A 55,560-nucleotide genomic window follows, 5' to 3' on the forward strand; every position below is an offset into this window, starting at 1 on the left:
CCGGCCTCCTGCTCCCGCAGGATCCCGATGATCTGCTCTTCCGTGAACCGTGACCGCTTCATTCTGTCCGTCCTTTCGAGGGGCGGACTCTAGCTATTCCTGGAGGAGTTTCAGGGGGTCACGTCACTTGCGCCTCGGATCGGCACGAGATACGTGTTACACATAATCCGTGTAGATTTCCGCAATGACCCGCAACCTCACCCTCGCCATCGACGACGATCTGCTCGACAAGGTGCGGGTGCTGGCCGCCATGAAGCGGACCAGCGTCAACGAGATGGTCCGCGGCTTCCTGACCCGACTGGTCAGGGAAGAGACCTCCAAAGACGAGGCGCGTGAGGCGCTGCTGAAACTGATCGACGAGTCTGAAGGTCGCGGCGGCGAGGGCTGGCGTCCTCCCAGTCGGGAAGAGACCTATAGCGGGGATCCTCGGTTTGATCGCGAATACTGAGGTCTTCCTCGACACCAACATTCTGCTCTACGCCGCCCTGGGCCGTGAACACGCCGGTCGCCGGTGGGAGCGAGCGCGCGAGATCGTGCTTACCGAGGACTATTGCACTTCCGGTCAGGTGCTGGCTGAATTCTACAACAACGCCACCCGAAAGGGCGCGACGCCGCTTACCGCTGACAAGGCTCGCGAATGGGTCCGCGTCGTTGCGATGAAACCCTGCCAGCCGATCACGCCCGAGGTGGTAGTCGCCGGCATCGACAACGCCCACCGCTACCAGATCTCCTATTGGGACGGCGCGATCATCGCCGCCGCCGAACGTATCGGCGCCCGTGTCCTCTATTCCGAAGACCTGAATCACGGCCAGACCTACGGGTCGGTCCGCGTCGAAAACCCTTTCCTTCCCGCCTGACCTAGAGAGACCTGATGTCCATTCTCGTCGACAAGAACACCAAGATCATCGTCCAGGGCCTGACCGGGAAGACCGGCGGGTTCCATACCGAACAGGCGCTGGCCTATCACGGCACCCAGATGGTCGCCGGCGTGCACCCGACCAAGGGCGGCACGAACTGGACCGGTTCGCACGGCGAGACCCTGCCGATCTACGCCTCGGTCGCCGAAGCCAAGGACGCCACCGGCGCCGACGCCTCGGTCATCTACGTCCCGCCGGCCGGTGCGGCGGACGCCATCATCGAGGCCATCGAGGCCGAAATCCCCTTCATCACCTGCATCACCGAGGGCATTCCGGTGCTGGACATGGTGCGGGTGAAGCGCCGCCTGGAAGGCTCCAATTCGCGCCTGCTCGGCCCGAACTGCCCCGGCGTCCTGACGCCGGACGAGTGCAAGATCGGCATCATGCCGGGCTCCATCTTCAAGAAGGGCAATGTCGGCATCGTCTCGCGTTCGGGCACCCTGACCTATGAGGCCGTGTTCCAGACCTCGAACGAGGGACTGGGCCAGACGACGGCCGTCGGTATCGGCGGCGACCCGGTCAAGGGCACGGAGTTCATCGACGTGCTGGAAATGTTCCTGGCCGACCCCGAGACCACCTCTATCATCATGATCGGCGAAATCGGCGGCGGGGCCGAAGAGGACGCCGCCCAGTTCCTGATCGACGAGGCCAAGAAGGGTCGCAAGAAGCCGATGGCCGGCTTCATCGCGGGCCGCACGGCGCCCAAGGGCCGCACCATGGGCCACGCCGGCGCGGTCGTGTCCGGCGGCAAGGGCGATGCGGAATCCAAGATCGCGGCCATGGAGGCGGCCGGCATCAAGGTGTCGCCCTCGCCGGCGCGTCTGGGCAAGACCCTGGTCGAAGTGCTCAAGGGCTGAAGGCCCCCCGGCGCATCACTCCATGCGCCGAACGGATGAATGGAGGCCCCGGCATGCGCCGGGGCTTCTTTTTTGTCCGACTATTCGACCAATTTATTGCTTTGCGCCCCGTTTCGGTCATGACCCGTCAGGAAAGAGAGCCTATATGACGGCGGCTATCACGGCATCGTGACCGTGAGGGCCAGAGCACGATAGTCGGGACGACGAAAACGATGGCGGACGATGCCGGTCGGCTGAACCAGGTCTTTGCCGAGACCAGCTTCCTTTATGGCTCCAACGCCGCCTTCATCGAGGGTCTGCACGAAAAGTGGGCCGCGGATCCGACCTCGATCTCCGCCGAATGGCGCGCCTTCTTCGATCAGCTGAAAGATAACGCTGCTCTGGTGACCGCCTCGGCCCAGGCCGGCGGCTGGGGCCGCAAGGACGTGGCGGAGCCGACCGAACAGACCGCCGTGTTTGACGGCCGCTGGCCGGCGCCCAAGCCCGATCCCAAAGCCGCCGCCAAGCCCGGCGCCGCCGCGGCCAGGACGGAAGCCGCCCCGACGGCGACACCTTCGATCAGCGCCGAGGCAGTGCGGGCCGCCGCCCACGACTCCATTCGCGCCCTGATGCTGATCCGCGCCTATCGCGTGCGCGGCCATCTGCAGGCCAATCTCGATCCTCTGGGCATCGAGCTGCCGGTCGAAAATCCCGAGCTGACGCCGGAGTTCTATGGCTTCTCGGGCGCCGACCTGGACCGTCCGATCTATCTGGACGGCGTGCTGGGGCTGGAGACCGGCTCGATCCGCCAGGTGCTGGACATCCTCAAGCGCACCTACTGCGGCAACATCGGCATCCAGTACATGCATATCGCCGAGCCGGAGGAGAAGGCCTGGCTGCAGCAACGGTTCGAGGGGCCCGACAAGTTCGAGCAGAACGCCTTCACCCGCGAAGGCAAGCTGGCGATCTACAACAAGCTGATCGAGGCCGAGGGCTTCGAGCGGTTCCTGCACAAGCGTTTCCCGGGCACGAAACGCTTCGGTCTGGACGGCGGCGAGGCCATGGTTCCGGCGCTGGAGCAGGTCATCAAGCGCGGCGGCAACCTGGGCGTCGACGAGATCGTGCTGGGCATGGCGCACCGTGGGCGCCTGAACGTGCTCGCGGCCGTGATGGGCAAGCCCTACAAGGTCATCTTCCACGAGTTCCAGGGCGGTTCCGCCGTTCCGAGCGACATCGAGGGCTCGGGCGACGTCAAATATCACATGGGCGCCTCGTCGGACCGCGAGTTCGACGGCAACAAGGTGCACCTGTCGCTGACCGCCAATCCGTCGCACCTGGAGATCGTCAATCCGGTGGTGCTGGGCAAGTCGCGCGCCAAACAGGCGTTCGACATCCGCGAGGCCAACGCGGGCAAGCCGGAGGCCGAATGGGCCCTGGACCGTTCGAAGGTCGCGCCCCTGCTGATCCACGGCGACGCCGCCTTCGCCGGTCAGGGCGTGGTGGCGGAATGCTTCGCCCTGATGGGGCTGAAGGGATACCGCACCGGCGGCACCCTGCATTTCGTGATCAACAACCAGATCGGCTTCACCACCAGCCCGCGGAACTCGCGCTCGTCGCCCTATCCTTCGGATGTGGCCCTGATGGTGCAGGCGCCGATCTTCCACGTGAACGGCGACGATCCGGAAGCGGTCGTCTTCGCCGCCAAGGTGGCCACTGAATACCGGCAGAAGTTCCACAAGGACGTGGTGGTGGACATGTTCTGCTATCGCCGGTTCGGCCACAACGAAGGGGACGATCCGACCTTCACCCAGCCGATCATGTACTCCAAGATCCGCGCCCAGCCATCGACGCGGGAAATCTATGCACGCCGCCTGGTGGCCGAAGGGGTTCTCTCCCAGGTCGAGGCCGACGCCGAGGTGGCGCGGTTCGAGGCCTTCCTCGACGCCGAGTTCGACGCCGCCAAGACCTGGAAGGCGGACAAGGCCGACTGGCTGGACGGTCAGTGGAAGGGGATGGCCGCGTCGAAGGAGGAGCTGCGCGGCGACACCGCCGTTCCGCTGGAGAAGCTGAAGTCGCTGGGCGCCCGCCTGACCGCGATCCCCAACAGCGTGGACGCGCACAAGACCCTGAAACGGGTCATCGACGGCCGTCGGGAGGCGATCGAGAGCGGCCAGAACCTCGACTGGGCCACGGCCGAGAGCCTGGCCTTCGCCAGCCTTGTGGATGAAGGCTATCCGGTGCGCCTGTCGGGCCAGGATTCGGTGCGCGGCACCTTCTCCCAGCGCCATTCGGGCATCGTCGATCAGACGACCGAGGAACGCTATTTCCCGCTCAACAACCTGCGCGAGGGACAGGCCAATTTCGAAGTGATCGACTCGGCACTGTCGGAAGAGGCGGTGCTGGGCTTCGAATACGGTTACTCCCTGGCCGACCCGAACACCCTGGTCTTGTGGGAGGCCCAGTTCGGCGATTTCGTGAACGGCGCCCAGGTCGTCATCGACCAGTTCATCTCGTCGGGCGAGCGCAAGTGGCTGCGGATGAGCGGCCTGACGATGCTGCTGCCGCACGGCTATGAGGGGCAGGGTCCGGAACACTCGTCCGCTCGCCTGGAGCGGTTCCTGCAGCAGTGCGCCGAGGACAATATGCAGGTCGCCAACTGCACCACCCCGGCGAATTATTTCCACATTCTGCGCCGCCAGATGCACCGGCCGTTCCGCAAGCCGCTGATCCTGATGACGCCCAAGTCGCTGCTGCGGCACAAGAAGGCGGTGTCGAGCCTGTCGGAGCTGGCGGAGGGTTCGTCCTTCCACCGCCTGCTGCACGACGACGCCCAGACCCGGCCCGAGGTCGCCGGCGTCAAGATCAAGGCCGACAAGGATATCCGCCGGGTCATCCTGTGCTCGGGCAAGGTCTATTACGACCTGCTGGATGCGCGCGAGAAGAAGGCTCAGGCCGGGGAGAAGGGCGCCGACGACGTCTACATCCTGCGTCTGGAGCAGTTCTATCCGTGGCCGATCCAGTCGCTGCGCAAGGAACTGGCGCGTTTCCCGAAGGCCGAGGTGGTCTGGTGTCAGGAAGAGCCCAAGAACATGGGCGGCTGGACCTTTGTCGATCCGTGGCTGGAGCTGACGCTGGACAAGCTGGACGTCGCCTCCAAGCGGGCCCGCTACGTCGGCCGTCCTGGCTCGGCCTCGACCGCCGCCGGCCTGATGAGCCGCCATCTGAAGGAGCTGGAAGCCTTCACCACCGAGGCTTTCGCCTGAGACAGACCGATCGGAGCGTCTTGACGCCCTGACAAACCCCGACCGACCGCCTAGATTAGACCGACCGAACGAAAAGCCTGGACCCCCCGACATGGCCGACATCCTGACCCCCGCCCTCGGCGAATCCGTAACCGAGGCGACCATCGCCAAATGGACCAAGAAGGCGGGCGATCCGGTCAGGAAGGACGAACTGCTGGTCGAGCTGGAGACCGACAAGGTCTCGCTGGAGGTCGTGGCGCCGGCTGACGGCGTCCTGGCCGAGATCAAGGCGGCCGAGGGCGACACCGTCGTTCCGGGCGCGGTGCTGGGCGTGGTGTCGGAAGGCGGAGCAGCGGCTCCGGCGAAGGCGGCGCCGGCCGCCGCCGCTCCGGCTGCGGCGTCTGCAGCTTCCGCTGCCGCCGACATCGCCGTCCCGACCATGGGCGAGAGCGTCGCCGAAGGCTCTATGGGCAAGTGGCTCAAGAAGAGCGGAGAGGCGGTGAAGAAGGACGAGCTGCTGGTCGAGATCGAGACCGACAAGGTGGCCGTCGAGGTCTCGTCCCCGGCCGACGGCGTCCTGACCATTCTCGCCGACGAAGGCGCGACTGTGACTCCCGGCCAGAAGATCGGGTCGGTCGCCGGATCGGGCGCCGCCGCCCCGAGCACCGCCCCGACTGCGCCTGCCGCAACGGCTCCGGCCAACTCGGGTTCGGCCCAGGTGGCCAAGAACGACACCCTGTCGCCCGCCGTCCAGCGGGTCGTGACCGAGAACAATCTGGACCCCAAGGCGATCGCGCCGACCGGTCCGAAGGGCAACATCACCAAGGGCGACGCCCTGGCGGCCATCGGTTCGGCCGCCCCGGCCGCTGCTGCGACGCCCGCGGCGCCGGCCGCGCCCCGCGCCGATCAGCCGCGTGAGGAGCGGGTGAAGATGACGCGTCTGCGTCAGACCATCGCGCGCCGCCTGAAGGAATCCCAGAACACCGCCGCCCAGCTGACCACCTTCAACGAGGCGGACATGACCAACGTCATGGCGCTGCGGGCCCAGTACAAGGACGTGTTCGAGAAGCGCCACGGCGTGAAGCTGGGCTTCATGTCCTTCTTCACCAAGGCCGTCGTCGCGGCCCTGAAGGAGATCCCGGCCGTCAACGCCGAGATCGACGGCACGGACATCATCTACAAGAACCACTACGACATCGGCATCGCCGTCGGCACCGAAAAGGGGCTGGTGGTGCCGGTCCTGCGTGATGCGGACGCCCTGTCCCTGGCCGGGATCGAGAAGGGCATCGCCGACCTGGGCAAGGCGGCCCGCGACGGCGCCCTGACCATGGATCAGCTGCAGGGCGGCACCTTCACGATCACCAACGGCGGGACCTACGGCTCGCTGATGTCGACGCCGATCCTGAACGCGCCGCAGTCGGGCATCCTGGGCATGCACAACATCGTCCAGCGTCCGATGGCCGTGAACGGCGAGGTCAAGATCCGGCCGATGATGTATCTGGCGCTGAGCTATGATCACCGGATCGTCGACGGCAAGGAGGCGGTGACCTTCCTGGTGCGCATCAAGGAACTGCTGGAAGACCCGCAGCGGGCCCTGCTGGATCTCTGATCCGGCGGGACTTCCGGAACGGCGGCCTCGCGAGAGGCCGCCGTTCTCAATTTCGACGTCCGTGCTAGGCTGGGATTATGAGCCTGGTCGAGATCGCCCGTTTCAGCGACGTCCATGAGGCGGATCTCGCGGCGGCCTTTCTGGAGTCCCACGGCATCCGGGTTTTCGTCACCGAGCGTCACCAGACCACCATCGATCCTTTGATGCAGCGAGCGCTCGGCATCCGACTGTTGGGCGCCGCGTCGAACGTCGAGGCGGCGCGGCTCCTGCTGCATCGCGCGCAGGCTGGAGAGTTCGCCGAGACGGACGGCGATGATCTGGACGAACCAACGCCCGGCGCGAGCGTAGCGTCCCGTCTGCTGGCCGTGGCCGCGTTTGCGACCGGTGGATTCTGGGGGACCAGCCTGCCCCGGCGCTTTCGACCCATCGCCTGGCAGGGAATGTTGTTGGCGGCCGCGCTGCTGGCGGGCGGTGTCTGTCTGGCCGCCCTGGTGCAGGCCCTGTTCCTCTATCCGCCATGACGATCCGAAAGTGCGCGATCGATCTAGCGGATTTTCCGCTAGTTGATTTCTAGGGATGGCGCCGACGCCGGCCGCGCCGTTTGAACTTCCCTTCGATCTTCAGGGAGGTTGGATTGGCGTCGGTCTCGAAAACATGCGCAGAGCGGACGATCCCGCGCTTCGACAGATTCGGTAAGGCGCGCCGCCTCGCGCGACGTGCAGGAGTCGCCGCATGACCTGGCTGGCCTACTGCATCGGCGCCTTCTACCTGCTCGGCGGGCTCGCGGCCCTGAGGCAGGCGCGGCTCAATCTGTTGCTGGACAGGGCGCTGGCGGCCGCGAACCTGGTTTCGATTTCGCGAGACGACCGGATCGTCGCGGTCTGGATGTTCGTCGCGGCTGCCCTGACGGTCTCGTCCGGGATTTCCCTTCTGGTGCTCAGCCGCTGGGCCGTTCTGCTGTTCGGCCTGTGCTGGCTCAGCCAGGCGTCCTATCTGATCTGGGCGGTGCAGACGCGGGAGTATGGACGGATGGCGACCATCCACGCCTTCGGCATCTACACGGTCGCGACCCTGGCCGTGACGTGGATGGCGAGAACCGGCCTCCTGGGGTGACCTCTCAGCCCTCGTCGTCCGCCAGGCCGATAGCGGCCAGGACCTCTGCGGTGTGCTGGCCGAGACGGGGCGGCGGCCGATCATAGGCCACGGGCGTCAGCGACAGTCTCACCGGGCTGGCTACGGTGCGGATCGACCGGGCAAGGTCCTCGCGCCGCTGCTCGACGATCAACTGGCGGTGGACGGCCTGGGGTTCCTCGAACACCTGATCGACGGAGTTCACCGGTCCGCAAGGCACGCCTGCCTGCTCCAGCAGCGACATCAGGTCCTTCATGGTGAAGCGGGACGTCAGCGTCGAAAGGTCGGCGGTCAGGGCGGCGCGGTGTTCGACGCGTTGAGCGTTGGCGGCGAAACGGGGATCGTCGCCCAAGGCCGGGTCGCCGAGGGCGCGGCAAAGGGCGCGGAACTGACCGTCATTGCCCACGGCGATCACCACCGCGCCATTGAGACAGGGGAACGGCTGGTAGGGGGCCAGATTGGGATGGGCGTTGCCCATGCGGGACGGCGCCTGACCGGAGGCGAAAAAATTGGTCGCCTGATTGGCCAGCATGGCCGCCTGGACGTCGAACAGGGCGATGTCCAGATGCTGGCCCTGACCGGTCGCCCGGGCATGCAGCAGGGCCGCCAGTATGGCGTTGGAGGCGTAGAGGCCGGTGAACAGGTCGACCACCGCCACACCGACCTTCATCGGCTCGGCACCGGGCTGTCCGTCGGCCTGGCCGGTGATCGACATCAGGCCGCCCATGGCCTGGATCATGTAGTCATAGCCGGGACGGGCGGCGTCCGGCCCGTCCTGGCCGAAGCCGGTGATCGAGCAATAGACCAGGCGCGGGTTGGTCGCGGACAGGCCGGCGTGGTCCAGGCCGTATTTCTTCAGGCCGCCGGTCTTGAAATTCTCGACGACCACGTCGCAGGTGGCCGCGAGCCGCCGCGCCACGGCCGCCCCCTCGGCGGAGGCGATGTCCAGCTCGATCGACCTCTTGCCGCGGTTGGCCGCCATGAAATAGGCGGCGTCGCCCCGGCCGCCGTCGGCGGCCTCCAGGAAGGGCGGGCCCCAGTGGCGTGTATCGTCGCCGACGCCGGGACGTTCCACCTTGATCACCTCGGCGCCCAGGTCAGCCAGGGTCTGGGTCGCCCAGGGGCCGGCCAGAACCCGCGACAGGTCCAGCACGCGCACGCCCGCCAAAGGGCCGGCGGCGCGAGGTTCGTGGCCTTCATCCGTCTGGGGGGTGCTCATATGTCCGACATACGCCGCCGAGACCTACGAGCCTAGCCGACCTCGGCGCCGAGGCCGTTCATCAGCTCGACGAAGCCGGGGAAGCTGGTGGCGATCATTTCGGGGTCCAGGACGGAGACGGCCTGCTCCGCCGCCAGACCCAGCACCAGATGGCTCATGGCGATACGGTGGTCGTGGGCGGTGACGACGGTCGCGCCGCCTTTCACCCGGCCACCCTGGACGATGAAGCCTTCGGCCTCCTCTTCCACGGCGACGCCGCAGGTGCGCAGGCCGTTGACCATCAGCGAAATCCGGTCGCTTTCCTTGACGCGCATCTCGCCGACGCCGCGCATGACGGTGGCGCCTTCGGCATAGGCGGCGGTCGCGGCCAGGATCGGATATTCGTCGATCATGGAGGCGGCGCGGCTCTCGGGCACGACCACGCCCGTCAAGGCGGAATGGCGGGCGGTCACGTCGCCGATCTGCTCTCCGCCGCTTTCACGCACATTGGCCACGGTCAGGTCGGCGCCCATCTCGCGCCAGGTGTCGAAAAGGCCAGTGCGCAGAGGGTTGAGCATGACCCCTTCGACCGTGACCGACGCGCCCGGAACGATCAGGGCGGCCGCCAGCGGAAAGGCGGCGGACGACGGATCTCCCGGCACGGCCACCGGCGCGCCCGTCAGGGCCTGTCCCCCCTTCAGACGAATGCGCCAGCCCTCGGCGAGGGGCTGGACATCCACCTCGGCGCCGAAGGCCCGCAGCATGCGTTCCGTGTGGTCGCGGCTCTTTTCCGGCTCGGTGACGATCGTCTCGCCTTCCGCGTTCAGGGCGGCCAACAGGATCGCCGACTTGATCTGGGCCGAAGCCACGGTCTGGAGGTGGTCGATGGCCTTAAGGCCGCCGCCGGACAGGGTCAGGGGCAGGCGGTCCTCATCCGCCAGCCAGGCGAAGCGGGCGCCCATGTCGGTCAGCGGCGCCGTAACCCGCTTCATCGGCCGCTTGCGCAAGGACTGGTCGCCGTCGAAGGTCGCCCGCAGGTCGTAGCCTGCCGCCGCTCCCATCAGGAGCCGAACGCCCGTGCCGGCGTTGCCGCAGTCGATGACCTGCAGCGGGGTCTTCAGTCCTCCCTGACCGATCACCCGCCAGCGCCCGTCGCCCAGGCGCGTCACGTCCGCGCCGAAGGCCGTCGCGGCGCGCGCCGTGGCCAGGATGTCGTCACCCTCCAAGAGGCCTTCGATCTCGGTTACGCCGGTCGCCATGGCGCCCAGGATCAGGGACCGGTGCGACATCGACTTGTCGCCGGGGGCGCGCACCCGGCCCGTCAGAGGGCCGGAGGTCGGGCGGGCGGTCAGACGGGCGGCGACGATCACTCTGGAACGCTCCTGCGGGGCGGGAAGGGCCGGGCGCCGCAAGAACAGGGGCCGCCGGAACGAAAGGGCTTTTGACAGCGGCGTCCAGCAGTGGCAAGGGAGCCGCCCGAAATCCCCGCCATCCAGAAGGTCCCCATCCGTGGCCAATCCCGAACTGGGTACGAAGCAGGTCTGCCCGAATTGTCAGGCGAAGTTCTATGACCTGAACCGCCGCCCCGCCCACTGCCCCAAATGCGACGCCGAATTCGATCCTGAAGAGGCCATCAAGCTGCGCAGCCGTCGCGGCCGTCCGGGCGGCTATGCCGCCGACGACGCCGAAGATCAGGTCGACGACAAGAAGGTCGACGGCGACGACGACGAGGAGGAGGAGACCTCCACCCCCGAGATCGACGAGGAAGGCCATGAGCCGATCCTGACGCCCGATGACGAGGACGATGACGCCCCGTCCGGCCCCGAGGATGAACCCGGCATGGGATCGACCGACGGCGACGACGACGTGCTCGACGACGACGATGACGACTCTGTTCCCTTCATCGAGGACGAGGACGACGACTCGTTCGAGGACGAGATCACCAAGGGCGCGTCCGGCGACGACGAATAGGCTGACTTTCAATTCGTCCGGGCCGGTTTCGACCGGTCCGGACGAAGCGATTTTCGTCCTGATCCGAGGACGAAAATAAATGTCGCAGGCGGGCTTGATCCCTGAAAAGGGCTGACATAGGTTCCGCCGCCTCGCCGGGGGCCACGCCAATACCCGGTGATCCGATCCGAGGGCCCAGGCCCGAGGTTTGGGGCTATAGCTCAGTTGGTAGAGCGCTTGAATGGCATTCAAGAGGTCAGCGGTTCGACTCCGCTTAGCTCCACCATGAACCCCTCGCCGTAACCCGGCGGGGGGTTTTCCAATTCCAGCCCGGCCCCGTGGGCGCCTGCGAAAACGGCGACGCCGGGGGCGTCGCCGTTGGGGTTGTGTTCGAGAAGGGCGACTGTCCTACAGGCCCAGGGCCGTCCGCACCGTCCGCCAGTCGATGTATTTGAAGTTCTGGGTGCCGACGTCGTCGACGTCGTCCTGGATCACGATCAGGCCCTCGGGGAACCGGGTCGAGACGAAGCCGCCGTGAGCGTCCAGCCCGTCGGTGCCGGTCACGCCGTCCACGCCTTCGCCGTCCTTGATCACGAAGCGGCCCTTGTATTCCGGCGCGGCGCCGTCGATGCGCCAGACGGGGAAGGCGGAGTCGCCCTGGCTGGAGCCGATCAGATAGCGCGCCGTCCCGTCCTCAAGGACGGTCAGGCCTTCTGCGTCGGCCACCAGAATGTCCCGGGCGATCGGCTGAACCAGGGTCCTGGCCGCGCCCGAGGCCGGGTCCAGACCATAGCGCCACAGGCCGACGTTCTCCTCCGCGACATAGAGGGCGTCGGTCTCCACATCGGCGGCGCAGCCTTCGGAGATGGTTCCGATCTCGGCGCGTCGCACCTCGCGGGAGGCCGGGCGGCCGTCGGCGCCGACCGTGACGACGAACTGCCGCAGTTCGCCTTCATGCCCGATCAGGATGGCGTGGATGTCCGCGCCCACGCGGGCGAAGCAGAAGCCGTAGGGTTCAACCACGTCGGTCGCGATCGCGCCCCAGGGCCGGACCCCGTTTTCCGCCCCTGCGCCCGCCGGATCGAACAGGTAGAGGGAGACGCCGGTCCGGCCCGGCGTGCGGTCGCTGGCGCCCAGCAGCACCTGGGGCCGCCCCGCGACGGTCAGGCCTTCGACCACATCGACGTTGTTCAGCAGGCCCTCGGGCATGAATTGCAGCACCTGACCGTCGAAATCATAGAGATAGAGGCCCGCCTTCTTGTCGGTGCCGGCGACGAAGCCGCCGACCGATCGGCCCATCACCGACACCGGCGAGGGCGAGACCCAGATAGCCGGATCGTCGGCCGCGTCGTCGCCGACGGTTCCGACGGAGGGGGTTTCCAGCACCGCCGTCACCGGTGCGCCCGGTCCGACGAAGCCCTCGCCTTCACCCTGAAAGTCGACCTCCCCGGTGGCGCAGGCGGCAAGCGCCATCAGGCTTATGGAGGCGGCGGCGAAGAGGGTCGGGCGGGCCATGTCGGGGGTCCTTTGTGAAGGTGCGGCCCGCCGAGATCATGGGCGGGCGAGGGGGTCAACGGCGCTGGGATGACGGTCTCGTTGCGTTTTCGAGACGACCCGTCCGATCCCGGATCGAACGTCATCAAGCGGCGCCGAAAACGCGAAACTCCCGTCGTCCAACCGTCGCGGCTGCGTCGTGGCTGCGGCGTATGCGCCCCCGCAACGGTCGAGGCGAAACGTCGCACGGCCGCATGGGGATATTCGATGAAACTCGCTCTGCTTCTCGGCGCCGCCGTCGCGCCGCTCGCCCTGGCCGCGCCGGTCCTGGCCTCCGAGCCGCCCGCGCCGGATTCCGCCGTGGTGGCGCCTGAAGGGCCAGTCACCGCCGTTGAGGACGTCATCGTCACCGGCGAGCCGGCGATGCGCAATCGCACCGACGACGTGGTTCCGACGCTTTCGTATGACCTGGATTATTTCCAACGATTCGAGCCCCTGACCGCCGGTGACGCCCTTAAGCGCGTGCCGTCCGTCACCTTCCTGTCCGACGTGCTGGAGTCGGACGGCGTCCGCATCCGCGGGCTCGACTCGGCCTACACCCAGATCCTGATCAACGGCGAGAGGGTTCCCGGCGCCAATCTGGACCGCTCCTTCTTCGTCGATCGAATCCCGGCCGAACTGATCGAGCGTGTCGAGGTTGTGCGGTCTTCTTCGGCCAATCGGTCCGGGGACGCGGTGGCCGGCGCCATCAACATCGTTCTGCGCGACGCCCTCTCGCTGGATGGCGGCTACGTCCGGCTGGGCGCCCTGAACTGGAAGGATAATCCCTACGGTCAGTGGGGCGGAACCTACGGCGCCGTGTGGGGCGGCCAGGTCGGCGAAGGCCGGCTTCTGGTCGGCGGCAATATCCAGGACCGGCGCAATCCCAAGCAGAAGATGAGCTGGCGCTACGACGAGCCGGGCGCGGAGCTCAATGACACCGAAGCCCAGACGGACACGCGCGACGGCACCGACTATTCCGCCAATGTCGCCTATGAGACTCCGTTCGCAGGCGGAAATCTGCAACTGAGCGGTGTCTTCGTGCGGACGGACCGCGTGCAGGACGAGAGCTCGATCGAATACGACGAAGGCGATGTCACTGACCCCGCCAAGATCAACGAAAATCCTCTCGACATCCTGACCGACAACTGGTCGGTACGGGGCCGTTTTGATCGCGAGATGCTTGGCGGCGAGACCACGATCAAGCTCGGCTACGCCTCGATCGACGATGAGCAGTTCGAGCAGGAAGAGGAGCTCGACGTCGGCGACGAGGTGATCGAAGGCGAACGGACCCGCACGCGCGTCCAGGATGATGAGGTTCAGGCCGCCCTGGAGCACAAGCGTCCGCTTTCCGGCGACGTCGAGCTGGAGTTCGGCGTGCAGTACTCGCGCAAGACCCGCGACCACGCCCAGTTCGTATCCGAGGCCGAGGTCGAGGATGTCACCGCCTATCGCAGCCTGACCGACGGCGAGTACGAGGATTATGAGGGGGGCGAAACCTCGATCGAGGAAACCCGCCTGGATCCTTACGTCATGGTTTCGGGCGAAGCCGGGATCGCCAAATGGGAAGCCGGCCTGCGCTATGAGACGACCGATTTCTCGATCCGGGACGAGGCGGGCGTCGACGTCGGGAACAATGACTACGGTCTGTGGCTTCCGTCGGCCAGCGTGCGGTTCCGCCTGTCGGAAGGCGACCGGATCACGGCTTCGGTGGCTCGGACCGTGCGGCGGCCGAACTTCGACTTCCTGACCCCCGCGACCCTGGAAGGCGAATACGGCGACAATGATTTCGTGGGGAATCCCAACCTCGCGCCGGAGACCGCGTGGGGCGCCGATCTGGGCTTCGAGCGTCGCCTCGGTCGTCGGGGCGTCTTCGGCGTCAACGTCTTCTATCGCGACGTCACCGACCTGATCGAACTGGTCAACACCGGCGACTATTCGGATGAGGCGCTGGGCAACTACGAGGACGCGATCGACGACGGGGCGACCCCTGAAGAAGCCGCCGAGGAGCTGACCTCGTTCGTTCTGACCGCCGACAACGTGGGAGATGGACAGGTCTGGGGGATCGAGTTCGATCTTTCGACGCCGCTGGACTTCATCGGGATGGAGCACACGGGGGTCTTCGTGAATTACTCCTGGCTGGACAGCTCGGTAGAGGACGCGTTCGGCGATCGCCGCTTCAACTCCCAGTCCGACTATGTCTTCAATCTCGGCTTCACTCAGGATCTCCCGTCCTGGGGCGCGGCTTTCGGCGCCACCTATCGGAAACAGGGCGACGCTGAGGGGCGGATCATCGGTGAGGAGGTCGTGACCAAATACGGCGGCGACCTGGAAATCTTCATCGAGAAGCAGATTTCCTCCAACGCCGTCATCCGTTTCACCGGCTCCAACCTGCTGGATTCGTCCAAGGACGAGGTCTTCAACAAGTTCAACACCATCGAGGATCAGCGGGACCGCGATTTCGACGAATATGAGATCGAGACCGAGTCCGCCGGCCCTTGGTTCCAGATCGTCGCCCGCATGGCGTTCTGATCACCGCGCCCTGGCGCTTCGAAGAAGAAGGGGTCGGGCGTTCGCCCGGCCCCTTTTTCATGACCCGTTCACAGCCTCACGCCATAAGCCCCATTTTCGGCCCGCCGGTTGCAGGGGGTCGAGGTCCGCGTTGTGCGGGCGCCGATTTGGGACGGGACGATGCTGCTGGAAGGGGAGGTGAACTGGACGCTGGTCTTCGCCGTCCTCGCCGTCCTCGGCCATGTGGTCGCCGGCGTCGCGATTGTGTTCGCCGTCAGAAACGGCCGACGCGGCCGTCACGTTTCCACACATCTGGACCGTGTGAAACAGACGGCGGCCAGCACGGATCGTCGCCTGTTTGACGTTTTGAACGCCATCCCCGTCGCTCTGGTGCAGACGGATGTGCAGGGCAAGTTCGTGTTCGCCAACCGGGCGGCGCATCAGCTTCTGGGGCGGCGCGACGTGGAGTTGCTGGGCCTGAGGTTCCATTCGGCCACCTGGGGCATCACCTTTCCGGACGGCCGACCGATTCCGCCCGACATGCTGCCGACGGCGCGCGCCCTGAGGGGGCAGACGGTCAAGGGCTTTCAGCACCTGCTGGCCAATCCCTCCACCCGGCGCAGGATGCTGGTCTCCGTCACCGCCATGCCGATCCTGGACGAGATGGACCAGGTGATCGGCTCGACCGCCGCCGTGGTCGAGACCGAAGGCCTGACCACGCCCGAGCCGGCGCTGGGCGAGTTGATCCCCCTGCCGCAGCCGGCCGAGGACCCGATGGTCCGTCGGCTGTTCGACGCCGCGCCCGAGGCGCTTGTGGTGGTGTCGCCCCACGGTCTGGTTCGGCTGGCCAACCGGACGGCTGTCGGACTGGCGGGCGAGGACGTTCTGGACGCCGACTTCGCCGACCGTTTCGTCGCGGAATCCGAGCGGGTCGCCGTGCGTCAGACCCTGCGCGGCGCCCTGACCGCGGATGCGGCCTTCGCCACCGATTTCGCCGCCACGGCGCCGGACGGCCGCGTGTTCGACTGGGTGGTGACGCCGCTCGCGGACGGACGAGGCCGCGCCGAGGTCCTGGTGGTGAGCGGCGGCCCTGCGGCGGTCCCCGAAGCCGGGGCCGAGGGGACCGATGTCCAGGCGGAGCCGGTCGTCCCGCCGACATCCGTTACGCCGGAGGCTCCGGCTGCGCCGGCTGACGGTCGGGCTCCGCTGGCCGACGACCGCCATGACGAGGCCGGCGCCCTGGCCCTGGGCCTCACGCAGGAATTCGGCGCCCTGCTGTCGGTCATGACCGGCGCGGTGGAGATGATGGCCGACCAGGCCGACCAGCCGGACAAGGTCCGTCGTCTGGCCCAGGCTGCACTGGGGGCAGGTCGACGGGGCGAGGGTCTGTCGCGGCGTCTGGCGGCGCTGACGACGGGTGCGGCGGCCGGGACCGACCAGGTGCTGGACATGGCCGCCCTGCTGCGCGCCCAGGAAGGACGTCTGAGGGCGGCGCACCCCGAGCTGGACCTGATGGTCGAGACGCCTGCGGAACCGGTGATGGTGTCGCTGGACCCCACTGGTCTGGAGGCGACGACGTCGGCGTTGGCCTTGAACGCGGTCCAGGCCGAAGCCCGCGCCCTGTCCCTGCGGCTGAGCGTGATCGGGGATCGCGCGGTTCTCAGCGCCCGGGACGACGGCGTCGGCATGGAGGCCGACACGCTGCGACGCGCGCCCGAGGCCTTCTTCACCACGCGGGCCGGAGCCGCCGGTCTGGGGCTGTCGCAGGCGAGAGCGTTCGCGCGCGGCGCGGAAGGCGATCTTGAGATGCGTTCGATTCCGGGCGAGGGGACCGAGGTCCGCGTCGTGCTGCCCCTTTCGTCGGCGGACAGGCCCGCCTGAGCCGGTTTCGGCGGATCCACGATCGACTTTCTGGGGTCTGACGGTTGACCCGACCGGACCAGGGCTTAGTTATCGCGCGCGCCCGTTCCGACGCTCCCTTCCGTCCCGAGGACTCCCATGGCCGAAGCCGCTGCCCCCTATGACGTCGTCATCATCGGCGGAGGCCCCGGCGGCTACAACGCCGCCATCCGCGCCGGGCAACTTGGGCTGAAGGCCGCCTGCGTCGAGATGCGCGACACCCTGGGCGGGACCTGTCTGAATGTCGGCTGCATGCCGTCCAAGGCCCTGCTGCACGCCTCGGAGCTGTTCGAGGTGGCGGGCAAGGAGTTCGCGACCTTGGGCATCGAGGTCGGCACGCCCAAGGTCAACCTGGCGCAGATGATGAAGCAGAAGGCGGACAGTGTCGGCCAACTGACCAAGGGCATCGAATTCCTGTTCAAGAAGAACAAGGTCGAGTGGATCAAGGGCAAGGGCCGCATCACCGGTCCGGGCCAGGTCGAGGTGACCGCCGCTGACGGCGGCGTCTCGTCCCTGACCGCCAGGAATATCGTCATCGCCACAGGTTCGGAGCCCACGCCGCTTCCGGGCGTGGATTTCGTCGAGGGCAAGGTGATCGATTCGACCGGCGCCCTGTCGCTGCCGGCGGTTCCGAAGAAGCTGATCGTCATCGGCGCCGGGGTGATCGGGCTGGAACTGGGCTCGGTCTGGCGCCGTCTGGGCGCCGAGGTCACGGTGGTCGAGTTTCTGGACAAGGTCGGCGCCGGGATGGACGCCGAGGTCGCCACCGCCTTCCAGCGCGGCCTGACCAAACAGGGCATGACCTTCAAGATGGGAACCAAGGTCACCTCGGCGAAGGCGGCCAAGGATGGGGTCGTGCTGACGCTCGAACCCGCTGCGGGCGGCGCCGCCGAGACCCTGACCGGGGACGTGGTGCTGGTCGCCATCGGCCGCCGCCCCTACACCGCCGGGCTCGGCCTGGAGACTGTGGGCATCGAGACGGACAAGCGCGGCTTCCTCGCCAATGACCACCTGAAGACCGGCAAGGACGGGGTCTGGGTCATCGGCGACGTGACCCACGGCCCGATGCTGGCGCACAAGGCCGAGGAAGAGGCCGTCGCCGTCATCGAATACATCGCCGGCAAGGCGGGCCACGTTGATTACGACCTGGTCCCCAGCGTCATCTACACCGGTCCGGAAGTGGCCTGGGTCGGCAAGACCGAAGAGCAGCTCAAGGCCGACGGCGTCGCCTTCAAGAAGGGCAAGTTCCCGTTCAGCGCCAACAGCCGCGCCAAGATCAACCACGAGACCGAGGGCTTCGTGAAAGTCCTGGCCGAGGCGACCACGGACAAGGTGCTGGGGGTTCACATCTTCGGCCCGTCGGCCGGCGAACTGATCGGCGAGGCCTGCATTGCCATGGCCTTCGGCGGGTCGGCCGAAGACATCGCCCGCACCTGCCATGCCCACCCGACGCGCTCGGAAGCGGTCAAGCAGGCGGCGATGGGCGTGGACGGCTGGACGATGCAGGCCTGATCGGGTCGGCGCGCCTCAGGCGGTGACCGAGCGGGTTTGCCGCCTGAGCCCGCTGAACATCATCCGAGACATGCCGAAGTCCAGCGAGACCCGGTCGAACCGGCTGATGATGTCGGCGCCGAGGAGCAACGCCGGGCGGTCATTGAGCTCCAGGGCGCCGAAGGCGTGCAGGTCGGCGAACAGCAGTCGAGTCTGCCCCAGACGTTGACGCGCCACCTCAAGCTGAGAGACCGAGCCGGGCTGGGCGACCAGCTGCTGGCCCGTGACGCCGAAGACCCGGATCGGATTGAGATAGGGCGAGCGACCCTGCCGTTCGCCCACGGCGCGCTGCAGCGCCAGATTTCCGATGGAGAACTGGGCGCCGCTGTCGACGAAACAGTCCGCCGGAATGCCTTCGACTCTCGCGTTCAGGAGGATCAGCTGGCCGAAGTGCCCCTTTCGGCTGCGCGACGCATCGAACCTGCGCAGGCGAGAGGGCATGGCGAAGGCGTCGCCGAACGTCACCTTGTCGGGCCCGGACGGCGTCAGTCCGATCGTGCGACGGCCGAGGTCGATGTCCAGGCGGAACCGTGACAGCACGTCGAGGCCCAGAAGCCCGTCGGCCGCCAGCAGGGCCCGGGGAAACACGCACGGCTGCAGCTGAGTGAAGCGTCGGCCGGCGGCCTCCAGCCGCGAAAGCTGCACCGAGCGTGTGATCTGCGCCGAGGTGACTCCATGGACCAGGACGTCGCCGGCCGAGGGCAGCTGCAGGAGGGCGGCGGTTTCCTCCGACACGGCGGTGCGGCTGGCGCCCGTGTCGATGACGAAATCGAACGGTCCCTGACTGTTCAGTCGCGCCCGGACCGACATCCGGGTGAACAGGTTGGCGAAAAGGGCGGCCTCGAGATCGAGCGATCCCGGCGGCGGCGTCTCCGGGGCCGGGAGGGACTGGGACGCTGTTGCGGGCCATGCGGCCGTCAGGCCTCCCGCACAGGTCAGCCCGGCGGCGGCTCCCAGGATGAGCCGGCGTCGGTCGCCGTCGCAATGATCGCCCCTTGTTCCGGAACGCATCAGCCCGCCTCCCTGCGGTGCGAGGGCGGAGCGTACACCCGTTTCGCCGTCGACGCATCCCTGGCGCCGTCCGGCGACGGAAGGCCGGATCAGGCTCGGGGATGAGCCGAGGCGTAGGCGGCCATCAGGCGTGCGGAGTCGACGGCGGTGTATCGCTGGGTCGTGGACAGGCTGGCGTGGCCCAGCAGTTCCTGGATTGCGCGAAGGTCGGCGCCGGCGCCCAGCAGATGGGTGGCGAAGCTGTGCCGGAGGGCGTGGGGCGTCGTCGAGGCGGGCAGGCCGAGCCGGCCGCGCAGTCGCTGAACCGTCGCCTGGACATGGCGGGGGCTGAGGGCGCCGCCGCGTCTGGCCCGGAACAGGGGGTCGTCAGGTCCGGAAGCGAATGGCGACAGCGCCAGATAGTCGTCCACGGCGGCGCGCACGGCCGGCAGCACCGGGGCGATCCGAGTCTTGCCGCCCTTGCCGAAGATCCTGAGCGTCTCGCCGAGCGGCGCATCCCGTCGGGTCAGGGACAGCGCTTCTGAAATACGCAGACCGCAGCCGTAGAGCAGGGTCAGGACGGCCCGGTCGCGGGCCGCTTCCCACGGTTCGGCGTCGGGATCGGCCTCGGGCTCGCGCGTCAGCTCCATCGCCTGGTCGGGCGTCACGGGGCGGGGCAGGGAGGCGCGGACCCTGGGGCCGCGCACCAGCGCCAGTTGCGGCGTCGGCACGCCGAGGCGACGATCGAGAAATCCGTGCAGGGTGCGGATCGCCGACAGGGTCTGGCTGAGCGACCGGGCGTTCAGCGGCGCGTCGCCGCCGCGCCGCTCGGCCAGATGCGCCCGCACCTCCGCCGCCGTCGTCTCGCCGAGGTCGCGGATCGTCAGGGGCGCGCCGCCGCGGTGCCGCTCGAGAAACGCCAGCCAGACGCGGCCGATGCGGCCGTAGGCCTCGAGGGTGCGCGGCGACAGGCGGCGTTCGTCGGACAGGTGCACAAGCCACGCCGCCAGGGCGTCGGCGGCGGACGTGATCATTGCGGCAGGGGCCAGCGCTCGCCGGTCCTTTCGACCACGCGGGCGATGAAGGCGATCAGTTCGCCGCCCATGGTCGGGGTGAAGCCTTCGGGCTCGGGAGAGGCGAAGGCGCACAGGCCGGCCCGGGCCTCCGCGTCGCCCGGAAAATGCGGCTTCAGCCGGATCAGGGCGATCGAGCGAACCTGATCCGAGGCGGCGCCGAACAGGTCGAGGCCCGGGATCGGCGGCCCCAGCCAGGTCAGGCCGTCCGGCCCCAGCAGGGCGTCGACGTCGCCGGGCTCCAGCCCGCGCCAGCCGAAGGGGACGGGGCCGGGCTTCTCCAGGGCGATGGCCGCGCCGGCCAGGCCGAAGCGGGCGGCGGCCGTGGCGTCCAGCCGGCGCGCCAGGTCGGACAGGCTGCGGGCCTCGAGAATATCGAGGGCGGCGACATGGGTCTGGGTCTGGGCGGCGAAATTGGCGCGGGCCACCGCCTCGATTCGCTTGCGGGCGTCGGCCTCGCGTTCGGCGGCGGCCTCCAGCCGGGTCAGGGCCACCGCGCCGAATTCCACGACGTTGCGGCCGTGCGGGCGCAGACCGATCTCCTCCAGCAGGGAGCGATCGTCCAGCAGGGTCTGGGCGTGGGCCTGCAGCCAGGCGCGCACCTCGGGCCAGGCCGGCCCTGGCGCGGTTTCGCGGCCGGCGAACAGGTCAGGCGTTCCGCTCACGTCGGCGTCTCGTTCAGCGACGGGCCGGGGCGCCGGTCGCGGGCGTCAGAGGATCGATTGGCCGGTCTTGCCCCAGTCGGCCAGGAATTGATCAAGCCCCTTGTTGGTTAACGGGTGCTTGACCAGGCCCTTGAAAACGTCGGCCGGCAGGGTGGCGGCGTCGGCGCCGGCGAGGGCGGCGGCGGAGACATGGGCCGGGTTGCGCAGGGACGCGGCCAGGATCTCGGTCTCGAAGCCGTGGATGTCGTAGAGGGTGCGGATCTCTTCCAGCAGGCTCACGCCGTCGGCGCCGTGGTCTTCCAGCCGGCCGACGAAGGGCGAGATGAAGGTGGCGCCGGCCTTGGCCGCCAGCATCGCCTGGGCCGCCGAGAAGCACAGGGTGACGTTGGTCCGGATCCCCTTGTCGGCGAAGGCGCGCGCGGCGCGCAGTCCGTCCCAGGTCAGGGGCAGTTTGACGACGACATTGGGGGCGATGGCCGCCAGCTTGTCGCCCTCGCGCACCATGGTCTCGAAATCGGTCGCGACGGCCTCGGCCGAGATCGGCCCCTCGACCAGGGCGCAGATTTCGGCGATGACCTCGGCGATGTTGCGACCGGATTTGGCGATCAGCGAGGGATTGGTGGTGACGCCGTCCACCATTCCGGTGGGGAGCATCTCCTTGATGACGGCGACGTCGGCGGTGTCGAGAAACAGTTTCATGGGGCGGGTTCTAGCCGAGCGGGGGCAGGGTTGAAAGTCGCCTCGGTGCTCATTCCCCTGCCGGTGCAGGAGGCGTTCGACTATGAGGTCCCGGACGGCCTGTCCCTCGTGCGCGGCGATCAGGTTGCGGTTCCGCTGGGGCCCAGGCTGCTGCGCGGGATCGTGGCCGAGGTGCGCGAGACGACGGGGTCGAACCGGCGGCTGAAGGCGGTCGAGGGGCGGCTGGACGACCCGTCCGTGCCGGAGCGCACGGTGGACTTCGTCGAATGGGCGGCGCGGTGGACGCTGAACGCGCCGGGCGAGATGGCCCAGGCGGCGCTGAAGGGGTTGCGGGCGCCCCGGCCCCGGCCCGAACGGCGGGTGCGGCGGATCGGCGACCGGCGGCCGGGCCGGGAGACGCCGGCGCGGTCGGCGGTGCTGGAGGTCCTGGGCGAGCGGTCGATGGCGGGGGCCGAGCTGGCGAGGGCGGCGGGCGTCTCGTCGGGGGTGGTCAAGGGGCTGGTCGACGAAGGGGTTCTGGAGGTCATCGAGATCGAGGCGGTGGCGGCCTTCGATCCGCCCGATCCCGATCACGCCCCGGCGGTGCTGACGCCCGACCAGGCGGCAGCGGCCGAGGCCATCGGCGCCGCTGTCGATGAGCGAGGCTTTCGGCCCTTCCTGCTGGACGGGGTGACCGGCTCGGGCAAGACCGAGGCCTATCTGGAGGCGGCGGCGCGGACGCTGAAAGCGGATCCGGCAGCCCAGATCCTGATCCTTCTGCCCGAAATCGCCTTGACCCAGGCCCTGATCGCGCGGATCGCCGACCGGTTCGGCGCGGCGCCGGCGGAATGGCATTCGGGCGTGGCGCCGCCCCGGCGGCGGCAGGTGTGGGAGGCGGTTCGGGCCGGGCGGTGCAATATCGTCGTGGGGGCGCGGTCCGCCCTGTTCCTGCCGTTCGTGAGCCTGCGCCTGCTGATCGTGGACGAGGAGCACGACGGGTCGTTCAAGCAGGACGAAGGCCTCGTCTATCACGGCCGCGATCTGGCGGTGGCGCGGGGACGGATCGAGGGCGCGACGGTGGTGCTGGCCTCGGCCACGCCGTCGCTGGAGACGCTGTGGAACGCCCGCTCCGGCCGCTACGGCTGGCTGAGGCTGGGGGCGCGGCATGGGGCAGCGGTCCTGCCGGACATCCGGCTGGTCGATCTGAGAGCCGATCCGCCCGATCCCCAGACCTGGCTGTCGCGGGCGCTGCGGACGGCGATCGCCGAGACCCTGGCGGCCGGGGAGCAGACCCTGCTGTTCCTCAACCGACGCGGTTATGCGCCGGTGGTGCTGTGCCGGGCCTGCGGCCACCGGATGACGGCGCCGGACACCGACAGCTGGCTGGTCGAGCACCGCTACATCGGGCGACTGGTGTGCCATCTGACGGGTTTCTCCATGCCGAGGCCGAAGGCCTGTCCCGCCTGCGGGGCCGAGGACAGTCTGGTGGCCGTGGGGCCGGGAGTGGAGCGGATCGAGGAGGAGGTCCGGAGCCTGTTCCCCGAGGCGCGGATCGCGGTGTTCAGTTCCGACACGACGCCCGACGCCGCCTCTGCCCGCGCCCTGATCGAGGCCATGACGCGCGGAGAGATCGATATTCTGGTGGCCACCCAGGCGGCGGCCAAGGGCCACAACTTCCCCGGCCTGACCCTGGTCGGGGTGGTGGATGCGGACCTGGGCCTGAGGGGCGGCGACCTGCGGGCGGCCGAGCGCACCTATCAGCTGCTGGCCCAGGCCACCGGCCGGGCAGGGCGGGCCGACCGGCCGGGCCGCGCCCTGCTGCAGACCTGGACGCCGGAGCATCCGGTGCTCCAGGCCCTGGCCGCGGGCGACCGCGAGGCCTTTGTCGAGGCCGAGATGGCCGAGCGGGAGATGGCCTTCCTGCCCCCCTACGGCCGGCTGGCGGCCCTGATCCTGTCCAGCGAGAACGCCCAGGCGGTCGAGGCGACCGCGCGCGCCCTGGCCGAGGCCATTCCCAACGCCGAGCGGCTGGAGGTCTATGGTCCGGCCGATGCGCCCCTGGCCCTGGTGCGGGGACGGCGGCGCAAGCGGCTGCTGGTCCGGGCCGATCGCGACGTGGACCTCCAGGCCTTCCTGCGCGCCTGGCTGGCCCGGGTGAAGGTTCCGGGATCGGTGCGGCTGACGGTGGATGTGGATCCGTACAGCTTTCTGTAGGGAGCGTTCTCCGTGCCGTCATGCTCGCTCTGTTCCGTCATCCTTGGGCGTGTCCCGAGGAGCCATGGGCCCGCGGGTTTCGGAGGCGGGTCGGGCGTTCGTGCGCCTTCTTCGAAGCTCGTGCGGCGGTCGGGATGGGCCCTCGGGACGAGCCCGAGGGTGACGGGGTCGGGTGTGAGTTTCCCCCTCCACCGCTTCGCGGTCCGGTCGTCGGATCGCGTGTGATCTTCCACCAAGCCGGGGGCGTCGCCCCCTCCACCGCTTCGCGGTCCGGTCGTCGGATCGCATGCGATCCTTCTCCACCCCCAGAAGGGGGAGGAGAAGGCATGCGTCGTCGGCTTCACGGCGGGGGCCTGAAGGGTGCGGGAGGGGCGGAGCGCCGGGCCTCGCCCGGTCTGTAGGGTAGAAGTACCGTTTTCGACGAAGTCTGGTCGCTCCGCGCGGGACCTGGACGGGAGGAGCGACGGGGGGCGCTGATTGGCGCCGGCGTCGAATAGCCCCCCGGCGGGCGGGTCGGCCGGCGCGGCCGATCCCCGGAACGGTCGGGATTTCAACTCCGACCCAGCCTCGGCTCCGAAAAGGTTCCCCTCCGCGGTCGAGGCGGCGAGGCTCCGATCTGGAACCCCGCCCCCGCTGTCTCGCCTCCACCGCCCGCAGGTCGCCGGCCGACGGCCCTCCCGTGCGGTGAAGCGGGGGTATTATGGGGCAGGCTCCACCTGCGGCCGGAAGCGGGCCGCAAGTTTCGGGGAAAGCTGAGGGACTACAGCGGTCGGGGGTGTTGAAGTGTGATGGAAGACTGCCCTCTGCCAGACTCCTCCCTCTTCCGGTTGGGAGAGGGATTGAGCGCACGGCGGCGCAGCCGTCGTTCTGGCGCTCAAGGGAGAGGGGACAATCGCAGCAGTCGGCGTGAGCCGTGTCACGGGCGGTGCGACGGCTGTCGCCGACTTCGACACTGTCCCCTCATCCGGCCCTGCGGGCCACCTTCTCCCAACCGGGAGAAGGGATTGGAGCGAGACCCGGACCCGTTTATTGGGGCACGAGGCGGATTTCGAAGAGTTTGGGCCAGTTCTTGCCGGTGACGAACAGGCGGCGGGATCGGGCGTCCCAGGCGATGCCGTTGAGGACATCGTCGGCGGGATCGGCGACGGGATCGGGCAGCAGGCCGGACAGGTCGATGACGCCGACGACCTGGCCGTCCTTCGGGTCGATGCGGACGATGAAGTCGGTCTGCCAGATGTTGGCCCAGACCTCGCCGTCGATGAATTCCAGCTCGTTCAGGCGGCCGAGCGGTCGGCCCCCGATGGTGACGGGGATCGCCCCGGTCTCGGCGAAGGTGTCCGGATCGAGGAAGCGCAGCCGGGACTGGCCGTCCGACAGGATCAGCCGCGTCCCGTCATGGGTCAGGCCCCAGCCCTGGCCGGAATAGGCGAACTCGCCCAGGGGCGTCAGGTCGGCGGCGTTCCAGATGAAGCCCTTGCCGTCGGTCCAGGTCAGGCTGAAGGCCCGGTCGCCCAGGATCGTCAGGCCCTCGCCGAAATGCTGGAGGGCCAGGTCGCGACGGGTCAGGACCTCGCCGTCCGACAGGCGCACGCGGCGGACGGTGGAGGGATGACGCCCGGTGCTTTCGGTCAGGACGTCGCCGTCGATGACCAGACCCTGGGTGAAGGCGGTCGGGTCATGCGGATAGGTCGCCACCACCTCATAGCCGTAGCGGGCCACCGGGCGAGGCTGGGTCGGGGCCGGGGTCGTCGCCGGCGCAGGCGCCGTGACCGCAGGGGAGGGCGGCGGAGCGGTCGAGGGCGAAGGAGTCTGGGCCTGGGACGGGGCGGCGAGGGCCGCCGCGGTCCAGGCCAGAAGGCCGATCCGCGCCGCGATCAGGAGACGGCGGCGCGGTCGCGGCATGCGGTCAGACTCCGGGTTCGGCGGTTTCCCTGGCATTCAGCGCGTCCAAATGCGCCTTTTCGGCGGCGGCCTTCTTCGCCGACGCATTGCGCGACAGCATGTTGAGGCCCTCCACCATCGCCGAGAAGGCCATGGCCGCATAGATGTAGCCCTTGGGCACATGGACGCCGAAGCCGTCGGCGATCAGCACCGCGCCGATCATCAACAGGAAGCCCAGGGCCAGCATGACCACGGTCGGGTTCTTGTCGATGAAATTGGCCAGGGGGTCGGCCGCCAGCAGCATGACCAGGACGGCGACCACCACGGCGATCATCATGATGACGACGTAGTCGGTCATGCCCACGGCGGTCAGGATCGAGTCGATCGAGAACACCATGTCCAGCAGGATGATCTGGAAGATGGCCGAGCCGACGCTGGTGATGACGACGTCCTTCTTGTCCTTTTCAAGCAGGGCGTGGGACGGCGTATGATCCGTGGTGTGGTGGATTTCCTTGGTCGCCTTCCAGATCAGGAACAGGCCGCCGGCGATCAGGATCAGATCCTTCCAGCTGAAGGCGGTGTCCCAGCCGGCCCCCGACAGGCCCAGATCGAAGACCGTCGCCTTGAGACCGATGATCCAGCCGATGGTGGCCAGCAGGCCCAGACGCATGATCAGGGCCAGGGCGATGCCGATGCGGCGCGTGCGCTGGCGGTGCTCGGGCGGCAGCTTGTTCGAAAGGATCGAGATGAAGATCAGGTTGTCGATCCCGAGGACGACCTCCATCACCACCAGGGTGATGAGCGCCGCCCAGGCGGTCGGATCGGTGAAGAGGGGTGTGAAGTCGAACATCGAGGATCCCAGAGGAAATTTGGCCGTATCTAACGCAGCGCGGCCGTTCCCGCTTCAACGCCCGGCCGCGCCGGATTGTCGCGGGCCGGAGGCGAGCGCGGCTTCACCTGCGACCTTTGGGGAAGATCACGACTTGTTGCGAGCGGGAAAAGCCCATGCTATCAGGCGCCCGGCTTGCGGAGGGCGTTTCGAGAGAAGCGGCCTCCTGTGTGCTTTCCTGAAGCAAATCAAGCCTTTGGCCGGTGCGTCCCGCGCGACCGGCCTTCGCTTTAAGAGTTATGATCGAACGGACCCGAACCCTTGGCTGACGATTTCAGGACGACGGAAGTCGGCGATCGCTATGCGCGGGCGCTGTTTGACCTGGCGCTGGAGACCGGTCGCCTCGAGGCCGTGCGCGCCGATCTGAAGTCGCTGAAGGCGGCCTGGGCGGAAAGCGCCGACCTGCGCCGGCTGGTGCAGTCGCCGGTGATCGCGGCCGACGATCAGGGCAAGGGCCTGTCGGCTATCGCCGTGAAGGCGAAGTTCGACGCCACGACCCGCAACTTCCTGGGTCTGCTGGCCCAGAACGGCCGCGCCCGCGACCTAGCCGCCGTGATCGGCGGTTTCGAGGTTCTGTACGCCAAACACACCGGACTGGTGGCCGCCGAGGTCGTCTCGGCCCAGCCGCTGAGCGCCGCCCAGATGAAGTCGGTCGTCGCCGCCCTGACCCAGGCCCTGGGCAAGACGCCCGAGGTTTCGGCCCGTGTCGACGCCGGCCTGCTGGGCGGGCTGAAGGTCAAGGTGGGGTCGCGACTGTTCGACGCCTCGCTGAAGACCCGCCTGGATCAGCTGAAATATTCCCTCAAGCGCGCCTGAGCGCCCCACGCAACGAGATAAGGCGCCGCTCCGCGTCGCCTCCGAAGACGAGAACCGAAAGAGCCCGCCATGGACATCCGCGCCGCTGAAATCTCGGCCATCCTCAAGTCGCAGATCGCCAACTTCGGCGTCGAAGCCGACGTCTCGGACGTCGGCCAGGTGCTGTCGGTCGGCGACGGCATCGCCCGCATCCACGGTCTGGACAATGTCCAGGCCGGCGAAATGGTCGAATTCCCCAAGGCCGGGGTGAAGGGCATGGCCCTGAACCTGGAGCGTGACAACGTCGGCGTCGTGATCTTCGGCGCGGACGCCGCCATCGCCGAGGGCGACGACGTGCGCCGCCTGGGCGAGATCGTGGACGTGCCCGTCGGCAAGGGCCTCCTGGGCCGCGTCGTCAACCCGCTGGGCGAGCCGATCGACGGCAAGGGCCCGATCCAGTTCACCGAGCGTCGCCGTGTCGACGTCAAGGCGCCGGGCATCATCCCGCGCAAGTCGGTGCACGAGCCGATGCAGACCGGCCTGAAGGCCATCGACACCCTGATCCCGATCGGTCGCGGCCAGCGCGAACTGATCATCGGCGACCGTCAGGTCGGCAAGACCGCCGTCGCCATCGACACCATCCTGAACCAGAAGTCGGTCAACGCCACCGACGATGAGTCGGCCAAGCTGTACTGCATCTATGTGGCCGTCGGTCAGAAGCGGTCGACCGTGGCCCAGATCGTCAAGACGCTCGAGGAATCGGGCGCCCTAGACTACACGATCGTCGTGGCCTCGACGGCTTCGGAGCCGGCCCCGCTGCAGTTCCTGGCGCCGTTCGCCGGCACCGCCATGGGCGAATATTTCCGCGACAACGGCATGCACGGCCTGATCGTCTATGACGACCTGTCCAAGCAAGCGGTTGCGTATCGCCAGATGTCCCTGCTGCTGCGCCGTCCGCCGGGCCGCGAAGCCTATCCGGGCGACGTCTTCTATCTGCACTCGCGCCTGCTGGAGCGTTCGGCCAAGCTGAACGGCGACTACGGCTCGGGCTCGCTGACCGCCCTGCCGCTGATCGAGACCCAGGCCAACGACGTGTCGGCCTATATCCCGACCAACGTCATCTCGATCACCGACGGCCAGATCTTCCTGGAATCCGACCTGTTCTATCAGGGCATCCGCCCGGCCGTGAACGTCGGCATCTCGGTGTCGCGCGTGGGCTCCTCGGCCCAGACCAAGGCGATGAAGAAGGTCGCCGGCACCATCAAGGGCGAGCTGGCCCAGTATCGCGAGATGGCCGCCTTCGCCAAGTTCGGCTCGGACCTGGACGCCTCGACCCAGAAGCTGCTGGCGCGCGGCGAGCGTCTGACGGAGCTGCTGAAGCAGCCGCAGTATTCGCCGCTGACGATGGAAGAGCAGGTCGTCTCGGTCTACGCCGGCACGCGCGGCTACATCGACGGCATCGCCACGGCCGACGTGGGCCGGTTCGAGAAGGAGCTGCTGGCGCGCATCCACTCCAAGCACGCCTCGCTGCTGGACGGCATCCGCACCAAGAAGGACCTGACGGCCGAGCTCGAAGCCGAGCTGAAGTCGATCCTCGGCGACTTCGTCAAGACCTTCGCCTGAGCCTGACCCGGAACTGACGAGAGAGTAGAGCCGGATGGCCAGCCTCAAGGAAATGCGCAATCGGATCGGAAGCGTGAAAGCCACGCAGAAGATCACGAAGGCCATGCAGATGGTCGCCGCGGCCAAGCTGAAGCGCGCCCAGGACCAGGCCGAGAACGCCCGGCCCTACGCCCGGCGCATGGCCTCGGTCATCGCCAACCTGGCCGCCGGCGTCTCGGGCGCCGACGCGCCGAAGCTGCTGGCCGGCACCGGCGAGGACCACAAGCACCTCGTCGTGGTCGCCACGGCCGACAAGGGTCTGGCGGGGGGTTTCTCGACCAACGTCATCCGCGCCGCACGCGAGCGGATCAACAGCCTGATCGCCCAGGGCAAGGATGTGAAGATCGTCGCCGTGGGCAAGAAGTCCCGCGACCAGCTGAGCCGTCTGTACGGCGACCGGCTGATCCAGACCTTTGAGCTGTCGGACCACAAGGTGCTGGGCCTGGCCGCGGCACAGCCGATCGCCGAACTGATCGCCGACCGGTTCGAGGCGGGCGAGACCGACGTGGTCACCCTGTTCTACAGCCAGTTCAAGTCGGTCATCTCGCAGGTGCCGAGCGCCAGCCAGCTGATCCCGGCCGTGGTCGAGGGCGATGCCGCCCCGATCGACCTGGGCGGGGCGGTCTATACCTATGAGCCGTCGGAGGAGGAGATCCTCGAGACCCTGCTGCCGCGCAACCTGACGACCCAGATCCTGTCGGCCCTGTACGAGAACCAGGCCGGCTTCTTCGGCTCGCAGATGGCCGCCATGGACAACGCCACGCGCAATGCGGGCGACCTCATCAACGCCCTGACGCTGCAGTACAACCGCAAGCGCCAGGCCCAGATCACCACCGAGCTGATCGAGATCATCGCCGGCGCCGAAGCCCTCTGATCCCGATCCCCACGACATTCCGAACCGGACACGCCCCATGACCGACACCGTCAAGAAACCCGCCGCCCGCAAGCCGGCCGCCGCCAAGGCCGCCGCCGCACCGAAGGCTCCGGCCGCCAAGAAACCTGCAGCCGCCAAGGCCCCGAAGGCCGCCGCGCCGGTCGACGCCGTCGCCGCCGGCAAGATCGCCCAGGTCATCGGCGCCGTCGTCGACGTGGAGTTCGAGGGTCACCTGCCGGCGATCCTGAACGCCCTGCACACCCAGAACGTCGACCAGAAGACGGGCGAGCCCTTCACCCTGGTGCTGGAAGTCGCCCAGCACCTCGGCGAGAACATGGTCCGCACCATCGCCATGGACACGACCGAAGGCCTGACGCGCGGCCAGCCGGTCACCGACACCGGCACCTCGATCATGGCGCCGGTCGGTCCAGGCACCCTGGGCCGCATCATGAACGTCGTCGGCCAGCCGATCGACGAACAGGGTCCGATCAAGACCGACATGTTCCGCCCGATCCACCGCGACGCCCCCTCGTTCGAGGAACAGTCGACGTCGTCGGAAATTCTGGTCACCGGCATCAAGGTCATCGACCTGATGTGCCCCTACACCAAGGGCGGCAAGACCGGCCTGTTCGGCGGCGCGGGCGTGGGCAAGACCGTGACCATGCAGGAGCTGATCAACAACATCGCCAAGGCCTACGGCGGCTATTCGGTTCTGGCCGGCGTGGGTGAGCGCACCCGCGAGGGCAACGACCTGTATCACGAGATGATCGAGTCCAACGTGAACGTGGACCCGACCAAGAACGACGGCTCGACCGAAGGCTCCAAGTGCGCCCTGGTCTATGGCCAGATGAACGAGCCTCCCGGCGCCCGCGCCCGCGTCGCCCTGACGGGCCTGGCCCAGGCCGAGTACTTCCGCGACGAGGAAGGCAAGGACGTGCTGCTGTTCGTCGACAACATCTTCCGCTTCACCCAGGCCGGTTCGGAAATGTCGGCGCTGCTGGGCCGCATCCCCTCGGCCGTGGGCTATCAGCCGACCCTGGCCACCGAGATGGGCAACCTGCAGGAGCGGATCACCTCGACCAAGAAGGGCTCGATCACCTCGATCCAGGCCATCTACGTTCCGGCCGACGACCTGACCGACCCGGCCCCGGCCGCCTCGTTCGCCCACCTGGACGCCAAGACCGTTCTGAGCCGCGACATCGCCGCCCAGGCCATCTTCCCGGCCGTGGACCCGCTGGACTCGACCTCGCGGATCATGGACCCGCTGGTCATCGGCGAGGAGCACTACAACGTCGCCCGCTCGGTGCAGGAAGTGCTGCAGTCCTACAAGGCGCTGAAGGACATCATCGCCATCCTGGGCATGGACGAGCTGTCGGAAGAGGACAAGCTGGTCGTCGCCCGCGCCCGCAAGATCAGCCGCTTCCTGTCGCAGCCTTTCTTCGTGGCCGAGCAGTTCACCAACTCGCCGGGCAAGTTCGTCTCGCTGGAAGACACGATCCGCTCGTTCAAGGGCATCGTCGCCGGCGACTACGACCACCTGCCGGAAGCCGCCTTCTACATGGTCGGCTCGATCGAGGAAGCCGTCGAGAAGGCCGCCAAACTGGCCGCGGACGCCTGATCCATGGCCGGGAAGCTGAACTTCTCGCTGGTCGCGCCTGAACGCGAGGTCTTCCACGGCCTCGTCGATCAGGTCGACGCGCCGGGCGTCGAGGGCGATTTCGGCGTCCTGCCGCAGCATGCGCCGTTCATGACGGCCCTGCGCGAGGGCGTGGTCACGGTCATCGACGGATCGTCGCGCCGTCAGTTCGAGGTGCACGGCGGTTTCGCCGACGTGACGCCCGAAGGCCTGACCATCCTGGCCGAACAGGCCCAGGAACTGGCCTCGGCCTGATCCGAGGCCGAGGGCTCCCCAAGCCCCGGAGGGCTGATCGGGAATCGTCAGTGGCCGCCCGATGTGCGACCGGTCAGGGTGGCGACATGATTGCGCTTCTCCTGCTCGCCGGTGGTCTCCTCCTGTCCTGGCCTGCGCCGGCCCCGGCCGCATCAGGCCAGACGGGCGCCAACCCGTCACGCCTGCCTTCGCTGTCGACCCTGACCGCCGCGCCGCCGCACATGCCGGCGGTGGAGGCGGCGCTGACTCATTGTCTGGCCCGCGCAGGCGACGGGCCGCGATCGGCGCGGCCTTCGGGTTTCGCCCGCAACGAGGCCCAGCCGGAGCGCTGGATCTATCCGGCCACGCGGGGCGCCGCCCTGAGGGTCAGTCTGAACGAAAACGCCGGAGGCTGCAGCCTGGTGGTGCACGAGTGGCCGGGTGCGACGGCGCCGATCTCGGCCTGGCTGCGGGCGCGGGGCTATGGGCCGGGACCTCGGCCGGATGTGTTCCAGCGTAACCTGTCGCGGGGCCGGGGCGTCCAGGTGGGAATGATGCGCGGCGGCGGCCGGTCCCTTCTGATCTTTGTCGGCGCCGGAACGCCGGATAGCTGAGCAACACCCAGGTCTTGACCCGGGGGCGTGAGGCCCTAGATAGCCGCCCACAACCGATGACGGGGCCACGTCCCCGCCCGTCCGCCGATGACCGGCGGCGCGGCCTTCAAGACCGGGACGGCCCGGCTCTCTGGAAGGAGGGCCGTCTGATGGCCTGGATCGTACTGTTCGTCGCCGGACTGCTGGAAGTCGTCTGGGCCTATGCGATGAAGTTGTCAGAGGGGTTCACACGGCCCGTCCCCTCGATCGTCACCGTGGTGACCATGATCGCCAGTTTCGCCCTGTTGTCCTGGTCGATGAAGACCCTGCCGCTGGGGACCGCCTATACGATCTGGACCGGGATCGGGGCGGTCGGGGCGTTCGTCGTCGGGGTGGCGGTGCTGGGCGAGGCCCTGACCTTCTGGCGGGTGCTGGCGGCCGTGCTGATCGTGTCCGGCCTGGTGATGATGAAACTGGCCAGTCCGGCGCACTGACCCTCCGGATTCAGGTGACCTGAACCCCGGCCTTCGCCGGCGCGCGCGGGAGTATGGGGCGTCGGTGGGAAGACAGCGGGCCCGGTCAGTTTTCGAGAGGCGCGCGGGGGCTGTGGCGGGACCAGGGTGGCGTCCGGAGGTCCCCATGCGTCACCCGCGTCTGTTCGCCGTCTCGGCCCTGGCCGTCGGCCTGTCGCTGACGGCGTTCGCCGCGCCCCGGAGGGCCTGCGGCTGCATCGATCCGCGACCGGCCCGCATCGCCGAGGTCACGCCGGCCGCGCTGGAGGTGGTCTGCACCTCCCGCGTTCTGGAGCGCAGCCCCGACTCCTTGCGCGAGGAGGGGCTGGAGCACGGCTTTCAGTTCTGGGGCGACTGGTTCGAAGCCACGGCCCGCGACGGCGGACTGGACGTGCGGCCGGGCGCGGCGGGAGAAGATTGTCGGCTGGCCTATCTGACCGACCGGGCGGGGGCGCGGCGGGTCGAGGCGGCGCTGACGCGCTGGGCGCGAAGCCGGGAGATGCGGCGTCTGGACGCCCGCCGGTGGGAAGGCGCCGCCGATGTGGGCCGCCTGTTCTGGACGGTCGAGCTCCCGAGCCGGAGCGGGGCGCCCCATGCGGTGGCCGTGACCTATGCGCCGCCGTCCGGCGACTGAGCCAGCGGCAGGAAGGCCGCGACGACCTGTTCATAGGCGGCGCGTTTGAAGGGCACGATCAGGTCGCAGGCCTCGGTCAGGTCGCCCCAGCGCCAGGCGTCGAACTCGACCTCGTCATGGCGTTCCAGGTCGATCTCGCTGTCCGGGCCGGTGAAGCGGAAGGCGAACCATTTCTGGCGCTGGCCCTTGAAGCCGCGCCAGGCCTTGGCGTTGTTCATGGCCTCGGGCGGGAAGTCGTAGAGGATCCAGTCGTCGGTCGCGCCCAGCAGTTCGGCGGAGACGACGCCGGTCTCCTCCTCCAGTTCGCGGCGGGCGGCGGCCTCCAGGTCCTCGCCGTCATCGACGCCGCCTTGCGGGAACTGCCAGTTGTGAGGGCCGGGCGTATGGGCGCGGCGGCCGTACCAGACCCGACCGTCGGGATGGAACAGGACGACGCCGACGTTGGGGCGATAGGCGGAGAGGGTCATCGGATTCGGTGAAGAGTGAGCACAGTGAGCGAGGGGTGAGCGTGATGGGGCGACGCGGCGCTCAAGCCTCGCCCACCAGCCCTTTTCACCCAGACCTAACGGCCGGAGCGCGCCGCCATGGCGGAGGCCGGGGCAAGCTGCAGGCCGCGCGCCTCCAGGCCGGCGGTCCAGCGGGCGGCGGCCTCGACCGTCACCGGATAGGAGAAGCCGGTTCCGAGCGCCGAGCCGCGAGACCGGGCGGCGGCCTCCAGCGCATTGAGGCGGGCGACGACGGCGTCAGGGGTCTGGACCTCGTCGATGACGCTGTCGGCGGTGCCGCGCGCCCAGGCGCCGGGACGGCGTCGTGCGGTTCCGTCGTCGATGAAGGCCAGCCCTTTCTGGCGCAGCACGCCGAGGAAGGCGTTCATGCCCTCGTCCGAGGCGACGAAGCGGTCGCCCAGATAGTTGGTCACGCCGAAATAGCCGGTGGCGCGGCCCAGCAGCCAGTTCATCCGCGTGGTGATGTCGTCGGGGCCGGCGCTGTTCAGCAGGGTCTGGGGGCCGGGGTCGTTGTCGGGATAGCCCGAGGGCTCCATCGGAATCTCGATCAGCACCTCATGGCCCTGGGCGCGGGCCAGGTTGATCCAGCCCTGAAGCCCCTCGGCGTAGGGGACGAAGCTGAGGGTCACCTCGGCGGGGAGGCGTTCGATGGCGGCGCGGGTCGTCACGGCGTTAAGCCCCAGGCCGCCGACGATCAGGGCCACGCGCGGCTTGCCGTTCGGCGTGAATGGGCGAGCGTAGGCCTGGGCCGGGGTGCGGCCGTCCGGGGCGATGCGCGGGAGAAGGCCGTTGGGACCGGGCTGGGTCAGGCCGTTGATGGGGGCTACGGGCAGGGGGCGGGCGGCCAGCCGTGGCGCGGCCACCGCGGCGCCGGAGCCCGACACCGTCGTGCCGTCCGGCAGGGTGATGACCGCCTCGCCGCCCTCGCCCGACGCGGCGAAGGGGTCGGCGTTCGGATCGGCGAGATCCTGATAGGGGCCGAAGACGCCGAGGCTGAAGGCCTCGAGACCTGTGGGGGCGGGCGGCGCCTCGGGCGTCGTGCGGTGCAGCTGGGCGCGGGCGGTGGGAACGCCCGCCGTCGGATCGCCGAGCACGGCCAGGAACAGGGCGGCCGAGCCCAGGGCGGCGAGCCCGGCCAGGCCGGCGATCACCGGCGGGCGCTTCAGCACCGCCAGGACGGCGGCCGCGTTCAGACCGGCCCTGGGCGGCGGCGCCCCGGCGGTGGCGGCGAGAACGGACTGACGCTTGGCGAACATGGCTTCCGGGCGGCGAACGGACCTCTAGGGCCGCCACTGTGCCGGGCGTCGGTTAAGAAAGCCTAACGCGCCGTTAGCCATGTTCGGCCCGGCGGAGGTGGAGGGGTGAGGAGTGAAAAGTGAGTGGTGAGTCGTGAGGGCTGGGAGAGGGTTGGAGCGCGTGACCCGCTGGCTCGTCCCGCTCACTACTCACTACTCGCTCTTCACCGGTCACTCAGCGATCAGCGCCGTCTTTGCTCGGGCTGGGGTTCGGGCGCGGCGTCGTCATTGGCGGCGGGGGGCGTTCCCGGGGCGGTGACCACGACGCCCGCGGGCGGGACCGCGAGACGGGACAGGTCGCCGCCGGCGCGCAGGACGTCGAAGGCTCGCTCCAGCTGATAGTCCTTTTCCTTGTCGTAGTCCGCGCCCGGCGCCTCGTGCGGCACGTGGGGGCCCTTGCGTTCGGCGCCGATGGAGGCGTCCAGGGCCGTGGCGTAGGCCGCCTCGGAATAGACGAAGCTGGAGCGCGACACGATCTTCGCCTCCGCCTCGGAGCGGGCCACCTCGAGGTCCGGCTCGATGCCGATCTTCTGGATGGAACGGCCGGACGGGGTGTAGTAGCGCGCCGTGGTGATCGACAGGGCGCCGTCGCGGCCCTGATTCAGGGGGATTACGGTCTGGACCGAGCCCTTGCCGAAGCTGGTCAGGCCGACCAGGGTCGCCCGCTCCTGGTCCTTCAGGGCGCCGGCGACGATTTCGGAGGCCGAGGCCGAGCCGTAATTGATCAGGACGACGATCGGCAGGCCGCCGGTCAGGTCGCCGGGCTTGGCGGAATAGCGGTCGATCTGGTCCGGCTTGCGCCCGCGCTGGCTGACGATCTCGCCGCGTTCCAGGAAGGCGTCGGACACCTCGACCGCCGCCGTCAGCAGACCGCCGCCGTTGTTGCGCAGGTCCAGGACGAAGCCCTTCAGGTCCGGCTTCTCGCGCTTCAGCCGGTCGAGGACCTCGGTCAGTTCGCGGCTGGTCTTCTCGTTGAAGGTGGAGACGCGAACATAGCCGAACTCGCCCTCGATGCGGCCGGTGACGGATTCGATCTTGATGACCTCGCGCGTCAGGACCACCTCGCGCGGCTCCTCGCCGTCGCGCAGGAAGGTGACCTTGACAGAGGTGCCGACCGCGCCGCGCAGTTTTTCGGACGCTTCGGACACGGTCAGGCCCGAGGCGCTCTGGCCCTCGATCGAGGAGATGACGTCGCCGGCCTGGACGCCGGCGCGGGCGGCGGGACCGCCGTCCATGGGGGAGATGACCTTCACCAGACCGCCCTCGGCCGTGATGGTCAGGCCCACGCCCGAATACTCGCCCGAGGTCCGCTCCTGCAGTTCGTCGAAGCCGTCGGGCGGCAGATAGTTGGAATGGGGATCCAGGGCCGTCATCATGCCGCCGAGAGCCGCCTCGATCAGCTTCTTGTTGTCGACCGGCACGACATAGGCCTGTTCGACCACGGCCAGGACGTCGCCGAACAGCTGCAGCATGCGGAAGGTTTCGTTGCGCGGCGTCTGGGCCGCCATGCCCGACAGGCCGACGCCGCCCGCGACGAGGGCCAGGGCGGCGCCGCCGGCCAGAAATAGTCTGCGCATTCCGTATCTTTCGCGGTCGTCGTGTCGGGGCCGTCAGGACCCTAGAGCCAAACCGATGCGAAGGCGACCGCCGTCGAACCGATCCAGCGTCCGGGTTCATCCGGCGGGATATACGCCCGCATGCCGCCGAAATCCGGCGTTCAGGGGGCGGGGAGATAAAATCAGCGTCAGGTCCGGATGAAAAGGGCCCTGAACGTCAGGATCAGGTCGGATCAGGCGCGATTCCCGCGCCGGGATCAGCCGATCAGGCGGGCGGCGGCGGCGCGGGCCTCGTCGGTGATCTCGGCGCCCGAGAGCATGCGGGCGATCTCTTCCAGCCGGGCGTCGTCATCGAGCGGATCGACCGAGGTGCGGGTCCGGCCTTCGAGGTCGGCCTTGCGGACCTTCCAGTGGACATGGCCGCGCGCGGCGACCTGGGGGCTGTGGGTCACGACCAGGACCTGGGCGCCGGTCGCCAGGCGTTTCAGACGCTGGCCCACGGCCTCGGCCACGGCGCCGCCGACGCCCTGATCGACCTCGTCGAAGATCATGACCGGCTGGCGCTGGTCCTCGCGTCCGGCCAGGGCGGCCTTCAGGGCCAGGGCGACGCGGGCCAGCTCTCCGCCCGAGGCCACGGCGTCGAGGGGACCGAACTCCGTCCCGGCGTTGGCCGCGATCTGGAACCGCACCGTCTCCACGCCTAGCGGCCCGCGCCGTCCGTCGGCCACGGGCTCCAGCACCACGCGGAAGCGGGCGCGGTCGAGTTTCAGCGGGGCCAGTTCGCCCATCACCGCCTCGGTCAGGCGCTCGGCCGCCGCCTCGCGCGCCGAGGTCAGGAAGGTGGCGGCCAGGTCGTAGGCCTCGCGCGCGGCGGAGGCGTCGCGCCCGGCGGCGGTCAGGGCGTCGGCGCCGTCCTCGATCAGGCGCAGCTGCTCGCGCAGACGCAGTCGCAGGGCGGGCAGGTCGGCCACGGCCACATTCAGCTTTCGCGCCGCCGCGCGCAGGGCGAACAGCCGCTCCTCCGCCCGGTCCAGCCGGCCCGGCTCGAAGTCGAAGGCGGCGGCGGCGGCGTCCACCTCGGCCACGGCCTCCAGCGCCTCGACCAGGGTGCGGTCGATGGCCTCGGCGGCGCCGGCCAGACGGGCGATGACCGGATGGTCGGGCTCGGCGCCGGCCTGAAGCGCGCGCTGGCGGGCGTGTTCGACGGCGCGCAGGGCCTGGGACAGTTTCTGACTGAGCTTGTCGCCGCCCAGGGCGGTCCGGGCGTCCTCCAGGTCGGCGATGGCCTTTTCCGCCGCCCCCAGCAGGGCGCGTTCGCCGGCCAGTTCGGTCTCTTCGTCGGGGCGGGGATCAAGGGCGTCGAGGTCGGCGAGGTTGAGCGCGATCTCCTCGGACCGAGCCGCCGCCTCGGCCGCCGAGGCGCGCAGGGCCTCCAGCCGGGTCTCGGCCGCCTTCAGCGCCTGGGCGGCGGCGGCGACCGCCGACAGCTGGGGCGAAAGGCCGCCGTAGGCGTCCAGCAGGCCGCGATGCGTCTTCCAGTCCAGCAGGCCCACGGTCTCGTGCTGGCCGTGGACCTCGACCAGGCGGGCGCCGATGTCGCGCAGGGCGGCGATCCCGGCGGGCTGGTCGTTGACCCAGGCGCGGCTGCGGCCGTCGGCGCCGACCACGCGACGCAGCATCAGCGGCTCGCCCGCGGCGACCGTGAAGCCCTTTTCGTCCAGCAGATCCAGAAGCTCGGCATCGTCCGGAGCGGTGAACTCCGCCGCCGCCGTCGCCTGTTTCGCCCCGGCGCGGACCAGTCCGGCGTCGCCGCGTCCGCCGAGGGCCAGGCCGAGGGCGTCCAGGATGATCGACTTGCCGGCCCCGGTCTCGCCGGTCAGGACGGTCAGTCCGTCATCGACGTCCAGGTCGAGAGCCTCGACGAGCACGATGTCGCGGATGGACAGCCGGGTCAGCATGGAGCGCAGAGATCGCCTGATTCGTTCGGTCGCAGTCTAGAGGCCCGCGACCGGATGTTCACAGCCTGTTCCGCCCGGATCGCCGGAATTCAGCCCGGGATGATCCGGCGCAGCCAGCTCTCGCGCTTCGCTTCCGGAACGGCGTCCGGCTGTTGCGCGCCCTGTTCGGCCAGGAGGGCGTAGGCCTCGGCGTACCAGGCGCTGCCCGGATAGTTGAAGCCGAGCACGGCGGCGTTGCGCGTCGCCTCCTCCTTCAGGCCCAGGCCCAGATAGACCTCGGTCAGACGGTAGAGGGCCTCGGGGGCATGGGAGGTGCGCTGATAGGCCTGGTCCTCGACCACGGTCTTGTAGCGGTTGATCGCGGCCAGGGGCTGGTTGCGGCGCTGGTACCAGCGGCCGATGGTCATTTCCTTGCCGGCCAGCTGGTCGTTGACCATGTCGATCTTGACCCGGGCGTCGGTGGCGTAGGCCGAGGTCGGATAGCGGCGGATCACGTCGCGCAGCCCGGCCAGGGCCGCCTGGGAGTAGGCCTGGTCACGGCCCACGTCGACGATCTGCTCGAAGTTGCAGACGGCCTTCATATAGAAGGCGTAGGCGGCCGAGGGGCTGCCGGGGAAGAGCTGGATGAAACGGTCGGCGGCGGCGATCGCGTCCTGATAGTCGCCGGCCTGATAGTAGGCGTAGACCTGCATCAGGATCGAACGGCGCGACCATTCCGAATACGGGTGCTGGCGCTCGACCTCCTGGAAATAGTCGACCGCGTCGCGCCAGCGCTTGGACTGCAGCCGCTGGAAGCCGGTGTTGTAGAGCAATTCGACCGGCCGCTCCTCATAGGCCAGCTTCGGCCGGTTGGCGCTGCCGTTGCAGGCCGCGACCGAAACGACCGCCACGGCCATCACCGCCATCGTCAGGCCGGCGCCGAAGCGGCGGACGCGCGTCGAAGATTCAGACAAAGGCGGACCCTCATTCACAGGCGGCGCACACCCCGTCGGGCGCGCGCGAAAACGTCAGGCGCGACCTCTACACCAGCGGCCGGGCCTTCGCCAATCGCTGCGAATCCCGTGGTTCCGGCTTGTCCCCGGCCTCCGCGCTGGTAAAGAGCGCAACCGTCATTGGCGTTTCGATGACGGCGAAAGGATGACCGGTTCCATGAAGCTGCTCGCTGGCAACTCGAACCGGCTTCTCGCCCAGGCGATCGCCGCGCATCTGGACATGCCGTTGACGCGGTCGCAGGTGAAGCGGTTCGCCGACAACGAAGTCTTCGTGGTGATCGAGGAGAACGTCCGCGGCGAGGACGTGTTCGTGATCCAGTCGACCTCCTATCCCGCCAACGACAATCTGATGGAGCTGCTGATCTGCATCGACGCCCTGGTGCGGGCCTCGGCGCGACGGATCACGGCGGTCATGCCGTATTTCGGCTATGCCCGGCAGGACCGGAAGACCGGGGGGCGCACGCCGATCTCGGCCAAGCTGGTGGCCAATATGATCACCCGCGCCGGCGCCGACCGGGTCCTGACCATGGACCTGCACGCGGGACAGATTCAGGGCTTTTTCGACATCCCGACCGACAATCTGGTCGCCACCCCGGTCCTGGCCCAGGACATCAAGGAGAACTATCCGCGCGGGGAGCTGATGATCGTCTCGCCCGACGTCGGCGGGGTGGTGCGGGCCCGGACGCTGGCGGAACGGCTGAACGTCGACCTGGCCATTGTCGACAAGCGCCGCCCGCGCGCGGGCGAGAGCGAGGTGATGAACATCATCGGCGACGTCTCGGGCCGGCGCTGCATCCTGTTCGACGACATCGTCGATTCCGGCGGTACCCTGGTCAATGCGGCCGAGGCCCTGATCAAGAACGGGGCGACGGAGGTGTCGGCCTATATCAGCCACGGGGTGCTGTCGGGACCGGCGGTCGACCGGGTCACGAACGGGCCGCTGAAGGAGCTGGTGATCACCGACTCGATCGAACAGCCCCAGGCCGTCGTCGACTGCGCCAAGATCCGCCGGGTGGCGGTGGCGCCGCTGATCGGCGAGGCGATCCGGCGCATCGCCAACGAAGAATCGGTCTCCAAGCTGTTCGATTAACCGTCGGAAAACCCTTAACGGGCGTTATACATTCCTTTCAGTTCCGGCGCGGCCTATTCGCTGCGCCCTGAGTTCAGCGGGAATGCCTTCATGTCGACGACCCGATCGCCCCGTCCTGTCGCCGCCGTCGCCCGGCGCGCCGCGACCCTGACCGCCCTGGCCGTGGCTGTGCTGGTCGCCAGTTGCGAGACCCCGCCCGAGCCGGAGCCGCCCGCCCCGCCGCCGCCGGTCGTGGCCGCCCCGCCGCCCCCGGTGACCCTGAACCAGGACGTGGCGGCCCAGGCGGCCGTCTATGTCGCCTTCATGCGCGAGGTCTCGACGATCCGCGCCGGCTTCCCCGATGCGGAATCGATCCAGTCCGCCCTTCGGCGCGGCTCGGCCTATCATCCGGCTCAGGTCTCGCAGGGGATGGTGGCCTACGCCTCGATCCTGGCGCTGCAGTCGCCCGAGTTCGTGGCCGGGGTGCGGGCCTATTCGACGGATCCGGCCCAGCGCCAGCAGATCATCAACGCCGTCCTGACCGACCCGACCTACGCCGCCGCCTTTCCGGGCGCGGATGCGGCCGCCGGCCTGATCGTCGCCGCCCTGGGTCGGGACGCCGCCGCCCTGACCGCCGTCGCCGATGCGGTGGAGGGCGACGCCTACACCATCCAGGAGCGGCGTGATCCGCGCCGCCGCTGGGCCGTGACCCCGGTCGCCGACCGCGAGGCGCGTCTGCAGTCGGCCAAGACCCTGTCGGCCCAGGGCATGTCGGCGCAACCGCAGGAAGCCGCCCAGCTGCATGCTGCGGCCCATGCCGGCCAGGGACTGGGCGTGGCGGGCGGCCGCGCCGCACCGCCCTATACGCCGGTGGTCGCCCGCGCCCTGACCATCGCCGCCCTGGCCGCCCTGGGCGCCGCCGGGGAGGACCAGCGGGAGAACACCGCCATCCTGACCAATGACGCGGGCAACCAGTTCTGCTTCGACATCTCCAAGCTGAACCTGTTCCAGTGCCTGGCGGCGTCGCGGCCCAGCTATGAGGACATGTTCTGCCTGGGCCGCCATGTGGTGCGCGACCTGGCGACCTGCGCCTCGACCGCGATCGGGGGACAGCCGGTCCAGACCGCCGCCGCGCCCGCGCCGCAGATCAGCCCCGCGTCACTGACCCTGACGACCCCGGCTCCGGCCTCGGCGACGGCGGCCCTGAACCGGGGATCGCCGACCGGCCGCTGAGGCCCCGGACGCCGCGTCGCGCGATCGTCATCCAGGCGGTTGCGCTTCCGCGGTCTTGCGTGTAATAGCCCGCGCTCTTGAATTCGTGGGTCACCACCCCGCCTGCGCGGGCCGTTTTCCGGCGCGGGCGTTTTGTCATTGAGGCGAGCCAGATGGCTGAGATCATTCTGAACGTGGACGTCCGTGACGGCGTCGGCACCGGCAATGCGCGCGCCGCCCGTCGGGCCGGCGGCGTGCCCGGCATCCTGTACGGCGGCGACAAGGCCCCCGTGGCCATCTCGGTCAACGAGAAGGACTTCCGCAAGTCGCTGTACACCGGCAAGCTGCTGGGTCACCTGGTGACGCTGAAGTACGGCGACGAGACCCAGCCGGTCATCGCCAAGGACGTGCAGTTCGACCCGGTGTCGGACCGCCCGGTCCACTTCGATCTGATGCGCGTCGACGAGAAGGCCCCGGTCAAGATCTCGATCCCGGTGCACTTCAAGAACGCCGATGAGGCTCCCTTCAACCGTCAGGGCGGGTCGCTGGAGATCGTTCGCCACGACGTCGAGATTCTGGTCCGCGCCGACCAGATCCCGGAAGAACTGGTCGTCGATCTGGCCGGTCGCAACGTCGGCGAGAACATCCGCATGTCGGACATCGCCCTGCCGAAGGGCGCCCAGCCGACCATCGGCGACCGCGACTTCATGATCGCCACGATCAAGGCCTCTTCGGCGGCCCAGTCGGAAGCGGCCGAGGAAGAAGCGACGGAAGGCTGATCGCCTCCAGAGCGCAAGGTTTCGGCGACGGCCCATTCCCGACGGAATGGGCCGTTTCCATTTGAGGGTTCCCGATGATCATCATCGCCGGCCTGGGCAATCCCGGCCCGAAATACGAGAACAACCGCCACAACATCGGCTTCATGGCCGCCGACGAGATCGCGCGCCGGTGGCGGTTCGGGCCGGAGCGGGCCAAGTTCCAGTCGGTGATCCGCGAGGGCGAGGTCGAAACCGCGTCGGGCGCGGTCAGGGTCCTGCTGATGAAGCCCCAGACCTATATGAACGAGAGCGGACGGGCGGTCGGGGAGACGGCGCGCTTCTACAAGGTGCGGCCCGAGAGCGTGATCGTGTTTCATGACGAGATCGACCTGGCGCCGGGACGGTTCCGCATGAAGACGGGCGGGGGCGCGGCCGGTCAGAACGGCGTGCGGTCCCTGATCAGCCACCTGGGCGCCGACTTCCGGCGCGGCCGGATGGGCGTGGGCCATCCCGGCGAGGCGCATCTGGTGATGCCGCATGTGCTGGGGGACTTCCACAAGGCGGAGAAGCCGTGGCTGGACGCCCTGCTGCGCGCGGTCGCCGACGCCCTGCCGTTCGCCCTGGCGGGAGACGACGAACGCTATCAGGGCGAGGTGATGCGCCTGGCGCCGGCGCCCAAATACAGCCCGCGGCAGCAGGCGCGCGGCGGCGAATAGGCCGAAAGGGCGAGTTCGGTTGGCGCGGCGGCCCTAACCGCCTAATGAAGACGGTCATGAAGACGACGAACGCCACGCGCCCGCGCGCCCCGCTCGCCCTCGGCCTGTTTCTTTCTGGTCTGATCCTTCCCGGTCTGGCGCTGCTGTCCGCCTGCGGCGACGGGGGGCGGAACGTGACCAAGGCCTCCGTCAGCGAGAACGGCGTGAACGCCTCGGTCGAGATCCGCGATCCTTGGTGTCGCCCCTCGCCCAACGGGGCCACGGCCGGCGCCTGCTACGCCGTGATCGAGGCGTCGTCCGACAATCGCCTGACCGGGGTCGCCACGCCCCAGGCGACCGAAGTCCAGATCCACGACATGGTCGCCCAGGGCGACATGATGACCATGACGCCCCTGCCCGACGGTCTGGCGCTGAAGGGGGGCGAGAAGGTGGTGCTGGAGCCCGGCGCCAAACACCTGATGCTGATCGGGCTGACGGCGCCGCTGACGGAGGGACAGGCCGTGGCCCTGACCTTCACCTTCTCGGCGACGCCGGCGATGACGGTTCAGGCCCCGGTGCGCCAGCCCAAGACCTGACAAACGGCACGTGAGCGGAAGAACACCCTGTCTCGAGTGAAATCTGATCCCGAATGCGGATCGCATTCGAGCCGATTTCGCTCTAAAGGCTCGCGCTCAATCAGAGTTCGAAAGCCCCATGGCCCTTAAAGTCGCGATCGTCGGCCTGCCCAACGTCGGCAAGTCCACCCTGTTCAACGCCCTGACCAAGACGGCGGCGGCCCAGGCGGCCAACTATCCGTTCTGCACGATCGAGCCGAACACCGGCGACGTGGCGGTGCCCGAACCGCGGCTGAACGTCCTGGCCGAGATCGCCGGGTCCAAGGAGATCATCCCCGCCCGCATCACCTTCGTGGACGTAGCCGGCCTGGTGCGCGGCGCCTCGAAGGGGGAGGGGCTGGGCAACCAGTTCCTGGCCAACATCCGCGACTGCGACGCCGTGGCCTTCGTCGCCCGCTGCTTCATCGACGACGACATCACCCACGTCGAGAACCGCATCGACCCGATCGCCGATCTGGAGATCATCGAGACCGAGCTGATGCTGGCCGACATGGAGAGCCTGGAGCGGCGCCGGGTGCAGATGGAGAAGCGCGCCAAGGGCGGCGACAAGGAAAGCCAGCAGAGCCTGAAGCTGGTCGACCTGGCCCTGGCCCAGCTGCACGCCGGCAAGCCCGCCCGCACGGCCGAGGTGTCCAAGGAGGACCGGAAGGCCTGGGACATGCTGCAACTGCTGACGGCCCTGCCGGCCCTGTATGTGGCCAATGTCGACGAAGGTTCGGCGGACAAGGGCAATGAGCTGTCCGACCGGGTCGCCGAGCGCGCCAAGGCCGACGGCGCCAATACGGTGGTCATCTCGGCCAAGATCGATTCCGAACTGGCCGTGCTGGACGAGGCCGAGCAGATGGAATTCCTGGAGAGCCTGGGCCTGGCCGAGCCGGGTCTGAACCGTCTGATCCGCGAGGCCTACAGCCTGCTGGGGCTGCAGTCCTATTTCACGGTCGGCCCCAAGGAGGCCCGCGCCTGGACCATCCATGTCGGCGACACGGCGCCCCAGGCCGCCGGGGTCATCCACACCGACTTCGAGAAGGGCTTCATCCGGGCCGAGACCGTCGCCTATGACGACTATGTCGCCCTGCGCGGTGAGGCGAAGGCGCGCGAAGCCGGCAAGCTGCGGGCCGAGGGCAAGAGCTATGTCGTCAAGGACGGCGACGTGATGAACTTCCTGTTCAGCTGATCCGGCGCGCCTTTCGGGGGCGCCGGTCCCGATCGGACGGATTGTCCCTGCGGACAATGCGGTTGATTATAAGAATCGTTCGCAGTAATTGCCCCGCCTCTTTCCGAAGCGGAGCCATGACATGCGATCCCTCCTCCTCTCCGCCAGCTTTCTGGCGCTGTCCGCCGCCGCCGCCCATGCGGGTGCGCCCGACGCCGTCGCCGATCAGGTCGATACGGTCGCGCCGGTCACGGTGACCGCCACGCGCACGGCCGCCTCGGTCGATCAGGTGCCGGCCACGGTCAGCGTCTTTTCCGCCGAGCGGATCGAGGCCATGCTGGCGACCGACATCAAGGATCTGATCCGGTTCGAGCCGGGCGTCAGCGTGGTGAGCCAGCCGGCGCGCTTCGGCGCGGCCCTGGGCACGGCGGGCCGCGCGGGCAATGAAGGTTTCACCATTCGCGGCCTGGGCGGCGACCGGGTCCTGATGGTGGTCGACGGCGTGCGCACGCCCGACGGCTTCGCCTTCGGCGCCCAGAGCGTGGGACGCGGCGGCTATTCGGACCTGGATCTGATGAAGTCGGTCGAGATCCTGCGCGGCCCGGCCTCGGCCCTGTACGGCTCTGACGGGGTGGCGGGAGCGGTCAGCTTCACCACCAAGGATCCCGCCGATCTGATGCGGTCCGAAGCGACCTTCGGCGCCCGCGCCCGCGTGGGCTACAACTCGGCCGACGACAGCTGGACCGAGGGACTGGCCCTGGCCGGACGCGCCGGCGCCGTCTCGGGCCTGCTGGCCTATACGCGCCGTGACGGCAGGGAGACCGAGACCCACGGCGACGTCACGGGCGAAGAGGTCGTCAATGTCGTCACCGGAACGACGACCACCCCCTCCCTTGTCTATTCCAACCGGACCCAGGCGAACCCGATGACCACGTCGTCGGACGGCCTGCTGGCCAAGCTGGTGTGGGATTTCGTCGAGGGACAGAGCCTGCGCCTGACCTATGACGGCTATCGCTCCGAAATGGACGCCGACGTCCTGTCCGGCCGCACGACGCGCACGGTCGCCGCCCCGCCGACCGCCGCGACGGCGGTTCTGGGCCTGACGGCCAATGACACGACCGAGCGCGACCGCCTCGCCCTGGACTGGCGCTTCGAGAACGCCCTGGGTCTGGATCGCGGCCAGGTCGCCGTCTATGGCCAGAACGCGAAGACCCGCCAGTATTCGGCCGAGGACCGGGTCGGCGTCGACCGCACCCGCGACAACCAGTTCAACAACGAGGTGTTCGGCGTCGCCGCCGACGCCCGCAAGACCTTCGACCTGGGCGCGGCGCAGCACCGGGTGACGTTCGGCGGCGACTGGTCGCGCACGACCCAGGAAGGCATCCGCGGCGGCACGGTTCCGCCGGCCGGCGAGGTCTTCCCGTCCAGCCCCTTCCCCAGGACCGACTACACCCTGGCCGGATTGTTCGTTCAGGACGAGGTCGTCCTGGCCGGCGGCGCCCTGCGCCTGATCCCGGCGGTGCGCTGGGATTCCTACGAGCTGTCGACCGACAGCGACCCGCTCTACACCGGCGCCCGCGCCGATCAGGACGACAGCCGCGTCTCGCCCAAGCTGGGCGTCGTCTGGCAGACGACCGACGCTTTCCAGTTGTTCGCCAACTATGGCGCGGGCTTCAAGGCGCCGACGCCCAGCCAGGTGAACAACGGCTTCTCCAACCTGGCGTTCGGCTATGTCTCGGCCTCCAACCCCGACCTGAAGCCCGAGACCAGCGAGAGCGTCGAACTGGGACTGCGCTTCACCGGCGTTCCGGCCCTGAACGGGCGGCTGCGCGCCCAGATCGTCGGCTTCCGGTCCGATTATGAGGACTTCATTTCACAGCAGGTGGTGTCCGGGTCGTTCACCCCGGCCGATCCGGCAGTCTATCAGTTCGTCAACTTCGCCTCGGTCGAGGTGGACGGACTGGAGGCGCGGGCGGACCTGCAATGGGACAACGGCGTCCGTTTCCGATTCGCCGGGGCCTGGGCCGAGGCGGATCAGACGACGGGGGCGGGCGCGACGGCGGCCACGGCCTCCCTGGCCACCATCGACCCGATCAAGCTGGTCTGGGGTCTGGGCTATGACGCGCGGGGCGGGCGATGGGGCGGCGAGGCGATCGTCACCTGGTCCGGCAAGACCGCCAACGCCGACACCGACGGCCTGGCCTGCTACAACGCCGCCCCGTCGCGCGGCTGTCACACCGGATCGGCCTTCGCCTTGCTGGACGTCACCGGCTACTGGAACATCACGGACCAGGTCACGGCGCGGGCCGGCCTGTTCAACGTCCTGGACGAAAAATACGGCTGGTGGAGCGACATCCGCGGCGTGGCCGCCACCTCGGCGGTGATCGACGCCTACACCCAGCCCGGCCGCAACTTCGGCCTGTCCCTGTCGTGGCGGATGTGAGAATGATGAGCAAACGCAAAGCCAAACCGGAGACCCCCTCCATGCGCGCCATCCTGATCGCCGCCGCCCTGCTGGCGGGCACGACCACCGCCGCCTCTTCGGCCTCGGGCGCGGAGATCGCGGCGGACACCACAGTGGCCTCGACCGCGGCGGTCACGGCGACCATGGGCGCCGAGGAACAGGCAAAGTTCGAGCGCGACCGCCAGTCCATCCTGGCCCAGGCCGGCCAGTATCGCGTCCATTTCGACATGCGCGAGAACGTCAGCTTCGACGCCGACTACGACCCGCTGGAGGGCAAGCTGTCGGGCGGGGCGGAGATCGTGCGTCTGGTCCATGACCACGGCGACCGCATCAGCCTGCAGCACATCCTGGTGATGGAGCACGGCGGTCAGGCGGTGGTGGTCAAACACTGGCGCCAGGACTGGGTCTGGCAACCCCGCAGCGTCGTCGCCTATGTCGGCCCCAACACCTGGCGCGATACCCCGGTGGCCGAGGCCGACCGGGTCGGCGCCTGGTCCCAGACGGTGTGGCAGACGGACGATTCCCCCCGCTACGGCGGCGTCGGCCGCTGGACCTATGACCATGGGCTGAGCCAGTGGACCTCCAACCCGACCTGGCGGCCGCTGGCGCGGCGCGACGCCGTGCGGAACCCGGTCTATGATCGCTATCTGGGGACCAACCGCCACATCCTGACCCCCAACGGCTGGACCCATATCCAAGACAATATGAAGATGGCGGCGGGCAAGGACGACGGCGAGCCGGTCGCCGTGGTGCAGGAGGACGTGGTCAACACCTATGACCGCTCGACCTCCTGGTCGCCCAAGCCGGGCGACGACTACTGGGCCGCCAGCAAGGATTACTGGGCCGCCGTGCGCGACCTGTGGGACGCCGCCTTCGCCCGCAACGGCGGCACCGTCCATGTCGAGGAAGAGGCCCGGACCGGGGTGGTCACCGGCCCGCCGCTGATGGAGCTGGCCGAAAAGATCCAGTCCGGCGACCTGACCACCGCCGCCGCGATCGACCAGGCCCGAACCATCATCGAACAGGCGACGACGCCGAAGGGGTAGGATCAGGACGAGGGCTTGAGCCAGCCGCGATAGCGGACGACCCTTCCGAGCATCGGCAGACCGATCTCGACGTCGAAGGTGAACCGACCTTCGACGTCGATCTGTTCATGGGTGGTGGTGCGCGGCGCAAGGGCGCGGGGCAGGGGGACCGGCCCCAGCCGCCAGCCGACGACGTGGTAGATCAGTCGATCGGGCGTCGCCTCCAGCCGCAGTTCCACCGTGACCAGGCTGAACCGCTCGCTGATCCGCCCGCCGGGACGCGGGTTGGACAGCACGCTCTTGAACCGCGCCGGTCCGATGCGACGCCTCCAGACGGAGCGTCGCCCGTCCGCGTCGATCACGACCTCTACAGGTGCGACGCCGGACCGCGCCGGAAAGCCGATCAGCCGCCCGACCAGACCCGCCAGGAGACTGGCGGGCCCGTCGCACACCGCCTCGCCGCGCCAGCTCTCGACGCCGAGGCCCTCGTGCAGACGTCTCAGCCCGCCGGGCAGGCCGTCAAACGCCGCCTCGCCCACAGCGCGGGCGAACAGGGCGGCTCGCCCGGTCTCTATGTCACGATGCAGCGGATGCCGATCCATCTCGGCGTCCAGTTCCGCCAGGGTCAGTTCCCCGACGCAGATCCGTGCGCCGGGCTCGACCTGCTTCGCCGTGATCCGCTTCACCGCTGCGAGGGCCGCCAGGGTCGGCGTCACCGGCCCGGCCCCCGGCTCGGCGACCAGACGCCAGACCGCGCGGCGACCCCGCCCGTCGGCTCCCGTCCCCAGGGCCTCGACCCGCATCGCGCCCTGATCCGATCCGAACGCTGAGAAGGGACGCGAGAGACGGGTCAGAAGGCCGGCGAAGGGGCGCAGGGGCAGGCCGGTCCACCCCGAAATCCGCGCCAGCGCCGTCAGGCCGAGATGCAGAATCGCCGGCGCGAGACCCGCCATGAACACCGCCGACCGGCGCGGCCGGAACCGTTCGACCAGAACATCCAGATCAGGCGTTTCGCACAGGGCCAGCAGCCGCTCGCCGGCCTGGCCGAAGTCGCGCCGTCTCACGCCGGTCCAACCTGTCCGCCAGCGCCAGTCGCCGTCTTCGAACACGCGAACCGGTCGTCCGGCCCAGGAGAGGATGGCCTCGACCACCGACTGGCCGCGCGGCGCGCGGGCGCCGGGCGATATGGCGACCTCGACCGACACGATGTCGCGCCACCCGGCAGTGAGATGATCCATCACCGCGTTGGACAGCGCCGGTGTCGAGCTCGCGCCCGTCAGGGCCACGACCCCTGCGGCGCGGGCGGCCGCGACGAAATCCCGCGCGTCGGCCAGATCGACATAGTTCAGCCCCGCAGCGACGGCCGCCCGCGCGACGACCGGCTCGGCGCCCTGAAACGGACCGGCCGCGTCAACGACGATCCGGGCGCCCGTCGCAGCGAGCGCCTGTGTGGTCGCACGGCGCGCATCAAGCGCGACGGCGCGGGCCCTTCCGTCCGACGCACGGAGGCCGGCGGCTACAGCCTCGGCCCTGACGAGATCGCGACCGGCGCAAATCACCTCGAAGTTCGCAGCCGCCAACCCCTCCGCCAGCCGGGACCCGAACACGCCGGCCGCGCCGATCAGCAGGACGGTGGTCACAAGAGGAACCGCGCGCGATCCCCGGGCGATGGCGCCATGCAGGTCGTGGTGTGCCCGAACAGCCGGTAGCGGTTTGCGGCGATCAGGTCATAGACCGGATCGCGCAGGATGCGGGGGACAGCGCGCAACACGCCCAGGACGCGGGTCGAGGGCAGGGCCTCCAGCACCTTGAGGGCGGCGTCGGAGCGCACCCAGGCCTGCCCATCCATCAGCACGGCGTTGGTGCGGGGACGGTCGGCATCGATGCCCAGCCGTTCAGCCAGCGCCCGACCCCGTTCCGTCTGGATGGGCAGGAAGACGAAACGGCCGGCGCGGTCATGCTTAAGAATGAACCGCACCCAGGCCGAGCAGAAGACGCAGACGCCGTCGAACAGGATCAGGCCGTCCGGCTCTCCGGCGACCGTTTCCCGCTCGACGTCGAGCGGCACGTCCTACCGCCGCGCCGCGTCCGTGGCCGCGCGGATGGCGCCGAATTCGGCGGTGGGTTTCCATTGGGGCCAGGCGGTTCCGTCGGCGATCTCGCGGCCGAGCTGGTACAGGACCTCGAGGTTCTGGAGGGCGGCGGTGAAGTCGTAGTCGGCGCGCCACTCGTCCTCGAGGTTATGGTAATAGGTCCGCATCTGGGCCTGGTAGTAGGGCTTTCCGGCCTCTTCCCCGCCCTCGACGAAGTCCACGCCGGTCCAGGGCATCAGGGCCGGGACGCCGCCCGCCGCGAAGTTGAAGTGGTCGGAGCGGTAGTAGAAGCCCTGCTCCGGCTCGCCGTCGCCGACCACGCCCCCGTCACGGCCCTGGGCGCGGACCAGGCGGGCCAGGTCGTCCTCGAGGCTGGACTTGCCGACGCCGAAGACCGCCACCGAACGCGTCGCGGGCGTCAGGGGCAGCATGTCGATGTTGATGTTCGCGGCGGTGGTGGCCAGCGGATAGACCGGGTGGTTGGCGTACCACTTCGAGCCCAGCAGGCCCTGTTCTTCGGCCGTGACGTGCAGGAAGACCACGGTGCGTTTCGGCCGTTCGCCGGCGGCGAAGGCGCGGGCCATCTCCATCACGCCCGAGGTGCCCGAGGCGTTGTCCCAGGCGCCGTTGTAGATGTCGTCGCCGGCCGCGTTCGGGGTCGCGGCCTTGCCGACGTGATCCCAGTGGGCGGAATAGACCAGATATTCGTCGGGCCGCTCGCTCCCGGTGATCTTGGCCAGCAGATTGTGCGAGCGGATGATCTCGGCGGTCTCGGCGATGTCGACGTTCAGCCGAATGCCGGAGTCGTGGGCGCGGAAGGCGCCGCCCGCCTTGGCCAGGGCGATCAGGTCGGTCATCTTCGCGTTCTGGGCGGCGGCCATGGCCTCGGCCACCTCCAGCGAGATGACGCCGTTGAAGCGCGGGTCGGGCGAGCCGACGATGGTCATGCGGGGGCGGGTGCCGCCGCGCATGCCGCGCGCATTGGGGTTCTCCGACAGGGTCAGGACGCCGACGGCGCCGCGCTTCAGCGCCTCGGCCGTCTTGTGGGCCGAGGAGCCGTAGAAGTTGGGATCGGCCCCGAAGGATTCCGGCTGGCCCGCCAGGACCACCACCACCTTGCCGGTCAGATCGACGTTTCCGTAGTCGTCCCAGCCCCGCTCGGGCGCGACGACGCCGTAGCCGGCGAAGATCAGCGGCAGGCCGTCCAGCTTGACGTCGGCCGAGGCGCCGGCGGAGCTCACGGCCCCGGCGCGCAGGGACAGGCCCTGTTCGATGGCGTGGGTCTGGCCGTCCGGTCCAGTCCATGCGCCGGTGGCGGGGCGGGTCGGCGTCATGCGCGCCAGCTCGACCTCCTGCAGCCAGCCGCCGTTCTCGCCGCCGGGCTCAAGGCCCAGGGCCTCATACTGGGCCTGGAGATAGGCGAGGGTCTTCTCCTCGCCGACCTTGCCGGGGAAGCGGCCCTCGAAACTGTCGTCGGACAGGACCTTGATGTGATCCGACAGGCGCCCGGCGTCGAAATCCTGGGCCAGGGCGGGTTGGGCGGCGAGAAGGACGAAGGCCGAGGCGGCGGCGCCGCGAAACAGGCGAGCGAGCATGGAGGTCTCCAAGGGCGCGCCGCACGGACCGGAGCGCCGGATAATTTGCGCGGCACCTTAGGGATGCGCGCGAAGGCCGCTCATTAATTTTCCGTCATGCGCCGAAGGGCCGAGCTCAGCTCTTCAGCCGCCAGCCCGAGCGGAACACCAGCCAGTTGGCGAGGCCCAGGGCGACGATCAGCGCCGCGCTCATCCCCGCTCCGACCGCCAGCGAGCCCTCGGCGTGGCCGATGAAGCCCGAACGGAACCCGTCGATCAGATAGAAGAAGGGGTTGTAGTGGCTGAGGGTGGCGAAGGGCTCGGGCAGGTTCTCCACCAGATAGAAGGCGCCCGACAGGAAGGTCATGGGCATGACCACGAAGTTCTGCACCGCCGCCAGCTGGTCGAACTTCTCGGACCACAGCCCGGCCAGAACGCCCGCCATGCCCATGATCAGCGAGGCGGCCAGGGCGAAGCCGATGACCGCGAACAGGTCGTGGATCTGCAGCCGGGCGAAGGGCATGACGCAGACTGCCGTGACCAGTCCGACCACGATCCCGCGCGTGGCCGCGCCCAGGGAAAAGCCGATCGTCAGCTCCAGCGGGCTGAGCGGCGGGGTTAGGAAGTCGGTCGAGGTCCCCATGATCTTGGCCTGGATCAGGCTGGACGAGGAGTTGGCGAAGGCGTTGTTCAGAATGGCCATGACGATCAGGCCGGGCGCCACGAACTCGGCGAAAGGCGTGCCGTCCAGCGGCGGGCGGCCGCCCCGCACCGCCACCACGAAGACCAGCATATAGAGCAGGGTGGTGACCACCGGCGCGGCCACGGTCTGGGCGCCGACCTTCCAGAAGCGCCGCACCTCGCGCAGGTACAGGGTCCGCAGCCCGATCCAGTTGATCCCGTCATAGCGGCGGGGCGCGGGCGGAGCGGAGGCGGCGGGGGCGGCGTCGGTCATGCCGGGCAGATGCCCCCGCGTCCCCCGGATCGCAAGAGCGGGCGCGATTTCCGCCGCTCGCCGAACGCCGATTCAACATCTGGTTTCTGTGGATCGACTGATTCGCACATCTTGCGTCTGTTAAGGGCTCGTTTACGACTAGTGGTAGGCCGGCGGCGTCGAGGACGCCTCCAGGCGCCAGATATTGAATCCTGTTGCTGGAGGGCGACGATGACCGCAGGCTGGACCGACGACCGCGTGGGCGCGCTCAAGAAATTGTGGCTGGAAGGCCAGTCCGCCAGCCAGATCGCCAAGGCCCTGGGCGGCGGCGTGACGCGCAACGCCGTCATCGGCAAGGTGCATCGCCTGGGCCTGTCGGGCCGGGCGGCGCCGTCGCAGCCGGCCCGCACCACCACCACGGCCTTCCGCCCGACGCGTCCGCGCCCGGCGCCCCAGGCCCAGCCCGCGCCGCGCCGCGCCGAGGCCGTTCAGCCCCGGCCGGCCGCCCCGGCGCCCGCTCCGGTCCCCAGCGTGTCGCGCGAGATCCTGGACCTGCCGGGCACGGCCACGGTCATGACCCTGGGCGCCCATATGTGCAAATGGCCGATCGGCGACCCGTCGTCGCGCGAGTTCAGCTTCTGCGGCCGTCGCGCCTCGGAAGGCGTCTATTGCGTCGAGCACGCCCGGGTCGCCTATCAGCCCCAGGTCAAGAAGAACGGCGCCGGCGAACTGGCCCGCAGCCTGCGTCGCTACATGTGATCGCCGCGATGACGGCGGTGCGTCATCACCCCGTCATCGACGCTCCGTAAGGAGCCGCCTCTCCTCCGTCGGCCTTCGGGTCGGCGGTTCCGGGGGCGGGGCTGCGGTTATCCGGGTTGACGCAGCCCCAGCCTCCCCCGGACCCAGCCTCTCTGGCCCGAATTCCCGATCAGCAGTCGCTGCAGCCGACCTTGTCGACCTTGCGCGGGCGTGAGTAGAATTTGCTGTCGAAATTGGTGACGCCGGGCAGCATGTATTTGACCGGCGAGGAATAGCCGTAGGTCGTCTCGGACATGACCACGCTCTCGCCGTTGGCCAGGATGTCTTCGGGCACGTCCACCACGGCGTTCTTGGCCAGTGGGTCGATGCTGGATCCCCGGCTCCAGTCGACCTTGGCGACGCCGTCGGAGCCGCGCGTGACGCTGGACACCCGCAGGGTCAGGGTGCTGGTCTGGAACGGAGCCATGACCGTCTGGCCGATGGCGAGGATATCCGCCAGTTCGTCGGTGGTGACGACGTCGGTCTGGGCCACCAGATCGGCGACGGCGGCGGCGCTGTGGCTCATCCGCTTCTGGGCCATGAAGCCCTGGCAGAATTCCGTCAGGCCGAAATAGAAGGCGATCATCAGCGGGGCGATCAGGGCGAACTCGACCGCCGAGACGCCGCGACGATCGCGGATCAGACGACGAATCAGGCCGCCTCCGGCCTGGGTCGGGGGGGACATGCGGCGGGTCATGACGTCGGCGCGTAGGGTTCGTTGCGGAAGGCGGCGGTGGCCACCAGCAGGGCGTTGTCGTCCTTGAGGCGCGACAGGGCCTGGGCCATCAGCGGGGTGATCAGCGGCTGTTTGTACCAGACCCGCACCAGCACCAGGCTGCCCGGTTCGCCGGTGACATAGGTCAGGTCGCTGTCGTCGAACGAGGTCCCGTTGGCGGTCGGGTCTGGCGGCGTCTGGTTGCGGAACTGGGCCAGGACGCGGACGTCGACCGTCGCCCTTCCGGGACAGTCGCCGCTGAAGATGCCCATGCGGTTGCAGAGTTCGGTCTTGAACTGGCCGGCGGTCATGTTCGAGCCGGCCGCCTGACCGGTGCGGATCAGCCGGGCCGACTGGCTGGTGGCGTTGTCCAGGATGGAGTCGGTCACGAAGATCAGCCCGACCTCCATGATGGCGAACA

49 protein-coding genes and 1 tRNA gene (1 of these 50 only partly in view) are annotated in these 55,560 nt (G+C 68.9%); 30 read left to right on the forward strand and 20 right to left on the reverse strand.

Annotated features, from left to right (window positions below; translation table 11 throughout):
- The first annotated feature begins 184 nt into the window (after positions 1-184).
- The 7 genes from ACO2Q1_RS08360 to ACO2Q1_RS08390 all read left to right on the forward strand — a co-directional run bounded on the left by ACO2Q1_RS08360 (position 185) and on the right by ACO2Q1_RS08390 (position 7,717).
- Positions 185-448, forward strand: coding sequence for a ribbon-helix-helix protein, CopG family (locus ACO2Q1_RS08360; RefSeq protein WP_423329044.1), 264 nt, complete (start codon positions 185-187; stop codon positions 446-448).
- A complete protein-coding gene (locus ACO2Q1_RS08365; RefSeq protein ID WP_423329045.1) occupies positions 432-857 on the forward strand; it encodes a PIN domain-containing protein in 426 nt (141 codons plus the stop codon). Before ACO2Q1_RS08360 ends, ACO2Q1_RS08365 begins: the two co-directional genes overlap by 17 nt.
- A 14-nt stretch (positions 858-871) precedes the next feature.
- On the forward strand, positions 872-1,774 hold the full coding sequence (gene sucD, locus ACO2Q1_RS08370) for a succinate--CoA ligase subunit alpha (protein WP_423329046.1): 903 nt from the start codon (positions 872-874) through the stop codon (positions 1,772-1,774).
- Between the two features lie 212 nt (positions 1,775-1,986).
- Positions 1,987-5,016 carry a 2-oxoglutarate dehydrogenase E1 component gene (locus tag ACO2Q1_RS08375; RefSeq protein WP_423329047.1) on the forward strand — a complete coding sequence of 1,010 codons (3,030 nt, stop codon included), beginning with the start codon at positions 1,987-1,989 and terminating at the stop codon, positions 5,014-5,016.
- A 91-nt stretch (positions 5,017-5,107) separates the two neighbouring features.
- Entirely contained in the window at positions 5,108-6,604 is a 1,497-nt protein-coding gene (odhB, locus tag ACO2Q1_RS08380; RefSeq protein WP_423329048.1) for a 2-oxoglutarate dehydrogenase complex dihydrolipoyllysine-residue succinyltransferase, read from the forward strand.
- 77 nt (positions 6,605-6,681) lie between these two features.
- Positions 6,682-7,125 carry a hypothetical protein gene (locus ACO2Q1_RS08385; protein ID WP_423329049.1) on the forward strand — a complete coding sequence of 148 codons (444 nt, stop codon included), beginning with the start codon at positions 6,682-6,684 and terminating at the stop codon, positions 7,123-7,125.
- Positions 7,126-7,336: 211 nt separating this feature from the next.
- The gene (locus ACO2Q1_RS08390) at positions 7,337-7,717 is read left to right on the forward strand and encodes a hypothetical protein (RefSeq protein ID WP_423329050.1); all 381 of its coding nucleotides are present in this window, start codon (positions 7,337-7,339) and stop codon (positions 7,715-7,717) included.
- 4 nt (positions 7,718-7,721) lie between these two features.
- Here ACO2Q1_RS08390 and ACO2Q1_RS08395 read toward each other — a convergent pair whose 3' ends face one another.
- Positions 7,722-8,954 carry a CaiB/BaiF CoA transferase family protein gene (locus ACO2Q1_RS08395; protein ID WP_423329051.1) on the reverse strand — a complete coding sequence of 411 codons (1,233 nt, stop codon included), beginning with the start codon at positions 8,952-8,954 and terminating at the stop codon, positions 7,722-7,724.
- A gap of 32 nt (positions 8,955-8,986) precedes the next feature.
- Positions 8,987-10,300, reverse strand: a complete 1,314-nt coding sequence (gene aroA / locus ACO2Q1_RS08400; RefSeq protein ID WP_423329290.1) for a 3-phosphoshikimate 1-carboxyvinyltransferase — start codon at positions 10,298-10,300, stop codon at positions 8,987-8,989.
- 142 nt (positions 10,301-10,442) lie between these two features.
- On the opposite strand from aroA, the gene ACO2Q1_RS08405 reads away from it, so the two are divergent.
- A complete protein-coding gene (locus ACO2Q1_RS08405; RefSeq protein WP_423329052.1) occupies positions 10,443-10,904 on the forward strand; it encodes a TIGR02300 family protein in 462 nt (153 codons plus the stop codon).
- 189 nt (positions 10,905-11,093) lie between these two features.
- Positions 11,094-11,169, forward strand: a tRNA-Ala gene (locus tag ACO2Q1_RS08410).
- A 122-nt stretch (positions 11,170-11,291) separates the two neighbouring features.
- On the opposite strand, the gene ACO2Q1_RS08415 is transcribed toward ACO2Q1_RS08410, so the two are convergent.
- Positions 11,292-12,398, reverse strand: a complete 1,107-nt coding sequence (locus ACO2Q1_RS08415) for a phytase (RefSeq protein ID WP_423329053.1) — start codon at positions 12,396-12,398, stop codon at positions 11,292-11,294.
- Positions 12,399-12,644: 246 nt separating this feature from the next.
- Here ACO2Q1_RS08415 and ACO2Q1_RS08420 point away from each other — a divergent pair, with 246 nt between their 5' ends.
- The 3 genes from ACO2Q1_RS08420 (at position 12,645) to lpdA (ending at position 18,338) form a co-directional block, all read left to right on the forward strand.
- Complete coding sequence (locus tag ACO2Q1_RS08420; protein WP_423329054.1) at positions 12,645-14,948, forward strand: TonB-dependent receptor plug domain-containing protein; 2,304 nt, start codon at positions 12,645-12,647, stop codon at positions 14,946-14,948.
- Positions 14,949-15,107: 159 nt separating this feature from the next.
- Positions 15,108-16,808 carry a PAS domain-containing protein gene (locus tag ACO2Q1_RS08425; protein WP_423329055.1) on the forward strand — a complete coding sequence of 567 codons (1,701 nt, stop codon included), beginning with the start codon at positions 15,108-15,110 and terminating at the stop codon, positions 16,806-16,808.
- A 117-nt stretch (positions 16,809-16,925) separates the two neighbouring features.
- Complete coding sequence (lpdA, locus tag ACO2Q1_RS08430) at positions 16,926-18,338, forward strand: dihydrolipoyl dehydrogenase (RefSeq protein WP_423329056.1); 1,413 nt, start codon at positions 16,926-16,928, stop codon at positions 18,336-18,338.
- Positions 18,339-18,353: 15 nt separating this feature from the next.
- Here lpdA and ACO2Q1_RS08435 read toward each other — a convergent pair whose 3' ends face one another.
- From ACO2Q1_RS08435 to fsa, 4 genes are all read right to left on the reverse strand, one after another.
- A complete protein-coding gene (locus ACO2Q1_RS08435; protein WP_423329057.1) occupies positions 18,354-19,388 on the reverse strand; it encodes an aspartyl protease family protein in 1,035 nt (344 codons plus the stop codon).
- A gap of 89 nt (positions 19,389-19,477) precedes the next feature.
- Positions 19,478-20,401, reverse strand: a complete 924-nt coding sequence (locus ACO2Q1_RS08440; protein ID WP_423329058.1) for a tyrosine recombinase XerC — start codon at positions 20,399-20,401, stop codon at positions 19,478-19,480.
- Complete coding sequence (locus tag ACO2Q1_RS08445) at positions 20,398-21,105, reverse strand: DUF484 family protein (protein ID WP_423329059.1); 708 nt, start codon at positions 21,103-21,105, stop codon at positions 20,398-20,400. Before ACO2Q1_RS08445 ends, ACO2Q1_RS08440 begins: the two co-directional genes overlap by 4 nt.
- 45 nt (positions 21,106-21,150) lie before the next feature.
- A complete protein-coding gene (fsa, locus tag ACO2Q1_RS08450) occupies positions 21,151-21,804 on the reverse strand; it encodes a fructose-6-phosphate aldolase (RefSeq protein ID WP_423329060.1) in 654 nt (217 codons plus the stop codon).
- 30 nt (positions 21,805-21,834) lie between these two features.
- Between fsa and ACO2Q1_RS08455 the strand changes: the two genes are divergently transcribed.
- The gene (locus ACO2Q1_RS08455) at positions 21,835-23,997 is read left to right on the forward strand and encodes a primosomal protein N' (RefSeq protein ID WP_423329061.1); all 2,163 of its coding nucleotides are present in this window, start codon (positions 21,835-21,837) and stop codon (positions 23,995-23,997) included.
- Positions 23,998-25,023: 1,026 nt separating this feature from the next.
- Here ACO2Q1_RS08455 and ACO2Q1_RS08460 read toward each other — a convergent pair.
- Positions 25,024-25,899, reverse strand: a complete 876-nt coding sequence (locus ACO2Q1_RS08460; RefSeq protein ID WP_423329062.1) for a glutaminyl-peptide cyclotransferase — start codon at positions 25,897-25,899, stop codon at positions 25,024-25,026.
- A 4-nt stretch (positions 25,900-25,903) separates the two neighbouring features.
- Complete coding sequence (locus ACO2Q1_RS08465) at positions 25,904-26,728, reverse strand: TerC family protein (RefSeq protein WP_423329063.1); 825 nt, start codon at positions 26,726-26,728, stop codon at positions 25,904-25,906.
- Between the two features lie 300 nt (positions 26,729-27,028).
- Between ACO2Q1_RS08465 and ACO2Q1_RS08470 the strand changes: the two genes are divergently transcribed.
- The 8 genes from ACO2Q1_RS08470 to ACO2Q1_RS08505 all read left to right on the forward strand — a co-directional run bounded on the left by ACO2Q1_RS08470 (position 27,029) and on the right by ACO2Q1_RS08505 (position 33,707).
- The gene (locus ACO2Q1_RS08470) at positions 27,029-27,583 is read left to right on the forward strand and encodes a F0F1 ATP synthase subunit delta (protein ID WP_423329064.1); all 555 of its coding nucleotides are present in this window, start codon (positions 27,029-27,031) and stop codon (positions 27,581-27,583) included.
- Positions 27,584-27,652: 69 nt separating this feature from the next.
- Positions 27,653-29,185, forward strand: coding sequence for a F0F1 ATP synthase subunit alpha (gene atpA, locus ACO2Q1_RS08475; RefSeq protein WP_423329065.1), 1,533 nt, complete (start codon positions 27,653-27,655; stop codon positions 29,183-29,185).
- A 34-nt stretch (positions 29,186-29,219) separates the two neighbouring features.
- Complete coding sequence (locus tag ACO2Q1_RS08480) at positions 29,220-30,098, forward strand: F0F1 ATP synthase subunit gamma (RefSeq protein ID WP_423329066.1); 879 nt, start codon at positions 29,220-29,222, stop codon at positions 30,096-30,098.
- Positions 30,099-30,135: 37 nt separating this feature from the next.
- Positions 30,136-31,716 (forward strand): F0F1 ATP synthase subunit beta, encoded by a 1,581-nt coding sequence (gene atpD / locus ACO2Q1_RS08485; RefSeq protein ID WP_423329067.1) that lies wholly within the window; start codon positions 30,136-30,138, stop codon positions 31,714-31,716.
- Positions 31,717-31,719: 3 nt separating this feature from the next.
- Positions 31,720-31,989: an ATP synthase F1 subunit epsilon gene (locus ACO2Q1_RS08490; protein ID WP_423329068.1), complete on the forward strand. Its 270-nt coding sequence runs from the start codon at positions 31,720-31,722 to the stop codon at positions 31,987-31,989.
- An 86-nt stretch (positions 31,990-32,075) separates the two neighbouring features.
- Positions 32,076-32,582, forward strand: coding sequence for a hypothetical protein (locus tag ACO2Q1_RS08495; protein WP_423329069.1), 507 nt, complete (start codon positions 32,076-32,078; stop codon positions 32,580-32,582).
- Between the two features lie 149 nt (positions 32,583-32,731).
- Complete coding sequence (locus ACO2Q1_RS08500; RefSeq protein WP_423329070.1) at positions 32,732-33,055, forward strand: DMT family transporter; 324 nt, start codon at positions 32,732-32,734, stop codon at positions 33,053-33,055.
- A 145-nt stretch (positions 33,056-33,200) separates the two neighbouring features.
- Positions 33,201-33,707 (forward strand): hypothetical protein, encoded by a 507-nt coding sequence (locus ACO2Q1_RS08505; RefSeq protein WP_423329071.1) that lies wholly within the window; start codon positions 33,201-33,203, stop codon positions 33,705-33,707.
- Here ACO2Q1_RS08505 and ACO2Q1_RS08510 read toward each other — a convergent pair.
- The 5 genes from ACO2Q1_RS08510 to ACO2Q1_RS08530 form a co-directional block, all read right to left on the reverse strand.
- A complete protein-coding gene (locus ACO2Q1_RS08510; protein WP_423329072.1) occupies positions 33,683-34,174 on the reverse strand; it encodes an RNA pyrophosphohydrolase in 492 nt (163 codons plus the stop codon). The two genes, ACO2Q1_RS08505 and ACO2Q1_RS08510, sit on opposite strands and share 25 nt — an antisense overlap.
- 95 nt (positions 34,175-34,269) lie before the next feature.
- Positions 34,270-35,469 (reverse strand): divergent polysaccharide deacetylase family protein, encoded by a 1,200-nt coding sequence (locus tag ACO2Q1_RS08515; RefSeq protein ID WP_423329073.1) that lies wholly within the window; start codon positions 35,467-35,469, stop codon positions 34,270-34,272.
- 221 nt (positions 35,470-35,690) lie between these two features.
- On the reverse strand, positions 35,691-37,085 hold the full coding sequence (locus ACO2Q1_RS08520) for a S41 family peptidase (RefSeq protein WP_423329074.1): 1,395 nt from the start codon (positions 37,083-37,085) through the stop codon (positions 35,691-35,693).
- A gap of 236 nt (positions 37,086-37,321) precedes the next feature.
- The gene (gene recN / locus ACO2Q1_RS08525; RefSeq protein ID WP_423329075.1) at positions 37,322-39,022 is read right to left on the reverse strand and encodes a DNA repair protein RecN; all 1,701 of its coding nucleotides are present in this window, start codon (positions 39,020-39,022) and stop codon (positions 37,322-37,324) included.
- 89 nt (positions 39,023-39,111) lie between these two features.
- Positions 39,112-39,927: an outer membrane protein assembly factor BamD gene (locus ACO2Q1_RS08530; protein ID WP_423329291.1), complete on the reverse strand. Its 816-nt coding sequence runs from the start codon at positions 39,925-39,927 to the stop codon at positions 39,112-39,114.
- Positions 39,928-40,171: 244 nt separating this feature from the next.
- Here ACO2Q1_RS08530 and ACO2Q1_RS08535 point away from each other — a divergent pair, with 244 nt between their 5' ends.
- The 8 genes from ACO2Q1_RS08535 (at position 40,172) to ACO2Q1_RS08570 (ending at position 49,046) form a co-directional block, all read left to right on the forward strand.
- On the forward strand, positions 40,172-41,104 hold the full coding sequence (locus ACO2Q1_RS08535) for a ribose-phosphate pyrophosphokinase (protein ID WP_423329076.1): 933 nt from the start codon (positions 40,172-40,174) through the stop codon (positions 41,102-41,104).
- A 90-nt stretch (positions 41,105-41,194) separates the two neighbouring features.
- Entirely contained in the window at positions 41,195-42,316 is a 1,122-nt protein-coding gene (locus ACO2Q1_RS08540) for a hypothetical protein (RefSeq protein WP_423329077.1), read from the forward strand.
- A 152-nt stretch (positions 42,317-42,468) separates the two neighbouring features.
- Positions 42,469-43,074: a 50S ribosomal protein L25/general stress protein Ctc gene (locus tag ACO2Q1_RS08545; protein ID WP_423329078.1), complete on the forward strand. Its 606-nt coding sequence runs from the start codon at positions 42,469-42,471 to the stop codon at positions 43,072-43,074.
- Positions 43,075-43,148: 74 nt separating this feature from the next.
- Positions 43,149-43,769, forward strand: coding sequence for an aminoacyl-tRNA hydrolase (gene pth, locus ACO2Q1_RS08550; RefSeq protein ID WP_423329079.1), 621 nt, complete (start codon positions 43,149-43,151; stop codon positions 43,767-43,769).
- 56 nt (positions 43,770-43,825) lie between these two features.
- Complete coding sequence (locus tag ACO2Q1_RS08555; RefSeq protein ID WP_423329080.1) at positions 43,826-44,344, forward strand: copper chaperone PCu(A)C; 519 nt, start codon at positions 43,826-43,828, stop codon at positions 44,342-44,344.
- A gap of 118 nt (positions 44,345-44,462) precedes the next feature.
- Entirely contained in the window at positions 44,463-45,557 is a 1,095-nt protein-coding gene (ychF, locus tag ACO2Q1_RS08560) for a redox-regulated ATPase YchF (protein WP_423329081.1), read from the forward strand.
- Positions 45,558-45,678: 121 nt separating this feature from the next.
- A complete protein-coding gene (locus ACO2Q1_RS08565; protein ID WP_423329082.1) occupies positions 45,679-47,979 on the forward strand; it encodes a TonB-dependent hemoglobin/transferrin/lactoferrin family receptor in 2,301 nt (766 codons plus the stop codon).
- A 5-nt stretch (positions 47,980-47,984) separates the two neighbouring features.
- The gene (locus ACO2Q1_RS08570; protein ID WP_423329083.1) at positions 47,985-49,046 is read left to right on the forward strand and encodes a DUF6607 family protein; all 1,062 of its coding nucleotides are present in this window, start codon (positions 47,985-47,987) and stop codon (positions 49,044-49,046) included.
- Between the two features lie 2 nt (positions 49,047-49,048).
- On the opposite strand, the gene ACO2Q1_RS08575 is transcribed toward ACO2Q1_RS08570, so the two are convergent.
- From ACO2Q1_RS08575 to ACO2Q1_RS08590, 4 genes are all read right to left on the reverse strand, one after another.
- Positions 49,049-50,665, reverse strand: a complete 1,617-nt coding sequence (locus tag ACO2Q1_RS08575) for a DUF4166 domain-containing protein (protein WP_423329084.1) — start codon at positions 50,663-50,665, stop codon at positions 49,049-49,051.
- Complete coding sequence (locus ACO2Q1_RS08580; protein WP_423329085.1) at positions 50,662-51,093, reverse strand: thiol-disulfide oxidoreductase DCC family protein; 432 nt, start codon at positions 51,091-51,093, stop codon at positions 50,662-50,664. The genes ACO2Q1_RS08575 and ACO2Q1_RS08580 overlap by 4 nt, the downstream gene beginning before the upstream one ends.
- Before the next feature lie 3 nt (positions 51,094-51,096).
- On the reverse strand, positions 51,097-52,713 hold the full coding sequence (locus tag ACO2Q1_RS08585) for a M28 family peptidase (protein ID WP_423329086.1): 1,617 nt from the start codon (positions 52,711-52,713) through the stop codon (positions 51,097-51,099).
- 115 nt (positions 52,714-52,828) lie between these two features.
- On the reverse strand, positions 52,829-53,647 hold the full coding sequence (locus ACO2Q1_RS08590; protein ID WP_423329087.1) for an ABC transporter permease: 819 nt from the start codon (positions 53,645-53,647) through the stop codon (positions 52,829-52,831).
- A 210-nt stretch (positions 53,648-53,857) separates the two neighbouring features.
- Here ACO2Q1_RS08590 and ACO2Q1_RS08595 point away from each other — a divergent pair, with 210 nt between their 5' ends.
- Positions 53,858-54,385, forward strand: coding sequence for a GcrA family cell cycle regulator (locus tag ACO2Q1_RS08595; protein WP_423329088.1), 528 nt, complete (start codon positions 53,858-53,860; stop codon positions 54,383-54,385).
- 169 nt (positions 54,386-54,554) lie between these two features.
- On the opposite strand, the gene ACO2Q1_RS08600 is transcribed toward ACO2Q1_RS08595, so the two are convergent.
- Both ACO2Q1_RS08600 and ACO2Q1_RS08605 read right to left on the reverse strand, forming a co-directional pair.
- Positions 54,555-55,109, reverse strand: coding sequence for a TadE/TadG family type IV pilus assembly protein (locus ACO2Q1_RS08600; RefSeq protein WP_423329089.1), 555 nt, complete (start codon positions 55,107-55,109; stop codon positions 54,555-54,557).
- An 8-nt stretch (positions 55,110-55,117) separates the two neighbouring features.
- Positions 55,118-55,560: the 3' portion of a TadE/TadG family type IV pilus assembly protein gene (locus ACO2Q1_RS08605; protein WP_423329090.1), read on the reverse strand. 97 nt of this gene lie beyond the right edge of the window; only the last 443 of its 540 coding nucleotides appear in the window; its start codon lies off the right edge, out of view; it ends in the stop codon at positions 55,118-55,120.

It is taken from the genome of Brevundimonas sp. VNH65 (assembly GCF_049445955.1).
In the GTDB taxonomy this organism is placed as follows: domain Bacteria; phylum Pseudomonadota; class Alphaproteobacteria; order Caulobacterales; family Caulobacteraceae; genus Brevundimonas.

What these genes read in the sequence shown, in the direction of transcription:
- ACO2Q1_RS08570 (WP_423329083.1), top strand. Translation starts at nt 47,985, where the DNA reads ATGAGCAAACGCAAAGCCAAACCGGAGACCCCCTCCATGCGCGCCATC.
- ACO2Q1_RS08395 (WP_423329051.1), bottom strand. Translation starts at nt 8,954, where the DNA reads ATGAGCACCCCCCAGACGGATGAAGGCCACGAACCTCGCGCCGCCGGC.
- ACO2Q1_RS08540 (WP_423329077.1), top strand. Translation starts at nt 41,195, where the DNA reads ATGTCGACGACCCGATCGCCCCGTCCTGTCGCCGCCGTCGCCCGGCGC.
- ACO2Q1_RS08425 (WP_423329055.1), top strand. Translation starts at nt 15,108, where the DNA reads ATGCTGCTGGAAGGGGAGGTGAACTGGACGCTGGTCTTCGCCGTCCTC.
- odhB (WP_423329048.1), top strand. Translation starts at nt 5,108, where the DNA reads ATGGCCGACATCCTGACCCCCGCCCTCGGCGAATCCGTAACCGAGGCG.
- ACO2Q1_RS08420 (WP_423329054.1), top strand. Translation starts at nt 12,645, where the DNA reads ATGAAACTCGCTCTGCTTCTCGGCGCCGCCGTCGCGCCGCTCGCCCTG.
- ACO2Q1_RS08530 (WP_423329291.1), bottom strand. Translation starts at nt 39,927, where the DNA reads ATGGCGGTGATGGCCGTGGCGGTCGTTTCGGTCGCGGCCTGCAACGGC.
- ACO2Q1_RS08585 (WP_423329086.1), bottom strand. Translation starts at nt 52,713, where the DNA reads ATGCTCGCTCGCCTGTTTCGCGGCGCCGCCGCCTCGGCCTTCGTCCTT.
- atpA (WP_423329065.1), top strand. Translation starts at nt 27,653, where the DNA reads ATGGACATCCGCGCCGCTGAAATCTCGGCCATCCTCAAGTCGCAGATC.
- ACO2Q1_RS08555 (WP_423329080.1), top strand. Translation starts at nt 43,826, where the DNA reads ATGAAGACGACGAACGCCACGCGCCCGCGCGCCCCGCTCGCCCTCGGC.
- lpdA (WP_423329056.1), top strand. Translation starts at nt 16,926, where the DNA reads ATGGCCGAAGCCGCTGCCCCCTATGACGTCGTCATCATCGGCGGAGGC.
- ACO2Q1_RS08490 (WP_423329068.1), top strand. Translation starts at nt 31,720, where the DNA reads ATGGCCGGGAAGCTGAACTTCTCGCTGGTCGCGCCTGAACGCGAGGTC.
- ACO2Q1_RS08390 (WP_423329050.1), top strand. Translation starts at nt 7,337, where the DNA reads ATGACCTGGCTGGCCTACTGCATCGGCGCCTTCTACCTGCTCGGCGGG.
- ACO2Q1_RS08360 (WP_423329044.1), top strand. Translation starts at nt 185, where the DNA reads ATGACCCGCAACCTCACCCTCGCCATCGACGACGATCTGCTCGACAAG.
- ychF (WP_423329081.1), top strand. Translation starts at nt 44,463, where the DNA reads ATGGCCCTTAAAGTCGCGATCGTCGGCCTGCCCAACGTCGGCAAGTCC.
- ACO2Q1_RS08510 (WP_423329072.1), bottom strand. Translation starts at nt 34,174, where the DNA reads ATGACCCTCTCCGCCTATCGCCCCAACGTCGGCGTCGTCCTGTTCCAT.
- ACO2Q1_RS08545 (WP_423329078.1), top strand. Translation starts at nt 42,469, where the DNA reads ATGGCTGAGATCATTCTGAACGTGGACGTCCGTGACGGCGTCGGCACC.
- ACO2Q1_RS08515 (WP_423329073.1), bottom strand. Translation starts at nt 35,469, where the DNA reads ATGTTCGCCAAGCGTCAGTCCGTTCTCGCCGCCACCGCCGGGGCGCCG.
- ACO2Q1_RS08435 (WP_423329057.1), bottom strand. Translation starts at nt 19,388, where the DNA reads ATGCGTTCCGGAACAAGGGGCGATCATTGCGACGGCGACCGACGCCGG.
- ACO2Q1_RS08535 (WP_423329076.1), top strand. Translation starts at nt 40,172, where the DNA reads ATGAAGCTGCTCGCTGGCAACTCGAACCGGCTTCTCGCCCAGGCGATC.
- ACO2Q1_RS08415 (WP_423329053.1), bottom strand. Translation starts at nt 12,398, where the DNA reads ATGGCCCGCCCGACCCTCTTCGCCGCCGCCTCCATAAGCCTGATGGCG.
- ACO2Q1_RS08500 (WP_423329070.1), top strand. Translation starts at nt 32,732, where the DNA reads ATGGCCTGGATCGTACTGTTCGTCGCCGGACTGCTGGAAGTCGTCTGG.
- ACO2Q1_RS08440 (WP_423329058.1), bottom strand. Translation starts at nt 20,401, where the DNA reads ATGATCACGTCCGCCGCCGACGCCCTGGCGGCGTGGCTTGTGCACCTG.
- ACO2Q1_RS08495 (WP_423329069.1), top strand. Translation starts at nt 32,076, where the DNA reads ATGATTGCGCTTCTCCTGCTCGCCGGTGGTCTCCTCCTGTCCTGGCCT.
- ACO2Q1_RS08385 (WP_423329049.1), top strand. Translation starts at nt 6,682, where the DNA reads ATGAGCCTGGTCGAGATCGCCCGTTTCAGCGACGTCCATGAGGCGGAT.
- fsa (WP_423329060.1), bottom strand. Translation starts at nt 21,804, where the DNA reads ATGAAACTGTTTCTCGACACCGCCGACGTCGCCGTCATCAAGGAGATG.
- ACO2Q1_RS08565 (WP_423329082.1), top strand. Translation starts at nt 45,679, where the DNA reads ATGCGATCCCTCCTCCTCTCCGCCAGCTTTCTGGCGCTGTCCGCCGCC.
- ACO2Q1_RS08460 (WP_423329062.1), bottom strand. Translation starts at nt 25,899, where the DNA reads ATGCCGCGACCGCGCCGCCGTCTCCTGATCGCGGCGCGGATCGGCCTT.
- ACO2Q1_RS08595 (WP_423329088.1), top strand. Translation starts at nt 53,858, where the DNA reads ATGACCGCAGGCTGGACCGACGACCGCGTGGGCGCGCTCAAGAAATTG.
- sucD (WP_423329046.1), top strand. Translation starts at nt 872, where the DNA reads ATGTCCATTCTCGTCGACAAGAACACCAAGATCATCGTCCAGGGCCTG.
- ACO2Q1_RS08480 (WP_423329066.1), top strand. Translation starts at nt 29,220, where the DNA reads ATGGCCAGCCTCAAGGAAATGCGCAATCGGATCGGAAGCGTGAAAGCC.
- atpD (WP_423329067.1), top strand. Translation starts at nt 30,136, where the DNA reads ATGACCGACACCGTCAAGAAACCCGCCGCCCGCAAGCCGGCCGCCGCC.
- ACO2Q1_RS08600 (WP_423329089.1), bottom strand. Translation starts at nt 55,109, where the DNA reads ATGTCCCCCCCGACCCAGGCCGGAGGCGGCCTGATTCGTCGTCTGATC.
- pth (WP_423329079.1), top strand. Translation starts at nt 43,149, where the DNA reads ATGATCATCATCGCCGGCCTGGGCAATCCCGGCCCGAAATACGAGAAC.
- ACO2Q1_RS08520 (WP_423329074.1), bottom strand. Translation starts at nt 37,085, where the DNA reads ATGCGCAGACTATTTCTGGCCGGCGGCGCCGCCCTGGCCCTCGTCGCG.
- recN (WP_423329075.1), bottom strand. Translation starts at nt 39,022, where the DNA reads ATGCTGACCCGGCTGTCCATCCGCGACATCGTGCTCGTCGAGGCTCTC.
- ACO2Q1_RS08590 (WP_423329087.1), bottom strand. Translation starts at nt 53,647, where the DNA reads ATGACCGACGCCGCCCCCGCCGCCTCCGCTCCGCCCGCGCCCCGCCGC.
- ACO2Q1_RS08505 (WP_423329071.1), top strand. Translation starts at nt 33,201, where the DNA reads ATGCGTCACCCGCGTCTGTTCGCCGTCTCGGCCCTGGCCGTCGGCCTG.
- ACO2Q1_RS08375 (WP_423329047.1), top strand. Translation starts at nt 1,987, where the DNA reads ATGGCGGACGATGCCGGTCGGCTGAACCAGGTCTTTGCCGAGACCAGC.
- ACO2Q1_RS08465 (WP_423329063.1), bottom strand. Translation starts at nt 26,728, where the DNA reads ATGTTCGACTTCACACCCCTCTTCACCGATCCGACCGCCTGGGCGGCG.